The 55,760-nt window shown below is 70.6% G+C and carries 58 protein-coding genes and 2 pseudogenes (1 of these 60 running past the window's edge); 31 read left to right on the plus strand and 29 right to left on the minus strand.

What is annotated here, in order from left to right:
* On the minus strand, positions 1-1,854 hold a 1,854-nt coding region (locus ADL12_RS42560), incomplete at its 3' end, for a PEP/pyruvate-binding domain-containing protein (protein WP_107120172.1).
* 290 nt (positions 1,855-2,144) lie between these two features.
* Positions 2,145-3,680, minus strand: coding sequence for a MocR-like pyridoxine biosynthesis transcription factor PdxR (pdxR, locus tag ADL12_RS42565; protein WP_062713563.1), 1,536 nt, complete (start codon positions 3,678-3,680; stop codon positions 2,145-2,147).
* A 47-nt stretch (positions 3,681-3,727) separates the two neighbouring features.
* On the opposite strand from pdxR, the gene ADL12_RS42570 reads away from it, so the two are divergent.
* Positions 3,728-4,261 carry a carboxymuconolactone decarboxylase family protein gene (locus ADL12_RS42570; protein ID WP_062713565.1) on the plus strand — a complete coding sequence of 178 codons (534 nt, stop codon included), beginning with the start codon at positions 3,728-3,730 and terminating at the stop codon, positions 4,259-4,261.
* A 45-nt stretch (positions 4,262-4,306) separates the two neighbouring features.
* Here ADL12_RS42570 and ADL12_RS42575 read toward each other — a convergent pair whose 3' ends face one another.
* From ADL12_RS42575 to ADL12_RS42585, 3 genes are all read right to left on the minus strand, one after another.
* Positions 4,307-5,794 carry a glutamate synthase subunit beta gene (locus tag ADL12_RS42575; protein ID WP_062713567.1) on the minus strand — a complete coding sequence of 496 codons (1,488 nt, stop codon included), beginning with the start codon at positions 5,792-5,794 and terminating at the stop codon, positions 4,307-4,309.
* A 143-nt stretch (positions 5,795-5,937) separates the two neighbouring features.
* Positions 5,938-6,417: an anthrone oxygenase family protein gene (locus ADL12_RS42580; RefSeq protein ID WP_062713570.1), complete on the minus strand. Its 480-nt coding sequence runs from the start codon at positions 6,415-6,417 to the stop codon at positions 5,938-5,940.
* A gap of 311 nt (positions 6,418-6,728) precedes the next feature.
* The gene (locus ADL12_RS42585) at positions 6,729-7,424 is read right to left on the minus strand and encodes a DUF2293 domain-containing protein (protein WP_062713572.1); all 696 of its coding nucleotides are present in this window, start codon (positions 7,422-7,424) and stop codon (positions 6,729-6,731) included.
* Between the two features lie 297 nt (positions 7,425-7,721).
* On the opposite strand from ADL12_RS42585, the gene ADL12_RS42590 reads away from it, so the two are divergent.
* The 3 genes from ADL12_RS42590 (at position 7,722) to ADL12_RS42600 (ending at position 9,443) form a co-directional block, all read left to right on the plus strand.
* The gene (locus ADL12_RS42590; protein WP_208614734.1) at positions 7,722-8,363 is read left to right on the plus strand and encodes a nucleoside/nucleotide kinase family protein; all 642 of its coding nucleotides are present in this window, start codon (positions 7,722-7,724) and stop codon (positions 8,361-8,363) included.
* Between the two features lie 95 nt (positions 8,364-8,458).
* Positions 8,459-8,872 (plus strand): PPOX class F420-dependent oxidoreductase, encoded by a 414-nt coding sequence (locus tag ADL12_RS42595; protein ID WP_062713573.1) that lies wholly within the window; start codon positions 8,459-8,461, stop codon positions 8,870-8,872.
* A gap of 133 nt (positions 8,873-9,005) precedes the next feature.
* Complete coding sequence (locus tag ADL12_RS42600) at positions 9,006-9,443, plus strand: CBS domain-containing protein (RefSeq protein WP_062713575.1); 438 nt, start codon at positions 9,006-9,008, stop codon at positions 9,441-9,443.
* A 99-nt stretch (positions 9,444-9,542) separates the two neighbouring features.
* Here ADL12_RS42600 and ADL12_RS42605 read toward each other — a convergent pair whose 3' ends face one another.
* Entirely contained in the window at positions 9,543-10,670 is a 1,128-nt protein-coding gene (locus tag ADL12_RS42605; protein WP_062713577.1) for a magnesium and cobalt transport protein CorA, read from the minus strand.
* 314 nt (positions 10,671-10,984) lie between these two features.
* Here ADL12_RS42605 and ADL12_RS42610 point away from each other — a divergent pair, with 314 nt between their 5' ends.
* Entirely contained in the window at positions 10,985-11,779 is a 795-nt protein-coding gene (locus tag ADL12_RS42610; protein ID WP_062713579.1) for a methyltransferase, read from the plus strand.
* An 80-nt stretch (positions 11,780-11,859) separates the two neighbouring features.
* Here the strand turns inward: ADL12_RS42610 and ADL12_RS42615 are convergent, their stop codons facing one another.
* On the minus strand, positions 11,860-12,801 hold the full coding sequence (locus ADL12_RS42615; protein WP_062713581.1) for a carbohydrate kinase family protein: 942 nt from the start codon (positions 12,799-12,801) through the stop codon (positions 11,860-11,862).
* On the minus strand, positions 12,798-13,706 hold the full coding sequence (locus tag ADL12_RS42620) for a pseudouridine-5'-phosphate glycosidase (protein WP_062713583.1): 909 nt from the start codon (positions 13,704-13,706) through the stop codon (positions 12,798-12,800). The genes ADL12_RS42615 and ADL12_RS42620 overlap by 4 nt, the downstream gene beginning before the upstream one ends.
* Before the next feature lie 99 nt (positions 13,707-13,805).
* Here ADL12_RS42620 and ADL12_RS42625 point away from each other — a divergent pair, with 99 nt between their 5' ends.
* Entirely contained in the window at positions 13,806-14,234 is a 429-nt protein-coding gene (locus tag ADL12_RS42625; protein WP_062713585.1) for a VOC family protein, read from the plus strand.
* Between the two features lie 259 nt (positions 14,235-14,493).
* Here ADL12_RS42625 and ADL12_RS42630 read toward each other — a convergent pair whose 3' ends face one another.
* The 3 genes from ADL12_RS42630 to ADL12_RS42640 form a co-directional block, all read right to left on the minus strand.
* Positions 14,494-15,777: an MFS transporter gene (locus ADL12_RS42630; RefSeq protein ID WP_062713774.1), complete on the minus strand. Its 1,284-nt coding sequence runs from the start codon at positions 15,775-15,777 to the stop codon at positions 14,494-14,496.
* A gap of 200 nt (positions 15,778-15,977) precedes the next feature.
* Positions 15,978-16,532, minus strand: a complete 555-nt coding sequence (locus ADL12_RS42635; protein WP_062713588.1) for a methylated-DNA--[protein]-cysteine S-methyltransferase — start codon at positions 16,530-16,532, stop codon at positions 15,978-15,980.
* An 82-nt stretch (positions 16,533-16,614) separates the two neighbouring features.
* Complete coding sequence (locus ADL12_RS42640) at positions 16,615-17,484, minus strand: glycerophosphodiester phosphodiesterase (protein ID WP_062713589.1); 870 nt, start codon at positions 17,482-17,484, stop codon at positions 16,615-16,617.
* 278 nt (positions 17,485-17,762) lie between these two features.
* Between ADL12_RS42640 and ADL12_RS42645 the strand changes: the two genes are divergently transcribed.
* The 8 genes and pseudogenes from ADL12_RS42645 to ADL12_RS58765 form a co-directional block, all read left to right on the plus strand.
* Positions 17,763-18,629, plus strand: a complete 867-nt coding sequence (locus ADL12_RS42645) for an MHYT domain-containing protein (RefSeq protein WP_062713592.1) — start codon at positions 17,763-17,765, stop codon at positions 18,627-18,629.
* A gap of 40 nt (positions 18,630-18,669) precedes the next feature.
* The gene (gene uvrB / locus ADL12_RS42650; protein ID WP_062713594.1) at positions 18,670-20,817 is read left to right on the plus strand and encodes an excinuclease ABC subunit UvrB; all 2,148 of its coding nucleotides are present in this window, start codon (positions 18,670-18,672) and stop codon (positions 20,815-20,817) included.
* 198 nt (positions 20,818-21,015) lie between these two features.
* Positions 21,016-21,594: a TerD family protein gene (locus ADL12_RS42655; RefSeq protein WP_062713596.1), complete on the plus strand. Its 579-nt coding sequence runs from the start codon at positions 21,016-21,018 to the stop codon at positions 21,592-21,594.
* 98 nt (positions 21,595-21,692) lie between these two features.
* A complete protein-coding gene (locus ADL12_RS42660; protein ID WP_062713599.1) occupies positions 21,693-23,771 on the plus strand; it encodes a TerD family protein in 2,079 nt (692 codons plus the stop codon).
* A 225-nt stretch (positions 23,772-23,996) separates the two neighbouring features.
* Positions 23,997-24,998, plus strand: coding sequence for a TerC/Alx family metal homeostasis membrane protein (locus ADL12_RS42665; protein ID WP_062713601.1), 1,002 nt, complete (start codon positions 23,997-23,999; stop codon positions 24,996-24,998).
* A gap of 139 nt (positions 24,999-25,137) precedes the next feature.
* A complete protein-coding gene (locus ADL12_RS42670; protein WP_062713775.1) occupies positions 25,138-25,440 on the plus strand; it encodes a hypothetical protein in 303 nt (100 codons plus the stop codon).
* 135 nt (positions 25,441-25,575) lie between these two features.
* Positions 25,576-25,860 (plus strand): hypothetical protein, encoded by a 285-nt coding sequence (locus tag ADL12_RS58760; protein WP_425265210.1) that lies wholly within the window; start codon positions 25,576-25,578, stop codon positions 25,858-25,860.
* A pseudogene (locus tag ADL12_RS58765) lies at positions 25,860-26,045 on the plus strand (ionic transporter y4hA); the annotation flags it as partial. The gene ADL12_RS58760 and the pseudogene ADL12_RS58765, both read left to right, overlap by 1 nt.
* Positions 26,046-26,140: 95 nt before the next feature.
* On the opposite strand, the gene ADL12_RS58770 reads toward ADL12_RS58765, so the two are convergent.
* The 3 genes from ADL12_RS58770 to ADL12_RS42685 all read right to left on the minus strand — a co-directional run bounded on the left by ADL12_RS58770 (position 26,141) and on the right by ADL12_RS42685 (position 28,963).
* A complete protein-coding gene (locus ADL12_RS58770) occupies positions 26,141-26,353 on the minus strand; it encodes a hypothetical protein (RefSeq protein WP_425265211.1) in 213 nt (70 codons plus the stop codon).
* 196 nt (positions 26,354-26,549) lie between these two features.
* On the minus strand, positions 26,550-27,854 hold the full coding sequence (locus ADL12_RS42680) for an MFS transporter (RefSeq protein ID WP_244188256.1): 1,305 nt from the start codon (positions 27,852-27,854) through the stop codon (positions 26,550-26,552).
* A 62-nt stretch (positions 27,855-27,916) separates the two neighbouring features.
* A complete protein-coding gene (locus tag ADL12_RS42685) occupies positions 27,917-28,963 on the minus strand; it encodes a S66 family peptidase (protein ID WP_062713605.1) in 1,047 nt (348 codons plus the stop codon).
* Between the two features lie 105 nt (positions 28,964-29,068).
* On the opposite strand from ADL12_RS42685, the gene aroQ reads away from it, so the two are divergent.
* Entirely contained in the window at positions 29,069-29,542 is a 474-nt protein-coding gene (aroQ, locus tag ADL12_RS42690; protein ID WP_062713607.1) for a type II 3-dehydroquinate dehydratase, read from the plus strand.
* An 86-nt stretch (positions 29,543-29,628) separates the two neighbouring features.
* Here the strand turns inward: aroQ and ADL12_RS42695 are convergent, their stop codons facing one another.
* The 5 genes and pseudogenes from ADL12_RS42695 to ADL12_RS42715 form a co-directional block, all read right to left on the minus strand.
* A complete protein-coding gene (locus tag ADL12_RS42695; protein WP_062713777.1) occupies positions 29,629-30,357 on the minus strand; it encodes an amino acid ABC transporter ATP-binding protein in 729 nt (242 codons plus the stop codon).
* A gap of 20 nt (positions 30,358-30,377) precedes the next feature.
* Positions 30,378-31,295: an amino acid ABC transporter permease gene (locus ADL12_RS42700; protein WP_062713608.1), complete on the minus strand. Its 918-nt coding sequence runs from the start codon at positions 31,293-31,295 to the stop codon at positions 30,378-30,380.
* Positions 31,292-32,176 carry an ABC transporter substrate-binding protein gene (locus ADL12_RS42705; RefSeq protein WP_062713609.1) on the minus strand — a complete coding sequence of 295 codons (885 nt, stop codon included), beginning with the start codon at positions 32,174-32,176 and terminating at the stop codon, positions 31,292-31,294. Before ADL12_RS42705 ends, ADL12_RS42700 begins: the two co-directional genes overlap by 4 nt.
* Before the next feature lie 331 nt (positions 32,177-32,507).
* Positions 32,508-32,699 (minus strand): annotated as a pseudogene (locus ADL12_RS42710) (MBL fold metallo-hydrolase); the annotation flags it as partial.
* A gap of 202 nt (positions 32,700-32,901) precedes the next feature.
* A complete protein-coding gene (locus ADL12_RS42715) occupies positions 32,902-33,690 on the minus strand; it encodes a WD40 repeat domain-containing protein (protein WP_159053471.1) in 789 nt (262 codons plus the stop codon).
* Here ADL12_RS42715 and ADL12_RS54625 point away from each other — a divergent pair.
* The 6 genes from ADL12_RS54625 to ADL12_RS42745 all read left to right on the plus strand — a co-directional run bounded on the left by ADL12_RS54625 (position 33,666) and on the right by ADL12_RS42745 (position 37,557).
* Complete coding sequence (locus ADL12_RS54625) at positions 33,666-34,361, plus strand: hypothetical protein (RefSeq protein ID WP_159053472.1); 696 nt, start codon at positions 33,666-33,668, stop codon at positions 34,359-34,361. The two genes, ADL12_RS42715 and ADL12_RS54625, sit on opposite strands and share 25 nt — an antisense overlap.
* An 11-nt stretch (positions 34,362-34,372) precedes the next feature.
* Entirely contained in the window at positions 34,373-34,714 is a 342-nt protein-coding gene (locus ADL12_RS42725; RefSeq protein ID WP_159053473.1) for a hypothetical protein, read from the plus strand.
* A gap of 75 nt (positions 34,715-34,789) precedes the next feature.
* Entirely contained in the window at positions 34,790-35,059 is a 270-nt protein-coding gene (locus ADL12_RS42730; protein WP_062713620.1) for a hypothetical protein, read from the plus strand.
* A 236-nt stretch (positions 35,060-35,295) separates the two neighbouring features.
* Complete coding sequence (locus tag ADL12_RS42735; RefSeq protein ID WP_159053474.1) at positions 35,296-36,378, plus strand: hypothetical protein; 1,083 nt, start codon at positions 35,296-35,298, stop codon at positions 36,376-36,378.
* A 126-nt stretch (positions 36,379-36,504) separates the two neighbouring features.
* Positions 36,505-36,840 carry a hypothetical protein gene (locus ADL12_RS42740; protein ID WP_063806807.1) on the plus strand — a complete coding sequence of 112 codons (336 nt, stop codon included), beginning with the start codon at positions 36,505-36,507 and terminating at the stop codon, positions 36,838-36,840.
* A 33-nt stretch (positions 36,841-36,873) separates the two neighbouring features.
* A complete protein-coding gene (locus tag ADL12_RS42745; RefSeq protein ID WP_062713624.1) occupies positions 36,874-37,557 on the plus strand; it encodes a hypothetical protein in 684 nt (227 codons plus the stop codon).
* 81 nt (positions 37,558-37,638) lie between these two features.
* On the opposite strand, the gene ADL12_RS42750 is transcribed toward ADL12_RS42745, so the two are convergent.
* Complete coding sequence (locus tag ADL12_RS42750; RefSeq protein WP_062713626.1) at positions 37,639-38,580, minus strand: hypothetical protein; 942 nt, start codon at positions 38,578-38,580, stop codon at positions 37,639-37,641.
* A gap of 689 nt (positions 38,581-39,269) precedes the next feature.
* Here ADL12_RS42750 and ADL12_RS55290 point away from each other — a divergent pair.
* Together ADL12_RS55290 and ADL12_RS42765 are read left to right on the plus strand one after the other, a co-directional pair.
* Positions 39,270-39,641 (plus strand): hypothetical protein, encoded by a 372-nt coding sequence (locus ADL12_RS55290; RefSeq protein WP_062713628.1) that lies wholly within the window; start codon positions 39,270-39,272, stop codon positions 39,639-39,641.
* A 769-nt stretch (positions 39,642-40,410) separates the two neighbouring features.
* Positions 40,411-41,775 carry a serine/threonine-protein kinase gene (locus ADL12_RS42765; RefSeq protein ID WP_062713630.1) on the plus strand — a complete coding sequence of 455 codons (1,365 nt, stop codon included), beginning with the start codon at positions 40,411-40,413 and terminating at the stop codon, positions 41,773-41,775.
* Between the two features lie 61 nt (positions 41,776-41,836).
* On the opposite strand, the gene chrA is transcribed toward ADL12_RS42765, so the two are convergent.
* Positions 41,837-43,045: a chromate efflux transporter gene (gene chrA / locus ADL12_RS42770; protein ID WP_062713632.1), complete on the minus strand. Its 1,209-nt coding sequence runs from the start codon at positions 43,043-43,045 to the stop codon at positions 41,837-41,839.
* 262 nt (positions 43,046-43,307) lie between these two features.
* On the opposite strand from chrA, the gene ADL12_RS42775 reads away from it, so the two are divergent.
* The gene (locus ADL12_RS42775) at positions 43,308-43,850 is read left to right on the plus strand and encodes a response regulator (RefSeq protein ID WP_079052582.1); all 543 of its coding nucleotides are present in this window, start codon (positions 43,308-43,310) and stop codon (positions 43,848-43,850) included.
* A gap of 80 nt (positions 43,851-43,930) precedes the next feature.
* Here the strand turns inward: ADL12_RS42775 and ADL12_RS42780 are convergent, their stop codons facing one another.
* The gene (locus ADL12_RS42780) at positions 43,931-45,388 is read right to left on the minus strand and encodes a multicopper oxidase family protein (RefSeq protein ID WP_062713636.1); all 1,458 of its coding nucleotides are present in this window, start codon (positions 45,386-45,388) and stop codon (positions 43,931-43,933) included.
* 310 nt (positions 45,389-45,698) lie between these two features.
* Between ADL12_RS42780 and ADL12_RS42785 the strand changes: the two genes are divergently transcribed.
* Positions 45,699-46,004 carry an Rv3488 family transcriptional regulator gene (locus tag ADL12_RS42785; protein ID WP_062713638.1) on the plus strand — a complete coding sequence of 102 codons (306 nt, stop codon included), beginning with the start codon at positions 45,699-45,701 and terminating at the stop codon, positions 46,002-46,004.
* A 12-nt stretch (positions 46,005-46,016) separates the two neighbouring features.
* Here ADL12_RS42785 and ADL12_RS42790 read toward each other — a convergent pair whose 3' ends face one another.
* Entirely contained in the window at positions 46,017-46,520 is a 504-nt protein-coding gene (locus tag ADL12_RS42790; protein WP_062713640.1) for a DoxX family protein, read from the minus strand.
* A 191-nt stretch (positions 46,521-46,711) separates the two neighbouring features.
* Between ADL12_RS42790 and ADL12_RS42795 the strand changes: the two genes are divergently transcribed.
* Both ADL12_RS42795 and ADL12_RS53525 read left to right on the plus strand, forming a co-directional pair.
* Entirely contained in the window at positions 46,712-47,314 is a 603-nt protein-coding gene (locus tag ADL12_RS42795) for a hypothetical protein (RefSeq protein ID WP_341846406.1), read from the plus strand.
* The gene (locus ADL12_RS53525) at positions 47,311-47,595 is read left to right on the plus strand and encodes a hypothetical protein (protein WP_107120173.1); all 285 of its coding nucleotides are present in this window, start codon (positions 47,311-47,313) and stop codon (positions 47,593-47,595) included. Before ADL12_RS42795 ends, ADL12_RS53525 begins: the two co-directional genes overlap by 4 nt.
* Positions 47,596-47,624: 29 nt before the next feature.
* On the opposite strand, the gene ADL12_RS42800 is transcribed toward ADL12_RS53525, so the two are convergent.
* Positions 47,625-48,299 (minus strand): CBS domain-containing protein, encoded by a 675-nt coding sequence (locus ADL12_RS42800; protein ID WP_062713642.1) that lies wholly within the window; start codon positions 48,297-48,299, stop codon positions 47,625-47,627.
* A gap of 220 nt (positions 48,300-48,519) precedes the next feature.
* Between ADL12_RS42800 and ADL12_RS58865 the strand changes: the two genes are divergently transcribed.
* The 4 genes from ADL12_RS58865 to ADL12_RS51940 all read left to right on the plus strand — a co-directional run bounded on the left by ADL12_RS58865 (position 48,520) and on the right by ADL12_RS51940 (position 51,319).
* Positions 48,520-48,630: a DUF1918 domain-containing protein gene (locus ADL12_RS58865; protein WP_079052593.1), complete on the plus strand. Its 111-nt coding sequence runs from the start codon at positions 48,520-48,522 to the stop codon at positions 48,628-48,630.
* A gap of 264 nt (positions 48,631-48,894) precedes the next feature.
* Positions 48,895-49,302 (plus strand): DUF6153 family protein, encoded by a 408-nt coding sequence (locus ADL12_RS42805; RefSeq protein ID WP_208614735.1) that lies wholly within the window; start codon positions 48,895-48,897, stop codon positions 49,300-49,302.
* A 118-nt stretch (positions 49,303-49,420) separates the two neighbouring features.
* On the plus strand, positions 49,421-50,053 hold the full coding sequence (locus tag ADL12_RS42810; protein ID WP_062713644.1) for a DUF305 domain-containing protein: 633 nt from the start codon (positions 49,421-49,423) through the stop codon (positions 50,051-50,053).
* 102 nt (positions 50,054-50,155) lie between these two features.
* The gene (locus ADL12_RS51940) at positions 50,156-51,319 is read left to right on the plus strand and encodes a F510_1955 family glycosylhydrolase (RefSeq protein WP_341846407.1); all 1,164 of its coding nucleotides are present in this window, start codon (positions 50,156-50,158) and stop codon (positions 51,317-51,319) included.
* A gap of 822 nt (positions 51,320-52,141) precedes the next feature.
* Here the strand turns inward: ADL12_RS51940 and ADL12_RS42820 are convergent.
* From ADL12_RS42820 to pspAB, 5 genes are all read right to left on the minus strand, one after another.
* Positions 52,142-52,573, minus strand: coding sequence for a hypothetical protein (locus ADL12_RS42820; RefSeq protein ID WP_062713648.1), 432 nt, complete (start codon positions 52,571-52,573; stop codon positions 52,142-52,144).
* A gap of 168 nt (positions 52,574-52,741) precedes the next feature.
* Positions 52,742-53,143, minus strand: a complete 402-nt coding sequence (locus tag ADL12_RS51950) for a cupredoxin domain-containing protein (RefSeq protein WP_208614736.1) — start codon at positions 53,141-53,143, stop codon at positions 52,742-52,744.
* A 164-nt stretch (positions 53,144-53,307) separates the two neighbouring features.
* Positions 53,308-54,804, minus strand: a complete 1,497-nt coding sequence (locus tag ADL12_RS42830; protein ID WP_062713649.1) for an ABC transporter permease — start codon at positions 54,802-54,804, stop codon at positions 53,308-53,310.
* A complete protein-coding gene (locus ADL12_RS42835) occupies positions 54,801-55,478 on the minus strand; it encodes an ATP-binding cassette domain-containing protein (protein WP_062713651.1) in 678 nt (225 codons plus the stop codon). The genes ADL12_RS42830 and ADL12_RS42835 overlap by 4 nt, the downstream gene beginning before the upstream one ends.
* Positions 55,479-55,515: 37 nt before the next feature.
* Positions 55,516-55,760, minus strand: partial view of a PspA-associated protein PspAB gene (pspAB, locus tag ADL12_RS42840; protein WP_062713653.1) — the end only. Its footprint extends 334 nt past the window's final position; 245 of the gene's 579 nt are visible here — the last part of the coding sequence; the start codon falls outside the window, past its right edge — the gene reads right to left on this strand; it ends in the stop codon at positions 55,516-55,518.

The following is a 55,760-nucleotide window of genomic DNA, read 5'->3' on the forward strand; positions in this document are numbered from 1 at the left end:
GGCGTGAGTGGCGTCTGCGGGTGCAGTGGATTGGGCGGCCTCTGTGTGCCAGGTGGCCCGAGTGGCGCCTGTGTGGGGAGTGGCGTAGATGGCGAAGGCCGCGCTCGTGGGGGTTCGAAGGGTGCCTCGCCGTGCCGGATCGAGGCCGGGTGGGCGCGGCGCGGGCGGGCGGCTGCCGTTGGCCGTGCGTGTGGCGTGTGAGGGCCGGGCCGGTTGCGGTTCGGGGCGGGCGGTGCCGTTCGCTGCGCGGATGCGGGTCGGTTCGTCCTGGCTCGGTGTGGTCCTGTCCGGTCTCGGCACGTGACCGATGACCGTCGCCCACGTGCGGTTCGTCTCCGTGGCCTGGGGCGCAGCTTGGCCGGATTCGGTCGTCGCCGTCGGCGGCGTCGCTGTAGCGCCCTGCAGTGGCCCCCGTCCGCGCAGGCTCGGGGCGGTGAGGGCCAGGATCACCGGGTCCGTGGCGACCGCCTGGTCGTCGTTGATGCCCAGGGCGCGGGCCTCGGCCAGGGCCGTGCCGGACGCCGTGCGGCTCTTGGGCGGTTCGTCGAGGAGGGCTCCCGCGAGGGCCTCCTGGGCGTGCAGGGAGACCAGGACCCGGCGGGCCCAGCGGAGCTCCGCGGCCAGGGCAGAGCCGGAGAGCCCGGTCGGTGACGGGATCTCGGTGAGGCGGCGGTCGACGTCCGCGGCGAGGTCGGTCGCCAGCCCGGGCAGGGCGGACGCGAGGCGACCCACCCGCCAGGCCGCGGTGAGCCGGCGCGCTCCGGGTGCCGGGTTGAGCAGTGCGAGCCACCGGAGCCGCGGCGGCACGGCGCCCAGGAGCCGCAGATCGGCGGCGGCACGCCCGGCGACCGTTGTGACCACCGGCATCGAGTTCAGCAGTCGGCGCGGCGCGGTACCTCCGATGTCGAGTGCGGCGGCGAGCCCACGGGCCATCGGCGCCACCCACAGGTCCTCCTCCAACGGCGCCAGCTGCTCGGGCAGCGTCTCCGCCACCGGACCGGGCCCGAGCAGCCGCGCCCCGCGGGCCGGCCGCGCCGCCATCGCGGTGATCGGACGGCTCTGGAACAGCCACAGCCGCCCGTCCGCGTCGAACCCGAACTCGACGTCCTGCGGCCCGCCGAAGACCCGACGGACCTGCCGCGCCAGCCGCGCCAGCCGGAACAGCTCGACGCGCGTGAGCAACGAACCGGAGGGCGTCGCCGGGCCCTCCGAAGACTCCGTCCGCAGGAGCCGTCCGTGCCCGCTCAGCCAGTAGTCGGTGCCGGCCCGCGCGCCGCTGACCAGGCTGTCCGGCCCGCCGCGCACGGCGCTGACCAGCAGCCGGTCGGCCCGCCCCGCGACCGGGTCGGCACCGAACATCACCCCGCCGACCCGTGCCGTGAGCATGGGCTGCACCAGCACCGCCATCGGTGCCGTGGACCCGTCGGACCGGTGTGCCGAGTCGAGCACGGTCTGTACGGCCGTACGAAAGTCCCGCCAGCCGCGTACGTCGAGCACCGAGGCGAACTGACCCGCCAGGGACGACTCCTCGGTGTCCTCCTGCGGGGAGGAGGACCGTACGACGAGCGGGCGGGTGCCGCCGTCGGAGAGCTCGTCCCAGGCGCGCCGCAGGGCGACCGTGTCGCGCGTTGCCTGGTGCGGTATCACGAAACCGGGGAGCACGGGCAGTCCGGCGCGGGCCGCGCGGGCGAGGTTCGCGGCCTTGGACCCCATCAGTCGGGGGATCGCGGTGCCAGGGTGGTCCAGCGGGACGATGGCCGGACCGTACGCCTCGACCTCGCCCAAGGCGACATCGCCCCGGAACTCATCCGCGTCGCGTGCACCTTCTCCGTGACGTTCATCGAGCGTCGTCATCGAACACCCTCCAGGACCGACCGCCAACAGGGGGGACGCGCTGGGGTGGCCCTGCGCCTGACGACGGAACGAAGGATGGGGGCGAGCCGCTGCCGTCCCGGCCCGGGTACGACGACAGCACGCCTCCTGCTCCGATGATCCCACTCCTGTTGCGGATACATGTAGCCCGGAAGCCACTTTTCGGACACATGGGAGAACAAATTGAAATGCGGTGGTATGCCGGGAATGGGCGACTCATTCATGGGTGAATCATTCAACAGTGGCAGCCCTCGCCGCCCGGCCCTCGCACCTCACTCGTCGCCGCCCGGCCCCCGCTCCTCGCCCGGCGGCAGCACCCCGCACAGCGCCTCCAGCGCCGCACCGTACGCATGTTCCGGGGGCGTCGCGTATCCGACGACGACGCCGTCACGGACCGGCATGGCCGTCTCCATGGCGTCCGGGTGCCGGAACTCGGCGAGGCCGTCCAGGGCGATGCCCTGCCAGGTGGCCGCCTTGACCGTGGAGCGCTCGGTGCCCGGCGGCAGCCGCAGCACCGCATGCAGTCCGGCGGCGACGCCGGTGACCTCGACGTGCGGCGCGTGCGTGGCGAGCGCCGCGACGAGGCGGTCGCGGCGGCTCCGGTACCGCTGCCGCATCCGCCGTACATGCCGGTCGTACGCCCCGGAGACGATGAAGTCGGCCAGGCTCAGCTGGTCGAGGACGCTCGCCCACGCCTCCCGCTCGCCCTTGGCCGCGAGCACGTCGTCGACGTAGCGCTCGGGCAGCACCATCCATCCGAGGCGCACCGCCGGCGACAGGCTCTTGCTGACCGAGCCGATGAAGATCACTCGCTCGGGGTCGAGCCCTTGGACGGCGCCGACGGGTCTGCGGTCGTAGCGGAACTCCCCGTCGTAGTCGTCCTCCAGGACGACGCCCCCACGCGCGCGTGCCCAGTCGATCACGGCGGCGCGGCGCTCGGGGTGCAGCGGGCCGCCGGTCGGGAACTGGTGCGCGGGCGTGAGCAGCACGGCCCGCTCGCGCGCCAGCCGGTCGACGCGTGCGCCGTCCTCGTCGAGGGGAAGCGGTACGGTCCGTACGCCCGCGGCGCCGAGCAGTTCCCGGTGGAAGCCCAGCCCGTACGCCTCCACGGCCAGCGGACCGCGCAGCACACCGCCGCCCCCGCCCCTGTCCTGCCCGAACAGCAGCCGCAGGGCGTGCGCGAAGCCGGAGCAGATCACGATCCGGCCCGGCTCGGTGCGCACCCCACGCGCGCGTGCCAGGTACTCGGTGAGCGCCTCCCGCAGTTCCACGCGTCCGGCGGGATCACCGGGCCCGAAGACCTCGTTCGGCGCCTGCTGGAGGGCCCGCCGATAGGAGGCCAGCCAGGCCGCACGCGGGAACGCCGACGCGTCCGGGGTGCCCTGCCGCAGGTCGTGCCGAGGTCCACGCGTGCGTGGAGGCGTCTTACGGGGCATCCGCTCGGCCCCTCGCAGGGATCGGGCGCTCCCCGGCTGCTTCAGGGGGATGGTCGGTACCCCCATGGCCACCCTCGTCCCCGAGCCCTGGCGGGCGGTGAGCCAGCCCTCGGCCACCAGCTCCGCGTACGCGTCGGCCACGGTGTTGCGGGCGACTCCCAGGTCGGCGGCGAGTGAGCGGTACGGCGGCAGCCGGGTGCCGGGCGCGAGCCGCCCACTGCGCACGGCCTCGCGCAGCGCACGGGCCAATGCGGCCCGCCGTCCGCCGGGCTCGCCGGGCCCACCCGGCCCGGACGACCCGGGCGGCTCGGACAGGTCCAGATGCAGGTCGGCACCGATCCGTTCCGCGGAATTGACCCACGATTTTGCCATGGAAATGCACCCTACAGCCGGTCTTTTCGGCCCGTAGGTTCATCCACATGACGACGAACACGATCGACACCAAGCCCGCCGAGTCCATCGCCGAGTCCATCGCCGAGTCCATCGACGAGGCCGAGGCCGCCCGCACCCGCCTCGACTTCGCGAAGTCCGCCCCGAAGGTGTTCCGCGCCCTCATCGGCTTCGACGCCGCCGCCCGCGAGGGCCTCGACCCGGCGCTCGTCGAACTGATCCAGATCCGCGCCTCGCACCTCAACCACTGCGCCTACTGCCTCCACATGCACACCAACGACGCCCGCAAGGCCGGCGAGAGCGAGGACCGGCTGCACCTGGTCGCCGTCTGGCGCGAGGCCCGCCACTTCTTCACCGAGCAGGAACAGGCCGCCCTGGCCCTGACGGAAGCGGTGACCCTGGTGGCCGACGGAGGGGTCTCCGACGAGGCCTACGCCCAGGCCGCAGCACACTTCGACGAAGGGGAACTGGCGCACGTACTGTCCCTGATCCTCACGATCAACACGTGGAACAGGGTGGCGCTGGCGACGGGGAAGGTGGCCGGGACGGACGAACGGCGCTGAGGGAGGCGGCACTGCGGTGCCCAACCCGCCGCGGCCGCCGACCCGTCAAACGGTCATGGGGCGGTCGTACGGCGAGATCGGCGCCGGCAACCGCGAACTCCCCGTCAGATAACGGTCGACGGCCGCTGCCACCGCCCGCCCCTCGGCGATCGCCCACACGATGAGCGACTGCCCCCGGGCGGCATCCCCCGCGGCGAACACGCCGGGGACGTTCGTGGCGAAGCCGGCATCCCGCGTGATCGTGCCGCGAGGCTCCATCTCCAGCCCCAGCTGGTCGATCAGCCCGTCTCCCCGGTCGGGCCCGGAGAAGCCGAGGGCGAGCAGGACGAGGTCGGCCGGCAGCGACCGCCCGGTGTCCGGCAGCGGGCGACGCTGGGCGTCCACCTCGGTCAGTTGCAGCGACCGTACGTGCCCGTCGGCGTCCCCCGTGAAGCGGAGCGTGGAGGCCGCGAACAGCCGCGCGTCCGCGTCCGCCGCGGGTGCCGTCTCCAGATCGCGCGCCTCCTCGTGCGCGGCCGACAGACGGTAGATCTTCGGGTACGTCGGCCAGGGCTCGGCGTCCTCGTCCCGCTCGGCGCCCGGCTGGGCGTAGATGTCCAACTGCGACACGGACGCAGCACCCTCGCGCACGGCGGTGCCGAGACAGTCGGCCCCCGTGTCCCCGCCGCCGACGATGACGACATGCTTCCCGGCGGCGGACATGGGGGACGTCTCCAGTTCTCCCTCGCACACCCTGTTGGCCAGTGGCAGATACTCCATCGCCTGATGGATGCCGCTCAACTCTCGCCCGGGAAGGGGCAGTTCACGCCAGGCCGTGGCCCCCGTGGCGATCACCACGGCGTCGTAGCGCGACCGCAGCTCCGCGGCCCCGATGTCCCGCCCGACCGCCGTCGACGTACGGAACTTGGTCCCCTCGGCCTGCATCTGCTCGATCCGCCGCTCCAGATGGTGCTTCTCCATCTTGAACTCGGGGATGCCGTACCGCATCAGCCCGCCGATCCGGTCGTCCTTCTCGTACACGGCGACCGTGTGCCCCGCCCGGGTCAGCTGCTGCGCCGCGGCGAGCCCGGTGGGCCCCGACCCGATCACCGCGACCGTGCGCCCGGACAGCCGGTCCGGCGGCCGCGGCGGCGTGAACCCCTCTTCCCAGGCCCGGTCGGCGATCGCACACTCGACGTTCTTGATGGTGACGGCCGGCTGGTTGATCGCCAGCACGCAGCCCGCCTCGCACGGCGCCGGGCACAACCGCCCCGTGAACTCGGGGAAGTTGTTCGTCGCGTGCAGCCGGTCGGCGGCCGCCCGCCAGTCCTCCCGCGACACCAGGTCGTTCCACTCGGGGATCAGATTGCCCAGGGGGCAGGCGTCGTGGCAGAAAGGTATGCCGCAGTCCATGCAGCGGTCGGCCTGCTTGCTGATGATGGGCAGCAGCGCCCCGGGGACGTACACCTCGTCCCAGTCCTCGACCCGCTCCTCGACGGGCCGGCGCGGCCAGTCCTGGCGGGGGGTGGTCAGGAAACCCTTGGGATCGGCCATGGCCGTCTTCCTTGCGTGCGCGTGTGACGTGTTGCAGCCGTGCGTCATCGGGCGGCACTCTTTCGGCAACGATACGTCCCACTGGCCACGTGCGCAGAGTGGGGGACAGCGCTTTCTCGGAGTGGATCGACACCGGGGGTGGGTCAGCTGAGCGCCAGTACGTAGCAGACCGTCGCGGCGGCCGAGGCGGCCATGCGAACGTGGTTCCACGTCGTCCACTCGCGCACGTACGTCGGCCAGTAGGCGGCCGCCTCCGGAGTGCCCGCGTCGAGCTTGAGCAGCGCCTCGTTGCGCGGCACGTTCGCCACCATGGTGACCCCGAACGAGCCGAACAGATACAGCGCACTGCCCAGCAGCAGCTCGACCGTCCCCTCGTCCGGCCAGAGTACGAACGTCACCACGGCGATCACCGCGCACAGCACCGCCGACCCGACGAACACCAGCATGAACGCCGGCGTCAACGCCGTCACATTGATCGCCTTCATCGCGGCCACGCCCTGTGCGGGCGGCAGTGCGGCGAGCCCGCGCATCACGAAGGTCGAGAAGGCGCAGAAGACCCCGGCCACGAGACCGGTCCCGACCACACCGATCACGATCAGTACGAAGTACGGTCCATCAATCATGTCAACGTCAACTCCCGCGTCCCGCCGGGATCCTGCCCGGCTCGCTCCATCACTACCAGTGAAAACCTGCACGAGATCAGTGACCATGGCCGAGCGGCGCGAGCACATGCGCGAGCGTCCAGGGGGCGGAGGGCGGGACGCGGCGGCGAACGTCGCGTGGTGGTCGTGCGGTGGTCGCGCCTTGACGGGCAGTGCGCGGGGGGCCGGTTCGCCTGCCGAGGGTTCACCTCCCGGCGGTTCGCCCCGGGGCCCCGCGCGGCGGCATCGGCTCGGCTGTCACTGACTCCGTCGGCTGTCTCCCCGGGCCACCCTCAGCCGATCCCCGACACCTCCGCCCGCCACCCCCGCAACGTCGTCTCCACCGCCGCCGCGATCCGCCGCCGAGCCTCGTGCCGCGGCACCCCGCTCATCAGCAGCTGGTCGTACGGCGTGTCCATATGCCGTACGGACGCCACGACCGCCGACGTCACCGCCCCCTCGGACAGCGCCCGCCCCGCCGCACTCCGCCCCACCCGTCCACTGCCCCGTGCCGACGCATGCGCGGCGATGGCCTGGGCCCGGTCCGCCGGACACCCCGGGAACAGCCGCCCTATCTCCCCGGCGAACGCCTCCGCGAACCGCACGTCCTTCCGCTCCCGCCGCCGAGCGTCCCGCACCCGGCGCCGCCGCCGCGCCTCCGCGTCCGCCAGGCACCGCTCCTCGGCCCGGGCCAGCCCCGCCTCCTCGACGAGGACGCCCTGCCGCTCATAACGGCTCCTGCGTCGGTTGAACCGTACGACCACCGCCGACAGCGCACTCTCCTCCCGAGACCGACGCGTCAACGCCGTGTCGCCCCGTGGCAAGAACACCAGATGCCCGAGGTCGGCACAGTCGAGACACCGCGGCGCACCCTCCTCCAGCACGAGCATCTGCAACGGCCCCGCATGACACTCCGCGCAGCGCCGCCGCTTGAGGGGCTGGATCACGAGAAGGCCGGTGCGGGGCGGGGAAGTTGCGAGGTGTGCCATACCGGTTTCATTCCCCTCGGGGCAGGCCTGGGGAACTCCCTGACCGGGGCAGAGGAGCCGTCTGATCAGGCCGGGGGGCTGCCCGACCGGGTCTGGGGCGGGGGCGAGCGTGGCCGGGGGGGTACTTGATCGGGTCCGGGGCGGCTTGATCGGATTTGGGGGACGGCCTGTTCGGGGGACGGCCTGTTCGGGGGACGGTCTGATTGAGGGCGAGGGCGAGGGCGAGGGCGCGGGCGAGGGCGAAAGCGAGGGTGGGGTCGCGGAGCGCGCCGCACCTCGGCACCACCCTGTCGCATCATGGGCCGTGTGCGACTCGAAGCGATCACCTGGGACCGGCTCGGCGACCTGCTGGCGGAGCGGCTGCTCGACCTGAAGCCGGCCGATGGCAGCCCGTGGCCGCGCATCGCGTTCGACGGCGCCCCGGCGGGCCGCCCGGGAGACCTCGCCGAGCGCGTCGGAGAGGCGCTGCGCATACGCGGCCGCCCCTCGCTCGCCGTCGGCACGGAGGGCTTCCTGCGCCCTGCCTCGATCCGCCTGGAGTACGGCCACCGGGACGTGGACGCCTACTACGACGGCTGGTACGACACCGGTGCCTTGTGGCGCGAGGTCTTCGGCCCCCTCGAACCCGGCGGTGACGGTCGCGTCCTGCCCGACCTGTGGGACCCGGTCACCGACCGAGCCACCCGCAGTTCCCACGTCCAACTCCCGCCCGGCGGCGTCCTGTTGCTGCACGGCCCCCTCCTCTTGCGTCACTGGTTCCCCTTCGACCTGACCGTCCACGTCCTCCTCTCGCCCGGTGCCCTGCGCCGCCGTACCCCCGAGACCGAGCACTGGACCCTCCCCGCCTTCGAGCGCTACGACCACGAGACCGGCCCTGCCGGTACGGCGGACGTCCTGGTACGCGCCGACGATCCGCGGCATCCGGCGTGGAGTGGTTGAGCGGTTGAGCGTTCGTGTAGTTGGGCTATTGAGAAGTTGAGTCGTGATCGGCAGAACCCCTTCTATATGCACGTGCATTTAATTACTCTGTCTCCATGACGACCTCCACGAGTGATCCGATCTCCTTCGACGACTCCGTCCGCTCCCTGCTCGACGGCAGGAACTTCGCCAGCGTGGCCACCCTCGGCCCCGACGGTGCCCCACAGAACTCGGTGGTCTGGATCAAACGCGAGGGCGACACCGTGCTCTTCTCCTCCGTCGACGCCCGGCAGAAGGTGCGCAACCTCCGCCGCGACCCCCGCATCAGCGTCTCGGTCTACGACCTCGCCAACCCCTACACCTCGGTCGAGATCCGCGGCACCGCCGAGATACTCCCGGACGAGGCCAAGCGACTCCCCTTCGAGCTCTCGCACAAGTACCTGGGCATCGACCCGCCCGCCGAGAAGGACGACGAGACCCGTGTGATCATCCGCGTCGTCCCGCGGAAGATCGTGGGCTTCTCGGCCTGAGCGGCGACCGTTGCCGGGGCCGTTACCGCTCGGTTCCGGGTGCGGGTGCCGGGTGGCACGGCGAGAATGAAGGGCGCCGGGACTAGCGGTGCGTCCTGCGCCGCGCCGGCCGTCCGGCATCGGGAGGTACTCCATGACCACTGCCGGAGACATCATGCACCGTGGCGCCCAGTGGATCCCGGCCCACGAGACCCTGGACCGCGCCGCTCAGCTCATGCGCGAGCTGGGCGTCGGAGCCCTGCCCATCAGCGACCAGAACGAACGGCTCTGCGGCATCCTCACCGACCGTGACATCGTCATCGGCTGCGTGGCCATGGGTCGCGACCCGAGCAAGGTCACCGCCGGCGAGATGGCCCACGGCACCCCGCGCTGGATCGATGCCAACGCCGACATCAGCGAGGTGCTCCGGGAGATGAAGGAGCACCAGATCCGCCGGCTCCCGGTCATCGAGAACAAGCGCCTGGTCGGCATGATCAGCGAGGCCGACCTGGCCCGGAACCTGCCGGAGAACGAGGTCGCCCACTGGGCCGAGAGCGTCTACGCCAGGACCACGGCGCCGACGACGCACTGACCCGGCGAACGTCCCCTCACCTTCTGAGCCGTCCCCGTCCGGCCGACCGTGCCGGACGGGGACGCGTCGCAGTCGGCCACAGGTCGGCGGGAGGGAGCGTCAGAGCCATCCGTTGCGCCGGAAGCCTCGGTGCAGCGCCACACACGCGACGGATATCACGCCTATGACCAGCGGATAGCCGTACGTCCAGCGCAGCTCCGGCATGTAGTCGAAGTTCATCCCGTACAGCCCGCACACCATCGTCGGTATGGCGACGATCGCGGCCCATGCCGTGATCTTCCGCATGTCCTCGTTCTGCGCGACCGTGACCTGTGCCAGGTGCGCCTGCAGGATGGAGTTCAGCAGTTCGTCGAAGGCGGCTATCTGCTCCTTGGCCCGCAGCAGATGGTCGGAGACGTCGCGGAAGTAGGCCTGTATCTCCGGCTCGACCACCCGGATGGGACGCGTGGCCAGTTCCTCGAGCGGGCGGCTCAGCGGCACCACGGCCCGCTTCAGTTCGAGGAGTTCCCGCTTGAGCTGGTAGATACGCCCCGGGTCGGCCCGCGCGCCGTTCTCCGCGAACACGTCCGTCTCGACCTGGTCGATGTCCTCCTGCACCGAGTCGGTGACGTTCAGATAGTCGTCGACCACATGGTCCGCGATCGCGTGCAGCACCGCCGCGGGACCCTGGGCGAGCTGCTCGGGGCTCGACTCCAGCTCTTCGCGCAACGGGCCCAGCGAGCCGTGCCGTCCGTGCCGCACCGTGATCACGAAGTCCCGGCCGACGAACACCATGATCTCGCCGGTGTTCACGACCTCGCTCGTCGCCGTGAGTTCCTCGTGCTCGACGTAGCAGACCGTCTTGAACACCGCGAACAGCGTCTCGTCGTAGCGCTCCAGCTTCGGCCGCTGATGCGCCTCGACCGCGTCCTCGACGGCCAGTGGATGCAGGGCGAACAACTCGGCGATGCCCGCGAACTCCTGGTCCGTCGGCTCATGGAGGCCGAGCCAGACGAATCCGGCGCCGCGCTTGCGCACCCTCTGCACGACGTCGACCAGATCGCCGCTCTCCGGGACCCGCACGCCGTCCCGGTACGTCACGCAGTTCACCACCGAGGAGCCCAGCGGGGACCTGGCGGGATGGCTGAGGTCGACGCGGGGGCGCCGTCGAGTCAGCCGTGCCACCTTGCGGAGGCCGCCGACCTTGCTGAGGCCCGTGACCTTCCGCAGATTCCCTGCCATGGACATCTGGATCTCCTTGCGTGGATCTCCCCATTGATGTGCGACTCGCCTCCGGGGCACTCCAGCCCCTTCCGCTCGCTCGCGGTGCGCCGCATCTCTGCGCCGTGGCTGGCCAGTTTGCCAGGTGGGTGTGAGACGTGAGTAAGCCTGTGGGAGCAGGTGGTTCCGCTTTGTTCCCGGCTGTGGATGAAGAGTCCGCGTCGGTGTCGCCGCTCGACGGGGGCGGCCGTACGGGATTCAGGGCCGTCCTGCCGAATTCGGGGCCGCCCTGCCGAGCGTCGCCCCCTTCGGACAAGGAGGACAACTGGGATGATCGCATCATGACGCGAACCGACGGGTATCTCCTCGACAATCGGCAGGACGAGGCGGGAGAGCGCTTCGATGCCTTCGCCACCCTTTTCGACCCCACGACGTTCCGACACCTCGAACGGCTTGGTGTCGGACCCGGCTGGCTCTGCTGGGAGGTGGGCGCCGGCGGCACCTCCGTGGTGTCCTGGCTGGCCAAGAAGGTCGGCCCGACCGGACGGGTCGTCGCGACCGACATCGACACCTCACGGCTCACCCCGGCCGCCCGTCCGCCGGTCGAGGTCCGCGTCCACGACGTGGGTGCGGACGAGGCGCCGGGGGAGGGCTTCGATCTGGTGCACGCCCGGCTCGTGCTCGTGCATGTGCCGGACCGCGAACGGGCGTTGCGCTCGATGATCAGCGCCCTGCGTCCCGGCGGCCGGCTCCTGATCGAGGACGCCGACCCCGCTCTGCAGCCCCTGCTCTGCCCCGACGAGTACGGACCCGAACAGCAACTGGCGAACCGACTCCGCAGCGGCTTCCGCAAACTGCTGGCCGACCGTGGCGCCGACCTCTCCTACGGCCGCAGGCTCCCTCGTCTGCTCCGTGAGGCAGGTCTGCGCCAGGTGGAGGCCGACGCGTACTTCCCGGTCGCCTCGCCTGCCTGCGCCGACTTGGAGTCCGCCACCATCCGTCATATCCGCGACCAACTCGTCACCGAGGGCCTCGCCACCGACGAGGACATCGACCGCCACCTCGCCAACGTCGCCGCCGGTGGCATGGACCTGGCCACCGCCCCGATGATCTCGGCATGGGGCCGCAAGGCGTAGGCAGGCAGCGAGAGCTGACGTGGATTCAGCAGAGGCCGCTGAGGCAGCAGGGGCAGCGGTGCAGTAGGGGCCGGTTGCCGTCACTTCGACGTGGGCGGCCTTCCACCCACCCGGTTCACTGCCAGCGCGCCCGCCCGGCACCCCTCCCGCGCCGCATCCTCGGGTCCGGCACCCGCGAGCAGGGCCGCGAGGAAGGCGCCCGTGAAGGCGTCGCCCGCTCCCGTGGTGTCCCTCGGCGTCGCCGGCGCGGCGGGGACGTGGGCACGCACGGCGCCGGACCGGGCCACCAGCGCACCGTCCGCGCCCTGCTTGGCGACCACCAGCGGCACATGGCGGCTCAGCTTGGCTGCCGCGTCCGCCGCGTCGGCCAACCCCGTGAGCAGGCATGCCTCGTCACGGCTGGGCAGCAGGACGTCCACTCCTTCCACCAGCGCCAGGCAACGGTCGACGCCCAGCTCCACGAGGAAACCGGCCGAAGCCGGATCCAGGCTCACCGGCACACCACGCGCGCGTGCCGACGCCAGAGCCACCGCCACCAGCGCCCGGCTCGGCTCGGAGAACAGCAGGTAGCCCGAGAGATGCAGCCGGGCGACACCGTCGAGGAGCGCGTCCGACCAGTCCTCGGGGCCGAGCCGCAGAGACGCCCCGCTGTCGGTGAGGAACGTCCGCTCGGCAGCGGCGCCCGTGTCGACCAGGCAGATCACCGTCCCGGTCGGCGCCTGCGGATCCACGACGAGACGAGGCCGTACTCCGCTCGCAGTCAGCTCCCGCTCGTGCCACGCGGCCGCGTCCGCGCCGACCCGCCCCAGCAGCCGCACCTCCGCAGCACCCCAATGCGCGGCCCAGCAGGCCACGTTGGCGCCCGCGCCGCCCGGCACCGTCCGGATGGCCGCGGCCGTGTCCGTACCCGGGGCCAGTGGCCCCCGGTGTCGGGCGATGACGTCCGTCACCACGTCCCCGACGACCAGCAGCGCGCCGTCGCGCGCGTCGGCAGGGACGGGCCCGTTCCCCGGCTCGCTCACGCACCGGCCCAGGCCGCCGCGATCCGCCCCGCCAGCCGTACGTTGCCGCGCACCGCCGCAAGATTCGCGCTCAGTGAGGCCCCGTCCGTGTTCCGTACCAAGTAGTCCAGCAGGAACGGCGTAACCGCCTGACCGGTGATGCCCTGCTCCTCGCACGCGTGCAGTGCGTCGGCGAGCACACGCGCGTGCAGCTCGGGATCCAACTGCTCCGCCTCCGGTACCGGATTGGCGACGATCAGCGCCGACTCCGGCCCGTCCAGCGCGTCCTGAGCGCGCATCACCTCAGCCACTTCCCGAGCCGACTGAAGCGTCCAGTCCACCGGATGCCCCGAGTCGGAGAGATAGAAGCCGGGGAAGTGCTCCGTGCGGTAGCCGGCGACCGCGACACCGAGGGTCTCCAGCCGCTGCAGGGTCGCCGGGACATCCAGGATCGACTTCACGCCGGCGCACACCACCGTGATCCGCGTGCGCGCCAGCAGCCCCAGGTCGGCCGACTCGTCCTGCGTCACCGTCCACTCCCGGTGCACGCCGCCCAGCCCGCCCGTCGCGAACACCCGTACGCCCGCGAGGGCCGCGAGCAGAGCCGTCGCCGACACCGTGGTCGCCCCGCTCGCCCCGGAGGCCACCGCGAGCGGCAGATCCCGGTGCCCCAGCTTGCGGATCCCGTCCTCGTTCGCGATCCGCTCCAACTGCTCCTTGTCCAGTCCGACATGGGGCCGCCCGTCCAGCACCGCGATCGTCGCGGGAACCGCGCCCTCCCGTCGTACGACGTCCTCCAGCTCCAGGGCCACCTGAAGATTGCGCGGGCGGGGCAGCCCGTGCGCGATGATCGTGGACTCCAGGGCCACTACGGGTTGACGCGCGTTGATCGCCTCCCGTACTTCTTCGGACACCACCAGCACCACGCGCCTGCCTCCTGTCGTTCGGTCTTCCCTCATCTCTGGCGGGCGGCACGCCCGGTCAAACCCTTGCGGCCTGTGGGAGACGACACCAGCCTTGGACGCATGACCGACAACACGACACGTCTCGACCACGTGGTCCTGTGGGTGAGCGACCCGGCCGCCTCGGCCGAGTTCTACGAGAAGACGCTCGGCATGGCGCCCATCAGGCTCAGCGAGTTCACCGCAGGCGAGGCGCCGTTCCCCTCGGTGCGCGTCAACGAGGAGACCATCCTCGACCTCATGCCGATGGCCATGGCGGAGCGCATGAAGATGCTCCCCGGAGCCGCCCGGAGCGCGGGACATCCGGTCAATCACGTCTGCCTGTCCTTGCCGGAGGCCGACTTCCACGGGCTGCGCACCCACCTGGAGGAGCACGACGTACCCGTGTCGGACTACTCGTACGACTCCTTCGGCGCTCGCGGCAAGGCCAGGCGCAGCTTCTACTTCCGCGACCCCGACGGCAACATCTTCGAGGCCCGGCACTACGACTAGCGCGCTACGCCGTCCAGCGCTCGATGCGGAGTCGAGCACGTACTTCCGGGGTCGTCCGTGACGTACAGCCCGGGGGTGCCGTGAGCACTGCCCGCGCGCGTGAACCCGGTGCCGACACTGGCGGCCGACGTTCTCGGGCGCGGCACCCGGTCCGTCCGGAAACTCGAGTAGTCGAGTGATCGCCCTCCCTTCGGCCCGGTGACTTCCTGGCCTCCTCCGTCCCCGGCGCGTCAGGCGTGCCGGCGAGCCACGCCTGACGTCAGTCGCCCGCCGGAACGGCGGCCGCCCGTCTGCGTGTGAACAGCGCCAGCGCCGCCAGCGGGAGCAGCAGGCAGGCGGCGGTGAAGTTCAGCCAGCCGTAGCTCGCCTTGGCGACCACGAGCCCGGCGGCCGCCCCACCGACGCCCGCGGAGGCGTTCATGACGAGGTCCGACAGCCCCTGAGCGGCGGCCCGCGCGGGCTGCGGCACCGAGTCCGTGAGCAGCGCGGACCCGGAGACGAGCCCCGCCGACCAGCCGAGGCCCAGCACGAAGAGCCCGACGGCCGTCTGCCCGTGGCCGGCGCCTGCCGTGCCCGCGAGGAACACCGCGCATGCCAGCAGCCCCACGGCGAGCCCGATCCCGGGCAGCCGCCCCAGCCGGTCCGACAACCGCCCCATGAGCGGCGCGAACGCGTACATGCCGGCGATGTGCCCGCTGATGACCAGCCCGATCAGATCGATGCCCGCACCGTGGTGGGCCAGGTCGACCGGGGTCATCGCCATCACCGACACCATCGCCGTGTGCGCCACGGCAACGGTCACCACCGCGAGCCGCGCCCGCGGGGAGGCGGCCACGGCTGCCATCCCTGCGCGCAGCGAGCGGGCCGCGGCCGAGTGCTCATCGTCCGGCGCGAGCGCACGCGCCGTCAGCAGCGGGTCCGGCCGCAGCAGTACGGCCACTACGACCGCGGATATCAGGAAGATCCCGGCTGCCCACAGGAACGGACCCGCCGCCGCGGGTATCCCGAGGCCCGTGACGCTACGACCGGCGGGCGAGGCGATGTTCGGGCCGAGGACCGCGCCGATGGTGGTGGCCCACACGACGAGGGAGATGGCACGGGCCCGCCGCTCCGGCTCGGCCAGATCGGCGGCCGCGAACCGCGCCTGGAGGTTCGCCGACGAGGCCGCGCCGAACGCGGCCATCCCGCAGAGCAGCAGCGGAAAGCTCCCGATGCCGGCCGCGACCACCGTGACACCGGCGCCCACGGCTCCGATGAGATAGGCCAGGACGAGCCCCGGACGCCGCCCCCGCGCGGTCATCAGCGCGGCCAGCGGCATCGACAACACCGCCGTACCGGCCACGGTCGCGGTGGGCGCGAGCCCGGACAGCGACTCGGTGCCGCTGACCTCCGTCGCCAGGACGGCCGCGAGCGCGATGCCGGTGGCGACGCCCAGCCCGCCCAGGATCTGCGTCGCGATCAGCACGGCCGAGATACGGCGCCGCAGGGCCGGCAACCGGTCGGGCGTGACGGACGCGACGGCCTGACGCTCGACGGCGGTCACGAAGCACGCCGGGCTGTACGGTGCGTCCGGGCGGCCGACATGGGGCGCACCGGACCTGTCGGCACGGGACAGCACACCTGACCGGCCGCGTACATGTGGGTGAATAGTGTCGTCACAGGCGCAGTCTCCCCCCTCTTCTCCCGCTTGTCCTCTCTCGCTGCCTTCTCTCGCCTGTCCAACTCTGCGAAAGACCGGAAGCCTCAGAACAGCGGCTCCGGCAGCACCCCCTCCAGCGCGAGCAGCTTCCGCTTGGTCTCCAGGCCGCCCCCGAACCCGCCGATGCCGCCGTCGCTCTCCACGACCCGGTGGCAGGGCACGACGACCGGCAGCGGATTGGCGCCCATGGCCGTCCCCACCGCCTGAGCCGCGCCCGGCTGCCCGACGCGTCCGGCCAGATCGCCGTATCCGACGACCGTGCCGTACGGGACACCGGACGCCAGCTCGCGCAGCACCTGCCGGTTGAAGCCGGAGATGAGCGACCAGTCCAGCGGCAGCTCGAAGTCGCGTCGGGCGCCCGCGAAGTACTCCTCCACCTGACGTATCGCCTCGGCCAGCAGCGGAGAGCCGGGCGCCTCGACCGGCTCGGCGCCCAGCCGGGACGCCAGCTGGTCGAGCGCCTTGTCACGCACCCTCTCCGTGGCGTGGAACACGACGCTGACCAGGCCGCCGCGGGTCGCGGCCAGCATCAGCGGACCGATGTCGGTACCGACGACGGCCCACACGACCTGCTGCTCGTACTGCCCATGGCTGTCCATGCGCCCACCGTACGACCCGCCACTGACAACGCCCCGGGAGCGGGCCCCGGCTGCCGGGCGGGGGTGCCGGCGCTGTCGGGCCTCAGCCCTCGGGGAACGCGTCCCGCACCACGTCGGGGTTGTTGGTGATGATGCCGTCGACTCCGTACCTGCCGACCAGCCGGGCGGTGTCCGCGTCGTTCACGGTCCAGGTGAAGACCTCCAGCGGCCCGCCGTGCGGTCCTTCGAGCTCATGGACGGAGGCGACATAGTCCGTGGAGATGGAGGAGTGCGAGGGGTTGATCTGGTCGGTGAAGTTCGCGTACCAGGACAGGTCCGCCACGGGCGGCGTCCCCAGGAAGCCGGTCTTCACAGCCGGCTTCAGCTCGTGGACGCTTCGCACGCTGTCGACGCTGAAGCTCTGCACGATCAGCCGGCTCGCGAGGTGGTCCGGGTCGAGCCATCCCTCATTGCCCAGGACCTTGAGGGTCTGCTGCTCGATGCCCGGGTACAGGTCGGGGTTCTTGATCTCCAGGAGCAGCTTCTGGTGGTGCAGCTCCACGCGATCCATGAACTGCTCCAGCGTCGGTACGCGCTCGCCCGCGTACGCGGGGCCGAACCAACTGCCCGCGTCCAGGTGGGCGATCTCGGCGGCGGTGAAGTCCTTCACCTTCCACGGCGCACGGCCGGGGAAGACCTCCTCCACATCGGTCGTGCGCTTCAGATTGTCGTCGTGGAGGACGACCAGCTCGCCGTCCTTGGTGCGCTGGACGTCGTTCTCGACCCAGCTGATGCCCAACTCGGCGGCCTCGTCGACGGCGGCCAGCGTGTTCTCGGGGGCGTAGGCGGAGGCACCCCGGTGGGCGATGATCGTGGGCCGCTCGGCGCCGGCCCGGGCGGCGGAGGCGGGGAGCAGAAGAGCGGCGGCTCCCAGGAGCGCGGTCGTCGTGGCGGCTACAGCGCGCGCGTGCATGCGTACTCCTCGCGTCGAGCGATCACGGACAGCTCAACTGTGACAGCAGAGGGTCAACAGCGGGGGAGTGCAGAATGGCCACAGATTGAATGGAGTTGCCCGGGCCCGCTCACTTGTGCCGCACAACTGGGGCAAGGCCGTGTTTCTTTGCCGGAGAATCGTTCGACCATTCCGGTGGGGGTTACTCTCTGCCTCAACCCTGACCGCTCGGTCGGTCGTGGGAGGGGGCGCATTTCAGAGAGTTCCGGGACGTAAGAGGGCGGGAAAGGCAGCTGCGTATGCAGGGCACGATCGACGGATTCAGCTACGGACTCGTCACACCGCTGGTGGCCTACCTGATGGCTTGCCTCGGTGGTGCCCTCGGCCTGCGCTGCACCACCAGATCGATGCTCGTCTCGCAGTCCTGGCGCCCGGGCTGGCTCGCCCTGGGATCGGCGGCCATCGGCTCCGGCATTTGGACCATGCACTTCGTCGCGATGATGGGGTTCACGGTCAAGGAGACGCCGATCCACTACGACAAGCTGATGACGTTCGCGAGCCTGGCCGTCGCCATCGTCATGGTGGGCATCGGGATCTTCATCGTCGGTTACAAGGGCGCCAGCGGAACGGCCCTGTTCACCGGCGGCACCATCACCGGCCTGGGCATCGCCTCCATGCACTACCTGGGCATGGCCGGCATGCGGCTCGACGGCAGGCTGGAGTACAACACGTTCACCGTCTCCGCCTCCGTCGTCATAGCGATGGTTGCGGCCACCGCCGCCCTGTGGGCCGCCGGGCAGGTCAGAGGGTTCCTGTGGAGCGTGGGCGCGAGCCTCGTCATGGGCCTCGCCGTCAGCGGCATGCACTACACCGGCATGGCCGCCCTCAGCGTCCATCTCCACGGCACGGAGGCCCCCTCGACGGGTGACTCGCCGGCCTCCCTGCTCGCGCCGATGCTGGTCGGGCCACTCGCCTTCCTGCTCCTCGCGGGCGTGGTCGTGCTGTTCGACCCACAGATGGTCATGGGGAGACCCACCAGGGGTCCCGTCGAGCACAAACCGGGCGTACCGGCCCACGCCACCGTCCCGCCCCCGACCCGCCGCCCGCCGCTGCGGCCTCGCCGGACCCTCGGGCACCGGGACTCCCGCACCCCGCAGAACCACTGATCGGACCGCGTTGTCAGTGGCGGGTCGTACGGTGGATTCCATGCGGCCCGTTTCCAGCATCGAACGCACGGTGGCGCCCTTCGAGGTCGTCAGCCCCTACCAGCCCAGCGGCGATCAGCCGCAGGCCATCACCGAGCTCGCCCGGCGCATCGAGGCCGGCGAGAAGGACGTCGTCCTGCTCGGCGCAACCGGCACAGGCAAATCCGCCACCACCGCGTGGATGATCGAGAAGCTCCAGCGCCCCACCCTGGTGATGGCGCCGAACAAAACGCTGGCCGCGCAGCTGGCGAACGAGTTCCGCGAGCTACTGCCGAACAACGCCGTCGAGTACTTCGTCTCGTACTACGACTACTACCAGCCCGAGGCCTACGTCCCGCAGTCGGACACGTACATCGAGAAGGACTCCTCGATCAACGAGGAGGTCGAGCGCCTGCGCCACTCCGCGACCAACTCGCTGCTCACCCGCCGCGACGTCGTCGTGGTCGCCTCGGTCTCCTGCATCTACGGCCTCGGTACTCCGCAGGAGTACGTGGACCGCATGGTCCCCCTCAAGGTCGGCGAGGAGATCGACCGGGATCAACTGCTGCGCCGATTCGTGGACATCCAGTACACGCGCAACGACCTGGCCTTCACACGTGGCACCTTCCGGGTGCGCGGCGACACCATCGAGATCTTCCCGGTCTACGAGGAGCTCGCCGTCCGCATCGAGATGTTCGGCGACGAGATCGAGGCCCTGTCCACGCTGCACCCGCTCACCGGCGAGATCATCAGCGACGACGAGCAGCTGTACGTGTTCCCGGCCTCCCACTACGTCGCGGGCCCCGAGCGCATGGAGCGGGCCGTCAACGACATCGAGAAGGAGCTGGGCGAGCGCCTCGCCGAGCTGGAGAAGCAGGGCAAGCTCCTGGAGGCCCAGCGCCTGCGGATGCGCACGACGTACGACCTCGAGATGCTCCGGCAGATCGGCAGCTGCTCCGGTGTCGAGAACTACTCGATGCACTTCGACGGCCGCGAGCCCGGCTCCCCGCCGAACACCCTGCTGGACTACTTCCCCGACGACTTCCTGCTCGTCATCGACGAGTCGCACGTCACCGTGCCGCAGATCGGCGCCATGTACGAGGGCGACGCATCCCGCAAGCGCACCCTCGTCGACCACGGCTTCCGCCTGCCCTCCGCCCTCGACAACCGCCCTCTGAAGTGGGAGGAGTTCCAGCAGCGCATCGGGCAGACCGTCTACTTGTCGGCGACCCCGGGCACCTACGAGCTCTCCCGCTCGGACGGCCAGGTCGAGCAGATCATCCGCCCCACCGGCCTTGTCGACCCCGAGGTCGTCGTCAAGCCCACCGAGGGCCAGATCGACGATTTGGTCCACGAGATCCGGGGGCGCGTAGAGAAGGACGAGCGCGTCCTGGTCACCACCCTCACCAAGAAGATGGCCGAGGACCTCACCGCCTACTTCCTGGAGCTCGGCATCCAGGTGCGCTATCTGCACAGCGACGTCGACACGCTGCGCCGCGTCGAGTTGCTGCGCGAGCTGCGCGCGGGCGAGTTCGACGTCCTGGTCGGCATCAACCTCCTTCGCGAGGGCCTCGACCTTCCCGAGGTGTCTCTGGTGGCGATCCTCGACGCCGACAAGGAGGGTTTCCTGCGCTCCGGCACCTCCCTCATCCAGACCATCGGCCGCGCGGCGCGCAATGTCTCCGGCCAGGTCCACATGTACGCCGACAAGATCACCCCGGCGATGGAGAAGGCCATCGACGAGACCAACCGCCGCCGGGAGAAGCAGGTCGCGTACAACAAGGTGAAGGGCATCGACCCCCAGCCGCTGCGCAAGAAGATCAACGACATCGTCGCGCAGATCGCCCGCGAGGACGTCGACACGGAGCAGCTGCTCGGCTCGGGCTACCGGGCGAAGAAGGACGGCCGGGGCACCAAGGCTCCCGTGCCCTCCCTCGGCGACAAGGCGGCCAAGGGTGCGAAGGCAGCCAAGCCCGCCAAGGGCAAGGCCAAGGAGACGGTGCCGACCGACCGTCCGGCGGCCGATCTCGCCGAGCAGATCGAGGAGTTGACGGAGCGTATGCGCGCCGCCGCCGCGGATCTGCAGTTCGAGATCGCGGCCCGACTGCGCGACGAGGTCTCCGAGATGAAGAAGGAACTGCGCCAGATGAAGGAGGCGGGCCTGTCCTGACGGGCCCGCACAGGCGCCGGTCCACCCGGGACCGGCGCCGGCCGAATGGGGCTCTGAGGGCCTCCAAGTACTCGCTGTGTTGCAAGACCGACACAAAGTGCGGACCGGGGTACGGCACTGTCAGTGCCCCTGCGTAGGGTTCTCGTCATCCGCGGAGTCCGCGGCCAACAGGGGACAGCTCGAGAGGGGAATCAGCACGTGACCGTCAACATGACCAAGGGTCAGGCCATCAGTCTGCAGAAGAAAGACGGCGGCAGCCTGACCGCGGTGCGCATGGGTCTCGGCTGGCAGGCGGCTCCCCGGCGCGGCCTGTTCGGTTCGCGCACGCGTGAGGTCGACCTCGACGCCTCCGCGGTTCTGTTCGCGGACAAGCAGCCGGTCGACGTCGTCTTCTTCCGCCACCTGGTGAGCGACGACGGCTCGATCCGCCACACCGGTGACAACCTCGTCGGCGGTGTCGGCCAGGGCGGCGACGACGAGGCGATCCTCGTCGACCTCGCGCGCATCCCGGTCCACATCGACCAGATCGTCTTCACCGTGAACTCCTTCACGGGCCAGACCTTCCAGGAGGTGCAGAACGCGTTCTGCCGCCTGGTCGATGAGACCAACGGTCAGGAGCTGGCCCGCTACACCCTCGCGGGCGGCGGCGCCTACACGGCCCAGATCATGGCGAAGGTGCACCGCTCGGGCCCGGGCTGGACGATGACGGCCCTCGGCACGCCGGCCAACGGCCGCACCTTCCAGGACCTGATGCCGTCGATCCTGCCGCACCTGTAGGACGTGTAAGACCTGAAGGACCTGAAGGACCTGAAGGACCTGTAGGGCGGCCCGGCGAGCGGCACACAACAAGACAAGTGACACAGGGGGACGAAGGCATGACGGCCGAGCTGGTGCGGGGGCAGAACCACCCGCTCTCCCAGGCCCGTCTGGAGATCCGGATCTCGGCCGGCACGCCGATCGTGGCCGGAGCCACGCTCGGCGACGAGCAGGGCAGGATTCACGGCGTCGAATGGGTGGCCCACCCCGGCGCCCCCACCCTGCCCGGTCTCGAGGTCTCCCGGCAGGCGGCCGCCGACCATCGCCTCGCGGTGGATCTGGACGCCATGCCAGAAGCCGTCCACCGCGTCAGTGTGCTGCTCGCCCTGCCCACCGGGGTCGCCGGTCCGACCCGGTTCGGCGCCGTCGCCGCCCCCTTCGTTGCGGTCACCGGCCTCGACGGCACCGAGGTCGCCTCCTACACCGTCACCGGCCTGGAGGCCGAGTCGGCCGTCGTCGCCCTGGAGCTCTACCGCCGCCAGGGCGCCTGGAAGGTGCGCGCCATCGGCCAGGGCTACGCAGGCGGCCTCGCCGACCTCTTCACCGACCAGGGCCTGCCCCAGGCCCACCAACTCGCCGGCGGCATCCACGAAGCGGTGGCCCAGGGCATCGCCCGCTCGGTGCCGGCACCCCCGCCACGGCCGGACGGCGACCGCTCCCGGCAGGCGGCCGCACCGGCACTCGGCCCGGAGCAGGGCGGTCCCGCACCGCACGGCGCCTCCGGCCCCGTACCACCGCAGCCGACGTCGCCCTACGGCACCCAGACACCCGGTGTGCCCGGGCAGCCCGCACCCCAGCCGAACTCCCCGTACGGCACTCAGCCGCCCGGCGTACCGGGCCGGCCCACGCAGCAGCCGTCGAATCCGAGCGGAACCGGCGCCACCGACCCCACCCAGCCGTCCGCGCCCACCTCCGGCGGCTCGATCGACTACAGCCACCCGCGGCGGCAGAACGCGGCTCCGCCGCCGCCCCCGCCGACCGCGCCCCCGGCCCAGCCCGGGCAGCCCGCGCAGCCGGTCGCGGGCGACGCGACCGGCTGGTCCATGGACGAGCGGCTCTACAACCAGGTGTGGGGCATGTTCGAGGACCTGGCCCGCACGACCGCCGCCTACCGCAGCGCCGTCGACTTCGCCGACTCGCGCATGGAGAAGGAGCTCGACCAGGTCCTGTCGGACCCGCGCAGCCGGATCGGCGGACAGGGCGACGCCGCACGCGAGGCGGCCCAGGCCAAGCACGCCCAGCTGGTCAACCAGGCCAGGGCGGCGCTCGACCGGGACCTGGCCCAGCTCACCGCCGAGTCCGAGGTCGTCGAACCCGCGCTGCCGACCGCGTACGCACGCTGGGACAACCCTGTCTGGCACGGCTACCGCGTTCCGATGGAGATACCCATGGCTCTGCGCCTGGGCGACCTCCACCTGCCCGAGAGCGCCGATCTGCGCATCCCGATGCTGGTCCGGCTGCCGCTGGAGCGCGGCCTGTGGATCGACAGCGGACGCGGCGGATCGCTCGACGGATCGTTCACCGACTCCCACGACCTGCGGCGCCTCGCGATGGAGACGGCGGTGGCGCACGCGGCGCGGCTGCTCGCCGTCTATCCGGCGGGCGAGTTCACCGTGCACGTCATCGATCCGGCCGGTTCGGGCGCGCAGACGCTCGTACCGCTGGTGCAGAGCGGCGTGCTCGCGGCCCCGCCCGCGGTGGGCGCGGCGGGTGTCGCTGAGGTCCTCGCACGGCTCACTCAGCGCGTCGACCTGGTGCAGATGGCCCTGCGCGGCGGTGCGCCCGACTCCCTGCCGCCCGGTTTCGACACTTCCGAGCAGCTGCTGATCGTCAATGACTTCCCGCACGGCTTCGACGACCGGGCCGTGAACCAGCTGCGCTACCTGGCGGACGAGGGGCCCGCCGTCGGCGTCCACCTCATGATGGTCGCGGACCGTGAGGAGGCCGCCGCCTACGGCCCGTTGCTCGACCCGCTGTGGCGTTCGCTGATGCGACTGACCCCGGTGCCGGACGATCACCTCGCCGACCCGTGGGTGGGTCACGCCTGGACGTACGAGCCCCCGCTCGTGCCGCCCGGCAGCCAGGTGATCCAGCAGGTGCTCACGCAGGTCGCCGCAGCCCGCGTCAAGTACAGGTAAAGTGCCTCTGACCAGCAAACTTGCCATTTCTTTTACCAAGCGCTTTACCTTCCCTTGGTGATTGGGGTACTGTTCATTGCACGGAGGGGAGTACTCCCTGTCTGCTGCGACGTACCCGTCAATACGGATCCGGCCAGATCCCGGGGCGTCGGCCCATCGTGGGTGGAAGAGACCTCCGGCGCGCGACGACGCTGACATTTGCCGTTACGTACTGCCGGAGGCGCAGTGGTTGTTTCCCCGACCCTATGGGTCCTCACCATCGTGGGCCTTGCTGCCCTGATCGCGGTCGACTTCTTCATCGGCCGCAAGCCGCACGACGTCTCGATCAAGGAAGCCGGTATCTGGACGGTCGTCTGGATCGTCCTGGCGGGCCTCTTCGGACTCGGCCTGCTCGTCTTCGGTGGCGGACAGCCGGCCGGCGAGTTCTTCGCGGGCTTCATCACCGAGAAGTCGCTGAGCGTCGACAACCTCTTCGTCTTCGTCCTGATCATGGCGAAGTTCGCGGTGCCCTCGCAGTACCAGCAGCGCGTGCTTCTCATCGGCGTCCTCATAGCCCTGGTCCTGCGCGCGATCTTCATCGCCGCGGGTGCCGCGATCCTCGCGAGCTTCTCGTGGGTGTTCTACCTCTTCGGTGCCTTCCTGATCTGGACCGCCTGGAAGCTCATCCAGGAGGCCCGGGCCGACGAGGAGGACGAGGAGTACGAGGAGAACAAGCTGCTCAAGGCCGCCGAGCGCAAGTTCGGTGTCGCCGACCGCTACCACGGCACCAAGCTGTGGATCCAGGAGAACGGCAAGCGGGTCATGACCCCGATGCTGGTCGTGATGCTGGCCATCGGTACCACCGACGTGCTGTTCGCCCTCGACTCCATCCCGGCGATCTTCGGCCTGACGCAGGACCCGTACATCGTGTTCACGGCCAACGCCTTCGCACTGATGGGTCTCAGGCAGCTGTACTTCCTCATCGGCGGCCTGCTGAAGAAGCTGGTCCACCTCAGCTACGGCCTGTCGATCATCCTGGGCTTCATCGGCGTCAAGCTGGTGCTGCACGCGCTGCACAAGTCCGGGGTCCATGTCCCCGAGATCAGCATCCCGGTCTCGCTCGGCGTGATCTGCTCGGTCCTGATCGTCACCACGATCACCAGCCTGAGGGCCTCCAAGAAGCAGGCGGCGGCCGAGGCGGCGCAGAAGCGCAGCGAAGGCGCTCCGAAGGACAGCATCGACGTCTGACCACGTCGGACGTAGGAAGAACCAACACCGGGAGTGGTGCCCAGCGAATTGCCGAGCACCGCTCCCGGTGCTTCGTTGGGTGCTGAGTGTCCCCGGCCGGGGACACCACGGCCGGGTGGAGGCACCTGTGGACGCACCCATGAAGTTCGTGCAGATCATCGACTTCGAGACCGAGCGCATCGACGAGATGCGGGAGCTGGCTCATGAGACGGAACAGCGCCTGGCGGGCCGCAGCGGTGGCCCCACGCGCCGTCTCGTCCTCAAGGACCGGGGCCAGGCCAACCGCTACCTCGTGGTGATCGAGTTCGACTCCCACGAGGACGCCATGCGCAACAGCGACGACCCCGAGACGACCAAGTTCGCGGAGCAGATGGCCGCGCTGTGCACCAGGCCGCCGTCCTTCACGGACTGCGACGTACAGGAGATGACCGATTTCGCGTAGCGACATACGACCCACAGGGGCCCCGCATCCCGAGGGCGCGGGGCCGCCTGACCACCACACAGACCGGAATGCGAACCCCCAACGCCTCTGCGGCGATCGCTCCATGATCGCTCGGCTCAGGCCGCTCACGACCCGGTGGACCTACTTCGTACCGGTGCTCGCGGTCGCCTGCCGGTCTTCACCTGGGGACGAGACCTGCCCGGCGCGGTCGTCGCGCTGGTGACGCTGGTCCTCGCAGGTGCCGTCCTGGCCGCCGTGCACCACGCCGAAGTGGTGGCCCACCGGGTCGGCGAACCCTTCGGCTCCCTCATCCTCGCCGTGGCCGTCACGATCATCGAGGTCGCCCTGATCGTGACCCTGATGGCGACGGCGGCGACAAGAGCTCCACCCTCGCCCGGGACACGGTATTCGCGGCCGTGATGATCACCTGCAACGGCATCGTCGGTCTCTGCCTGCTGGTCGCCTCGCTGCGGCACCGTACGGCGGTCTTCAACCCCGAGGGCACAGGCGCGGCCCTCGCGACCGTCGCCACCTGGCCACGCTCAGCCTGGTGCTGCCGACGTTCACCACGAGCAAGCCCGGGGCCGGAGTTCTCCAGCGTGCAGCTGACGTTCGCCGCGCTCTCCTCGCTGATCCTTTACGGCCTGTTCGTGGCGACGCAGACCGTGCGGCACCGCGACTACTTCCTCCCCATCACCCGTCAGGGCGAGGTGATCACCGCCGACGACCACGCCCACGCGCCCTCCGCCCGCACCGCGATGATCAGCCTCGGGCTGCTGGGTCTGGCCCTGATCGGCGTGGTCGGCGTGGCCAAGGGCGTGTCGCCCACCATCGAGTCCGCAGTGGAGGCCGCCGACCTGCCGTATGCCGTCGTCGGCGTGATCACCATCCCCGCGGTCGCCCTGGCCTCCATCTGGCTCTCTGGCCCACTCGTCCTGGGCCTGGGCCCCACTCATATGGTGCTGCTCGCGCTGACGGTGGTGGTGAGCTCGCTGACGGTGGTGCCGGGGCGGGCGACGCCGCTCCAGGGAGGCGTTCATCTCGTGCTGTTCGCGGCGTATCTGGAGCTCGCGATCAATCCGTGGCCGACCCCAGGTGTCCGGAGCCCGTCACCCGGTGGCCGGCTCCGGCGCCACGGCAGGCACCGGACGCGTCTCGGGCAGCAGCGCGAAACACCCCAGGCTGAGCAGCGCGATACCGGTCAGATACGCCCCCACACCCCAGGGCACCCGACCGCCCTGCTCGGCGAGCGCTGTCGCCACGATCGGCGTGAGCGCGCCCCCGAGGACGCCTCCGAGGTTGTAGCCCACCGCCGCGCCCGTGCAGCGCACCCTGGGCTCGTACAACTCCGGCAGATACGCGGCGATCACGGCGAACATCGTGATGAAAGCGAGCATCGCCCCGAGGAAGCCCAGGAACATCAGAAGTGGCTCGCCCGTCGCGAGGAGCGCGACCAGCGGGAACATCCACAGGGCGGCGGCAGCGCACCCGATCAGGGTCAGGGGCCGCCGCCCGTACCGGTCACCGAGCAGAGCCGCCACCGGTGTGAGCGAGCCCTTCACCAGGACCGCGGCCATGATGCAGGCCAGCATGGTGCCCCGGCCCACACCGAGCCGCTCGGTGGCGTAGGCGAGAGACCAGGTCGTCACGGCGTAGAAGATCGCGTATCCGATCGACAGCGCCCCGGCCGTCAGCAGGACGAGCCGCCAGTGGTCGCGTACGACCTCGGCGAGCGGCACACGCGCGTGGTCGTCGATCTCGAGGAACCGGGGGCTCTCGGCGAGCGACGACCGCAGCCACAGCCCCACCAGGGCGAGCACTCCCGCCGCCCAGAACGGCACTCGCCATCCCCACGCGGCGAACTGCGCGTCGGACAATGTCGCCGACAGCCCCAGCACCACACCGTTGGCGAGCAGGAAGCCCAGCGCCGGCCCGACCTGCGGGAAGCTCGACCACAGACCGCGCCGCTCGGCCGGCGCGTGCTCCACGGTCAGCAGGACGGCCCCGCCCCACTCGCCGCCGATGCCGAGCCCCTGCAGAAAGCGCAGCACGAGCAGCAGCAGGGGAGCGGTGACACCGATCGTGTCGTACGTCGGCACGCAGCCGACCGCGACCGTGGAGGCGCCGGTCAGCAGCAGCGAGGCGACGAGGACCGGTCGGCGTCCGTGCCGGTCCCCGATGTGCCCGAACAGCACCGAGCCCAGCGGCCGCGCCACAAAGCCGACGCCGAACGTTGCGAAGGCGGCCAGGGTTCCCGCCACCGGCGAGAATGTCGGGAAGAACAGCGGCCCCAGGAGCAGCGCCGCCGCGGTCCCGTAGACGAAGAAGTCGTAGAACTCGATGGCCGTTCCGGCGAGCGAGGCAGCCGCGAGCCGCAGCATGGAGGGCGCCCTTACGGTGCGTACGTCGTGCATGCTGCGTCAACTACCCACGGTGACCGCCGGTTACGGGGGCGTGCGGGCGCGCCGGGGCCTCGTCAGTACGTGACGGTGATGCGCCGGGCGGGGCCGTCGACGCGGACGATGCCGCCGTAGGGGATCACGAGCTGCGGATCCGTGTGCCCGTAGTCCACGTCGAAGACGATCATGGTGTCGGGAGCGTAGGCCCGCATGGCGCGCAGGACGGCCTCGCGCTGCTCTGCCGCATAACGAGCGGCCTCCTCGGGGCTGTTGGGGCGCTCGAAGGACCAGGTCTTCGCCCGGCCCATCAGGAGTGCGGAGAAGCGCTGGAGCAGCCCACGCTCGCCCATGTTGCGCATGGTGCGGAAGACCTCCTCGCCGCTCGGCATCTCCTCAGAGGTCTCCAGGAGCAGCACCCCACCGTCGTACTCCGAGAGGTCGCGTGCGATCTCCCGGTCAGCCATCAGCATCCAGCCGAGGATCTCCAGACAGCCGCCCCAACTGCGGCCTTCCACCACCCTGTCGGCGTTCACCCACGTCCATCCGTCGGAGGGGCGCATCTCCGGCTCAGCGTCGAAGGTCGCCGGGTCGGCCCAGTCACGGTTGACGTCGTTCCAGAGCTCTGCGGGCTTCAGCTCGTACTCGCCCGACGTGAACAGCGCCGCCCGCAGCGACTCGGCCGTCAACTCGTCCATGGCAACAGGGCGGCCCAGGGCGGTCATGACGGTCGCGCCGTGGTAGCCGACGATGCCGGTGTTGCGCAGGAACATGAGCAGGTTCGTGTTGTCGCTCATCCCGAAGAACGGCTTCGGGTTGGCCCGGATCAACTCCCGGTCCAGCAGCGGCAGTACGGTGATCTGGTCGTCGCCGCCGATGGACGCGATGACCGCCTTGATGCCGGGGTCGGCGAACGCGGCGTGGATGTCGTCGGCCCGCTCCTGCGGCGTCGAGCCCAACTTGCGGGTCGAGGGGTACTCGACCGGCTCGAGTCCGTAGTCCTTGCGCAGCCGCTCCAGGCCCAGTTCGTAAGGGCGGGGGAAGAGCCCGGGAAGGCCCGCACCGGGCGAAATGACGGCGATGCGGTCGCCGGGGGAGGGCTTGGGCGGGTACGAGATCATGGTCATGACGGGAGGGTATGACTCGTGGCGTGATCCATGCATCGTGATAAACCGGGGTTTGAGCAGCGGTCGTCGTCGGACCGCTCAGATCCCCAACGGACCGGAGGAACCGTGCCCCGCACCCTGGCCAACGCCCCGATCATGATCCTCAACGGCCCCAACCTGAACCTGCTCGGCCAGCGCCAGCCGGAGATCTACGGCTCCGAGACCCTGGCTGATGTCGAGGCCCTGTGCGCCAAGGCGGCGGCCGCGCACGGCGGCACGATCGACTTCCGGCAGTCGAACCACGAGGGCGAGCTGGTCGACTGGATCCACGAGGCACGGCTGAACCACTGCGGGATCGTGATCAATCCCGGTGCCTACTCGCACACGTCGGTTGCGATTCTGGACGCACTCAACACCTGTGACGGGCTGCCCGTGTTGGAGGTCCACATCTCCAACATCCACAAGCGCGAGTCGTTCCGGCACCATTCCTACGTCTCCCTGCGCGCCGACGGCGTCATCGCGGGGTGCGGTGTGCAGGGGTACGTGTTCGGGGTGGAGCGGGTCGTGGCGCTGGCGGGGGCGGGACAGGCGGACACGTGAAGTGGGCGGGCGGGGCGGGCGGGTAAGTCCGGCGAACGTATGAGTCCCGCGGACGTGTAAGTCCCGCCGACCATGGCGAGCGGTCCTTACAGCCGCCCCGCCTCCACGATCCGCCGCAGGAAGCGCCGGGTGCGCTCCTGCTGCGGTTCGCCGAAGATCTGCTCGGCCGTGCCGCGTTCCAGCACCACGCCTCCGTCCAGAAAACAAACCTGGTCGGCGACTTCGCGGGCGAACCCCATCTCGTGCGTGGCCAGCACCATCGTCATTCCGTCCTCCTTCAAGTCGCGGACGACGGAGAGGACTTCGCCGACGAGTTCCGGGTCGAGGGCGGCGGTGATCTCGTCGAGCAGCAGCAGTCGGGGACGTACGGCCAAGGCGCGGACGATCGCGACGCGCTGCTGCTGACCGCCGCTCAGTCGGTCCGGGTACTCGCCTGCCTTGCCGGCCAGGCCGAGCCGCTCCAGCAGCTCACGCGCGCGTGCTTCGGCCTCCGCGCGGGACACGCCGTGCACCCGGCGCGGGGCGAGGGTGATGTTCTCCAGGACCGTCATGTGCGGGAAGAGGTTGTACGCCTGGAACACCACGCCGATACGGCGCCGTACGGCGTCCTGGTCGACGCGCGGATCGGTGATCTCCTCGCCGTCCAGCCAGATCGCACCGTCGTCGATGTCCTCCAGCAGGTTTGCGCACCGCAGCAGCGTGGACTTGCCGGAGCCGGAGGCGCCGATCAGCGCGGTCACCGTGTGCGGGGCGACCTCGAGGTCGACGTCCCGCAGCACGACCGAGCCGCCGAAGGTCTTGCGGACGGACTCCATGCGCAGCACAGGTGCGTCGCTCACAGGGCTCCTCCTTGGGCGCGCCGGCGGTCCATCCGGGCCGTCACCCAGTCCGTGAAGCGGGTCATCGGGATCGTCAGCGCCACGAAGACCAGGCCCGCGACGATGTACGGCGTGTAGTTGAGGCTGCGGCCCACGATGATGTCCGCGGCCCGTACGGCATCCACCGCACCGCCGATCGACACCAGACCGGTGTCCTTCTGCAGCGACACCAGGTCGTTCAGCAGTGGCGGCACCTGACGGCGTACGGCCTGGGGCAGGACGACGTGCCGCAGTGCCTGCCGGTTGGTGAGGCCGAGCGAGCGGGCCGCCGCGCGCTGCGAGGGGTGGACGGACTCGATGCCCGCGCGGAACACCTCGGCTACGTACGCCGAGTACGTCAGCGTCAGCGCGGTACCGCCCAGCAGTACCGGATCGACGGTCACGCCCTGCAGCCGCAGCGCGGGGACGCCGAGCACGACGATCATCAAGTTGATGATGAGCGGAAGGCCCCGGAAGAAGTCCGTGTACGCGGCCGCCAGTGCCCGCAGAGGGAAGAACACCGGGCCGCGCAGCGTGCGCGCGACGGCGATGAGCATGCCGAGGACCAGCACGGCCGCACCGCAGATCAGCAGCAGCCGGACGTTGAGCCAGAGCCCTTCGAGGACCTTGGGGAACGCCTCACGCGCGTACTGCCAGTCGAAGAACGTCTCCTTGGTGCGCGGCCAGCCCGGGGCGTTGACCACGATCAGGTAGAGAACGATGCCGCTGATCAGGGTGGACAGGGCAGCGATCGCGGTGGCGCGGCGGGCGCGGTTGCGCTTGTAGCGCTCGCGGTCGAGACGTCGCTGCGAGGGGACGTAACCGTCGCCGTCCGCACCGGACATGCCGTCGTCGTCCGCGCCCTCCTGCCCGGACTCCTCCTTCGTGACCGTCACTTGAGCACCGGAGCGTCGACGGCGTCCGAGAGCCACTGCTGCTCGAGCTTGGCCAGGGTGCCGTCCTTGCGCAGCGTGTCCACGGCGTCCGTCACACACGCGGTGAGTGTGCTGCCCTTGTCGAGCACGAGCCCGAACTGCTCCGGCGTACCGCCCTGGTTCTCGAACTGGCCGACGATCGTCGCGTCCGTCACCTCGGCCGCGGTGATGTAGAAGGCGGTCGGCAGGTCGACGACGATGGCATCCACCTGACCGTTCTTCAGCGCGGACTTGGCCTGGTCGTTCTTGGCGTACGCGGCGGCCTGCTGCGTCGGCTTCACCACGTCGTCGATGTAATTGAGGCTGGTGGTGCCGACCTGCGCGCCCAGCTTGAGTCCCTTCAGGTCCGCGAGGCTCTTCGCCTTGGCGGCCTTGGTGCCCTTCAACGCAATGACGGCCTGGCGGACGTCGTAGTAGCCGGAGGAGAAGTCCACCGCCTTCTTGCGCTCGTTGCTGATCGACACCTGGTTGATGTCGAAGTCGAAGGTCTTCGCGCCGGGCGCGAAGGCCTTGTTGAAGGGCACGCTCTGCCAGACGACGGCGCTCTTGTCGTAGCCGAGCTGCTTCGCCACGGCGTACGCGACCGCCGACTCGAATCCCTCACCGTTGGCGGGCTTGTCATCCTTGAACCAGGGCTCGTACGCCGGCTCGTCGGTGGCGATCGTCAGCTTGCCGGAGGTCTGGGTGGCCAACTTGCCCTTGGCGCACGTGTTCCCGGCCGAACCCGACGGCGCGTCGGCAGGCTTGTCGTCCGGCTGCGGGGCACAGCCGAGAGCGGTGGCGAGCAGGGCTGTCGTTGCGACGGCGACGGCGCGGCGCAGCGCGCGAGGGGCAAGATCCATGGCGGGAGATTGACAGTACATCGTCGTGTTTGTCGAGGTCGCGACGGTAACTGTCCGCATAGTGGGAACGGGTGTTGCGTTCCTGTGAACAGGTTCCTCGGCGTGCCGCCGGGGCCGCCGACCGAGGGCGGGGTCGGAGAGGTCGGCGGCCCTTACCGCTCAGGAGCCGTCATCCTGTGCGGGGCTGCTTCCAGTTGACTGCGCAACAACGTCCGCCGGGAGCGCGCGCGTGGCACCGGCGCGTGTGAACGATTCACACGGGGCGCGTGCGCGGGGAGCGCGCTCACGCCTGCGCGCTTACGGGCGCCGCGCGCTCACCGACCTCGCGCGCTCACCAACCCCGCGCGTGCCACTCCGGCAGCTGCGGTCGTTCCGCGCCCAGCGTCGTGTCGTTGCCGTGCCCCGGGTAGACCCAGGTCTCGTCCGGCAGTACGTCGAAGATCTTCGTCTCGACGTCGTGGATCAGACTGGCGAACGCCTTCGGATCCTTACGGGTGTTGCCCACACCGCCCGGGAACGCGCGGGCCCCGGCCAATATGGTGGAGCAGGCGCTCAGGAGTACGCTCACGAACGAGTGGACGCCTCCCGCGCCGTGGCGCGGATCGGCCAACGTGACCAGCCGCTGCTCATGAGCCGCACGACTCGAAATTGCCCTGCCCACTCGATGCCCTCGATCTCCGCGAGGATCTGGCCAGTGAGTCAGCCTTCCTGCCATAGGGTGCGCTTCAGCACACGGGGTGGCGAGCGCGTCCGGGCAGATACTGTTCCCACTCCTCGGCGGTCAGGTCACGGCCAACGCTGCGGCAAATCTCGTTCATGATCGACTCTGGGTCAAGGTCGATCATGACGTGTCGATTGAGGGTGGAGGCGACGTGCAGTCTGCCGGAGGTGTCGAAGGCGAGGGAAATGCGATCTCCACCAGCCAGTCGTAGCGGGCCACCGAGGCGGCGGCGGTCGGGCACGTCCCACAGGCGCACGCCGGTATCGTCCACCCCGGCCAGAAGTTGTCCGTCCGGTGAGAACCGCAGACCGGTGACGGGAGAGTCGGTATTGCCCATGGACGGTACGGCTCCGATGCGCCGGGTCGCGGTGGCATCCCACAGGTCGATACTGCCCCGGTCGGTGGAGACGGCCAGGGTTTGCCCGTCCTCGCTGAACGCCACATCGCGGGCGCCGGCCGGTCCCAGCGCCTGCCGCCGTACCTGTTTCGACATGAGATCGATCCGATCACCTGAGGCGGTCACCAGGAGGTTGCCGTCGGGCGAGAAGGCGATTTCGGCCGCGCCAGCGTCGGGGAAGACAGCCGCACGGCGGGAGGTGGTCAGATCCCACACCTCTATGGTTCGGCGCGTGACCATCGAGGCGTCAAGACGGGAGACGGCGATCCGACGGCCGTCAGGAGAGAAGGCGATCGCCTCGGGTTCGTCCTTGCCCCGAAGGCTGATCCGCGGACCGTGAGGGCGACCGGTCCTCGCCGACCAGACCTGGAGTGAGGGGCCACCCTCGTCGTCCACGACGTGCGCGTACAGCTCTCCGTCCGGGGAGAACGCTCCCACGACCGTGTCCACCAACGAGAGGAACGGGCTGCCCGCTGTCTTCAGCCGCCTGCGGTGACGCACCGCCCGCCGACGCCGCCCGATGGCTGACCCGCGCGGCAGCGGCCGCCGACCGGCTGCAGCACCAGTGCCGGCAGAGCCCCAACGCCTCGCTCTGGCCCGCGCTGGCAACGGCGGCGACATCCGTACGGGCCGCAGCCGACCGGCTGACGGCGGCAGCCGAGGCGGTCCGCGTCATCGACACCAGCGGCGCACCCGCTGACCACCGCGTCCTGCACCACGACCAGGAACGCCTGGAGAAAGAGGCCCGAGCCCTCCCCGACGGCCCGCTACGGCGGGCCAAACAGGACGCCGCCCGCGCCACGGGCGAACGCGCCGCGACCCTGGAGCGCCTGGCGGAGCTGCGGCAACTCCTGATCACCACCATGGAGGCCACCACCCTGCGTCTGGAAGCGGCGGCGGAGCGCGGCGCCATGCTGCTGTCGCTCCAGGCCGCGACGGACGCCTCCGCCGTCCCGACGGACCTCACCGCCCTCGACCACGAACTCGAGGCCGTACAGGCCGGACTCGACACACTCGACGAGATCACCCGCTCACTGCACGGCACAGGCGACGAACGGCCGGAGTGAGGAGACAGCACATGCGCGGAAGAGGCCGCCTCGCGGCCGCGAGGCTTTTGTACCCGGTATGCGCGGCCGTCACTGCGGTCGCCGGGTGGTGGTCGAGCAGGGACGGAAGAGGCGGCTTCGCGCCCATGATGCTGTGGTCCCTGGTCGTCATACCGATCGCGGTCCCCTTCGCCTCCCGCAACCAAGGAGTTCGATGGGTGCTGGTCTTCGTCCTCCTCGCGATCGCCTCAGTGCGTCTGGCCGTGGAGATCGCCGCTTACTGGTCCCCCGTCGAACTGCGAGAAGCCCTGACCGCCGTGCCCGGGCTGACGGCCGCCGTTCTGCTCATCACAGCACCGTGGCTGGCCTCTTAGGCCCTCCATGATCTGGCCGGGCAGCCGGCCCTGGCCCGCGTCGTCGAGGCCGAGCCCGTCATCTACGGTGAGGGCGTGGACACCGGGCGTACCCGCTACCGCCTCGCAGACGCGGAGACTGAGCGTGACCTCGGCTGGATGCGGTTCGGCCCACGCACACGCGCACCCGTTGGTGCCGTCATCACCGTCTCGGTGGTCCCGGACGGCTGGGCCCCGCCCATCGCCACCGAACGCCTCAACGACACCGACGTGGAACCCGGCATCGCCGCCTTCACGGCACTCGCCACCATCCATGTCCTTGCCTGCGCCGCCACGGCAGCGGCATGGCCCCGCGACGAGTGGTGAGCGTCGCGGCCGGCCTGGCTGCGACCGCCGACTACGGCGGGTTCTGCTCGCCGCACGTGGAGCACCACGTCCCCAACCCGGGGTGATAGTCGCAGTCAACGGCCATCACATAGCCACAGTTCCTGCAACCCACTGCCTGCGGGGATCGGACGGAGGGCGACAGCGGCCGCAGCTGCGATCTGTGAGTTGCTCAAGCGCTCGGCAGGCGTCGCGGGGGCGACAGTTATCCTGTCGGCGTGTTGACGAAGGATCAGGACCCTGCCCGCACGGGTGATTCAGGTGACACACCGCAGTGGAAGGTGGCGGCAGCGGACGGGCTCTGGTTCGTGCCGCCGGAGCGTCCGGCCGGACCGCCGCAGTTGGACTTTCCTCCGATCCGCAACGGCATCGACTACCTCGCCAGTGTTGTCGAGCACCTGGACGAGAACGCATCGGACGTCGGACCCCGGAACCTCAAGTACGCCGTCCTGCACCTGCAGGCCGCGGTCGAGGTGCTCCTCAAAGCCCGTCTGCTGCGCGAGCACTGGACCCTCATCTTCAAGGACCCCGGCAGGGCGACCAGGAAGGACTTCGAGAGCGGGGACTTCGAGAGCTGCGGGACCGAGGCCGCGGTCGAGCGCCTGCGCGACATAGCGGGGGTCGCCATCGACCGCAAGGAGGCCGAGGCGCTGAAGGACCTGGCGAAAGACCGCAACGCCCTGCAGCACTACGGCCTGACGCACAATGCCCACGCGGTCGAGGCCCGTGCCGGCCGAGTGCTCGACTTCCTCATGCGCTTCTTGGACACCCAGCTCCTGCCGCTGCTCGAAGGGCAGGAACGTGACAGGGCAGCACGGGACATGATCCCGGTGGCCAAGGGCGTGAAGAACATCAGCTCCTACGTCAAACGGCGCCTCAACCGGCTGCGCGGCGAGCTGGCCGGGCTGGAGAGCCGGACCATCATGTGCCCCTACTGCGAGCAGATGACCCTCGTCGTCGCCCCCCACAGCGGAGACTGCCGCTTCTGCGGCGCGTCATGGGACTCGGCCGAGCTGCTGGCCTTCGACTATCTCGGCTGCTCCGACGGCCAGTTGGCCCTGGCGTTCCCCTGCCCCCAATGCGACACCGCCGCCTTCGTCGAGGGCGTCAACTTCGCCGACGGCACCCGGCTGTCCGACACCCTGTACTGCTTCGGCTGCAGCAACCGCCACGAAGCGCGGGACCTCGCAACCTGCGCCGGCTGCAGCCGCCCGTGGCCCACCCCGGCCGACGCCGACCGTTTGGGCTTCACTCTGTGCCCGGACTGCCGAGCGCAGGATGCGCCGGAGGACGTCGCATGACCACGGCACTGGAGCAGCTCGCCCCGAACCACGCTGGCCACGCTACGGCGTGACCCGCGCGACCTGTGACCGGAGCACGCGCGGAAGCTGTACGACCACCTCGTCAGCCTGTACGGCAGGGACGACGTGCTGCCGACCCTCGCGGCTTCCTGGATCGCCCACCAGCGCAGCGTGAACACGCAGCGCGCGTACGCCCGGGGAATCAAGATCTTCGAGGAGTTCGCCCGGGAGCACGGCGCGCATCCGATGGCGTTGAAGTTCGTCCTCGCTGACACCTTCCGCCTGTACCTGGAGTCCACCCCAACCTGGGTGCGGGTCAAGGGCGGCCGGCGCGGCGAGATGGTCCGGGCCGGAAAAGGCTCTGTCAGCGTTCGGTGGGGTCTGGCACAAGTTCCGGGAGGGAGCCAACTACACAACGTTATGTACGAAGGAAGCAGGCATGGCAGAGCAACCGCCGCTTGACCGTCCGCGTCGTGGGAAACATGATCGATCAACGTGATCAAGGTCAATCAGGTTTGTAGCACGTGCGAAGCCGAGTGGGTGCGCGGCGTCGATATCGTCGGTGTCTGCCTCGGCGATGCCGAGCAGCACGGCAGACGCACCGTGACAAGGGAGCAGTTCGAGGAGATCAAATGCGCAACGTCTGCGAGCATCGCTCTTGCCATCGACGAGTCAGCGGAAGTGTCCGACAAGGACCTGCCAGACGTCATCGGCTCGCTAAGGCCGAACTACTACGAGTTCACACCATGCGATCCGGAGAAGAGTGGGGCATTCGAGAGGCAGCTTGCGGTGGTGCGCGGGGTCGGTGTGCCGGGCATCGCCAACGGATTCTTCCTGTTGAAAGACGAGGTGTCCCTGGTGCGCAGAACGGCTCACCTGGACCGCCTCGTCGAGGCCGGAGTGCGGTTCTTCCAAGTGGAGGTGGACTCACTCCTCGACCCCCGGTTCAGGATCTCCTCGTCCCACGAGACGATGATCGCGGACCTATTCGCCCGGTATCCGTTCATCGTCAATGACAAGTTCAGCCACCTGAACGGTCCTCTCGATGTCAACCAGGCCGGGCTGTATCTGAAATATCGGCAGCAAGGAGCTCAGGAACTACGACTATTCCAACCGGTCCTACACCCTCTCAGCGGTCGTGAGGCTGATCAGGTCCGCGTTGGAACGTTGAGACTCTGATGCGCGCCGCACCTGTCACAGGCGCCACATCTGGCTGACTCGCCCTTCCCCTGGACGCGTGGAGCTGGAGGTCTTGACGTCTCAGCCGCGTTGGTAGCGGGCTGCCATCGTGTGGAACACCTTCTTCGGCTCCCAGTGCGTCTCATCGAGTATCCGGACGACGCCGTAGGAGCCGAGGTCTTGTTCCCCGGGTCTGCTGTAGCCGGCGAAGGTGAACCAGAGGGCGGTGTCCACGCCTTCCTTTTCGAAGATGTCCAGGAGCTCGGTGAGGTAGCGCGCCTGCTCGTCCTCGTCCGGTATCGCGCCGGGTGGTACTTGCCAGGCCATGCCGCCGCGTTCTCCGGCGCCCTGGTAGGCGCAGGTTCCGTATTCGGTGACCGCGACGGGTTTGCCGTGGGCGAGGTGCGCGCGTAGTTCGTCGCGGAAGGTGTCGGTGTTGTAGGCGGCCCGGTAGGCGTCGATGCCGACGAAGTCGAACGGATTCCAGTCGACGAACTCCCAAGGTCCTGAGGCGTAGGTGAGCTGTCCGCCGAAGTGCGTGCGGACGGTCGTGGCGGCCTGGGAGAGGAAGTCGTTGAGGCGTTCTTGTACTGGGCCGAGGGAGGACCACCACTCCATGTCGGCGCCGGCCATGGTCTGCAGGCGGCCGCCGTAGGTGTCGCCCGGGATGAAGCCGCCGCAGAATGCGCTGATCTCGCAGCCGGCGACGAATACCACGTCGGCGCCGGTTTCTCGTATGGCTTCGGCGCGCTCTGCGCAGTCGGCGAAGAACGGGAGCAGCGTGTCGTGGGGAAGGTCCACGGGGAAGGGGGCGAACCAGACTTCGAGACCGGCGTCGGCCGCGTGTCGGGCGGCGGTGCTCAGCCGTTCAGGCTCTCGCCCGGAGACACGTATGGCGTCGCAGTGGAGATCCCTGGAGATCACCTCCATGTCGTGCCGGACTGCCTGGGGGGTGAAGCCCTTGCGGGAGAGGTCGTCCCCGGGGAGGAACCCGGTGTCGTAGTTGATGCCCCGTGCGCGCACGTCCTTGCTCCTTCACTGGACTGTTGCCGTGTTCCAGCAAGTCAAGGACGTGCTCGGGCCCTTGGCCAGAGGGCGGGACGGCTTCTGAAGGTGGTGCCGCGTCCGGGAGACCTTCACACGGTGTTGTCTCAGCGGTTGACCTCGAGGTTCGCCAGGACGAGGAGGGCGCACAGGAGTTGGGTGGCGCGGGCGGGGTCGGTGCGGAGTTTGGCGAGCACGCGCCAGATTTCGGATGGGCGAATCCGTGCTCGACGGGGGCGCGTCCGACGGCGACGACGCGGTTGGCGACCTGCTGGGCGGGGGTGAGTTTGCCCGCGCGGCACCGACCGGAGCCAGCCGACGCCGACGCCAGTGTCCACGGCGCCCGTTCGTGGGGGCTGTTGTGGCCGTCGGCAATCGTGCGATCCTTCCTGAGCGGTGTTGTGCCATGGGACGACAAGCAAGCGAGGCTTTCGAGGGCGGTGATCGCATGGCACGTCAGAGAGCACCGTTGCCGCGGTCGCGGCGCTGGACTGCGCGAGGCCACGGACCACTGGCGGCTGCCGTCGTCGGCACGGTTGCCATGGCCGGCTGCACGGGCGACGGCGCCAAGCACGGGGCGTCGGACGGCAGACCAGCAAGAACGCCGTCGCCGACAATCGACGGCCCCCGGGACCGGGACGGCCTCGACCGAGGAGTGTCAGCCCGAGATGCGCGCGGGACGGCTTCCACAGTGGGCGAGGGCCGGGTTCACGGACGGCACAGCCGAACACTTTGTTCTCGGTGACCGCGGCCAGCTCATCGGTGTGGTCTTCGGATATCCGCTGACCGAGCGGTCCACGCCCGAGCCAGGACGGCAGAACAAGATCAGATGGATTCCGCGTGACGCGGAAGCGGCTGACGAGGCGGGCTCACTACGGATCACGGCGGTACGAGCGGGGAGCGGCCACACGGTGCGGCGCGAGGTGTCCCCGTGGCCGGGACCGTCCGTCATCGACCTGCCGGCGGCGGGCTGCTGGTCGTTGACCCTCCGATGGGGTACCCACACCGACACCACCGACCTGCACTACCGCACACGGTGAGGAATCCGCCCGCTCGCAGACAAGTCGTCAACCGGCCGTCGGGCAATGTCCGCAGCCGGCCACGGTCGACCAGCCGGACCAACTTCCCGCGCACCGGCTCTCACTCGGCCCGTACGCTGACGTCCACCCCCACCACCTCGCCGACCTGCCGGGCCATGACCGGCCCGGCCGTGCCCGCCGCACGGCGGCAAGGATGCGCGGCGGTTCGACCCATGCCAGGGAGCGTAGGGCGATCTGACGCCAAGTCATCGCCAGAGGTTCCACGCCGACTTCACGGTGGCATGTGCTGTGAAGCGCGGGTCACTCGCGACGCTCACACCGATCGCGTCGGGAGCGCCGATGAGATGAAACCGGGCTGGGGGGCCGAACGCGAACAGTTTCCGCAGAACCGAGGCGGGGCTCGGTGGTGGGGCCGAGTGTTCTCTGTGCCTCCGGTTCCCGTCGGCGTCGTGACCACCGTACAAGCCAGGGGATGAGGTCCGGCCTCGCCGGCCGGGTCTCCGCTTCCGCCTCGGACCACATGGGGGCGTGCGGTCGGCCGTCGCCCGCGTGCAAGACCACACCGCTCTGCAAACAGTGCGGCACCTGCGGATGGCGGCCTGGTCCTCGCGCGAGCGAGGGCCGTTCCTTCGCCGGTGATCGTGGTCGGTCACATCGATCACGGCCGGTACGCTGGGACCGCTGCGGCACCCCCCACCATCCGCCGTGCTTGAGCGGTGAGTCGTGGCCTGCGGTGATCCAGTCGTCGGAACTTGAGGAAGACACGCGGGTGTTGATAGCGGACCGATACCGACTGGACGCTCCGATCGGGCGGGGCGCGATGGGGGAGGTCTGGCGGGCGTACGACGAGACACTCGGCCGGGCGGTGGCGGTGAAACTGCTGCTGGCCCAGGAGTCCGACCCCACCGCCGCCTCCCGCTTCCGTCTGGAGGCACAGACCGCAGGGCGGCTCAACCACCCGAACGTGGTCGGCGTGCTGGACTTCGGGGAGTACGGGGACCGGCTGTTTTTGGTGATGGAGCTGGTCGAGGGAGACAGCCTCGCCCGTCTCGCGGCCGCCGGGCGGCTGCCCGCCGAGCAGGTCGCCCGCATCGCGGCTCAGGCGGCGGCCGGGCTCGCCGCCGCGCACCGGCAGGGCATCGTGCACCGGGACATCAAGCCGGCGAACCTCCTGCTGGGCGCCGAAGGCACCGTCAAGGTCGGCGACTTCGGCATCGCCCGGTTCCTCGACGACCCCGGTGCCGCTCTTACCGCCACCGGGCAGATCGTGGGCACGAGCCTCTACCTCGCCCCCGAACGGGCCTTGGGCAAGCCTGCCGGCCCGGCCTCCGACGTGTACGCGCTGGGCTGCGTGCTCTACCAACTCCTCACCGGCCGCGCGCCGTTCCAGGCCGACACCGCCGTCGCCATCCTCCACCAGCACCTCGACGCCCCGCCCACACCGCCCCGCGAGCTCGGCGTCAGCCTGCCGCCCGCGTTCGAGAACTACCTGCTCGGCCTGCTCGCCAAGCGGCCCGAGGACAGGCCCACCGCCCAGCAGGCCGCCGACTGGTTCGCCACCGGCGCCTGGCAGGGCCGCCCCGAGCCTCTGCCCGCCGCCGCGCCGACTGCCCTGCGGCAGACAGCGCCCCCGGCACGTCCGGCTCCAAGCCCCGAGCCTGATCTGGACCGTCCGATCGGTGAGAGCGCACCCGCGACCACACATCTGCTGCCGTCCGCCACCGGGCGCGCCGGCGGCCGCTCGCGCCGTGGCGTTCGGCAGCGGCCGGCCGTACGGGAACTCGCCTCCCGCCGCCCCATGCTGGCAAGCGCCGTTGCCGGAACAGTGCTCTTCCTGGCCGCCCTGTTCGTCGGCATGGCGTGGTTCGCGCCCGACCGCAGCGCGTCGGAAACCTCCCGGACCAGCCCGGACCGCACGACAAGCCCTGATCCGGCATCAACCCCGTCCGCTCCGGCGACGGAGCCGAGCACCTCTCCATCCCCCTCCGCCCCGGTCCCGACCCCCTCCGACTCCGTCCTCTTGGACGACGAGGACCAAGCGGGAGACCAGGAGAGCGTCAAGGACGCCCCCGAGGAGGAGAAGAGCAGGCAGGAGCACAAGCGGGAACGCCGCGACGAGGACGAGGACGACTGACCGCAGTCGGGTCTCCCGGTGCTGAGGGCCGCGCACCACGGGCCGCCGGACGGCCATGAGATCAGCCCACCGACCAGCCCACCAGGCCCGCCACCACCCCCAGGGCCCCCGCCCCGAGGAGTGCGCTGACGACGCCTCGGCGCGCGGCGAGCAGCCAGCCTGCCGCGAGGCCCAGCACCGCGTACTGCCACCCGTGTTGCAGGGCCAGCGTCAGCGGGATCGCGGAACCGGCGATCGCGCCGATCACGGCGGGTCCTGCGCCGTTGAAGAATGCCTGCACGCGCGGGTCGGACCGGAGGCGGTCGAACCGCGGTCCGCCCAGGATCACCATCACAAACGAGGGGGCGAAGGCGGCGAAGGCGGCCAGCAGTCCGCCTCCGATGCCGGCCGCCGCGTAGCCGACCACGGCGACGGTCTGCACGACCGGCCCGGGTGTGATCTGACCGAGTGCGACGGCGTTGAGGAACTGGCCGTCGGTCATCCAGTGGTAGGTGTCGACCGCGTCGGCCCGCATCAGCGGGATGATCACGAAGCCGCCGCCGTACGACAGCGCCCCCACCTTGAACGCCACCCAGGCCAGCGCGCCCAGCCCGCCGGCAGCCGGGGCGGCCACCGTCAGTGGCACCGGCCAGCCCGCTGTCCGGCCGGTGCGCGGCCAGGCCGAGCCGACCGTGACCGCCACCTCCACCAGGCCGGCGGCGATCAGCACCAGCACCAGCCACGGCCCTGTCAGCACCGCGGCGAGAGCGCCTGCCGCGGCGTAGCCGATCCACCGCGCCCGTGCCGCACGCCGGGTGCCAGCCCGCTTCCAACTCGCCGGCACCAGCCCGAGGGCGGCCTGCACCGCCACCGCAGCCACCGCCGCGCCCGCGCCAGCCGCGGCCCCGCGCACCCACAGCGGCGGGTCCCCAGCCAGGAACAGTGCGGCCAGCGCCAGGATCAGCACCAGTCCGGGCACGATGAAGCACACCCCGCCGATCACCGCGCCCGTCCAGCCGCGCAGCCGCCACGCGGTGAGGATCGCCAGCTGGGTGGAGGCCGGGCCGGGCAGCAGGTTGGTCGCCGCGATGCCGTGCTCGAACTCGCTCGCGGAGATCCAACTCCGGCGCTCCACACACAACTGCCGCAGCAGCGCGATGTGAGTGGGCGGCCCGCCGAAACCGATGCAGCCGATCCGGCCCCACTCCCGTGCGATGGTCCCCAGCCCCACCTGCGAGGGAGCGGTCTCCTGCCCGCCGTCTATCGCATCGGTTCTTGCCTCGTCCGCCATCCCCGGCTCCCTGCCCGTCCACGCCGCCCCTTACGGTCTGCGATATCGGACGACGATATACGAGCCCGGGGTGCTGCTGGGTCGGCCGTCCGGGCCGGTGCACGGCGGGCGCTCGACCCCGTCGGCCAGGGGACGCCTGCGTGTCGCGCGGGCTTCTGCGTGAGTCGGCACGCCGAGTTTTCAGACGGTTCTCAGAGCGTTCTCAGCACCCCGGACGACACTCTTCGGCACCGCATTCCGGCTGACCCGACGGGACCGAACCATGGACAGACAGGCCGTGGAGACGCTGAGCATGCTGCTGCGCCCCGACGGGACTCCCGTACGCGTCCTGGTCGTGGACGACGAGCCGGATGCGGCGTACGTGGTCAGCACGGTGCTGCGTTATCAGGGCTGGCGGGTCCGCAGCGCCGCTGACGGCGTCGACGCCGTGACCAAGGCCACGGAGTTCCGGCCGGACGCGGTGGCACTGGACGTGCTGCTGCCCGGCATCGACGGCCCGGAGGTGGCACGTCGCATCCGCGCTGTGCTGCCCGAGGTACGGGTGCTCTTCCTCACCGCCTGCGACGCCGTGGACGCCGGGATCCCCGCCGGTGACGCCTGCCTCACCAAACCGGTCGGCCTGGAGGAGATCGTCGCCCGGGTGCGGGGCATGCTGCGCCGCGTCGGCGCGGTCACGCCCCGTATCGGCTCCGCTTCGGCAGCTGATGCCGGTCGTCCGGTGGTAGGCGACCTGGTGCCGGCCGAGGAGGCTGGCGAGGGCGGCCGGAGGGCGAGCCGCCGATTCCCAGGTATCCGGGTGCCCTGAGCCACGGCGTCTCCGGTCCCGTCCCGCCATCGCTGGGAGGGAGCGCGCCGCCCCGGCCGGTGGGCGGTCCTCCGTCGCCCTCACCGGGTGCGCCCACCGGTGACCGTGTACTGGCCCATCATCCCGTGGTCCTCGTGGGCCATGAGGTGGCAGTGGAACATGTATGGCCGCTCCGGGTCCGCGTGCGTGCCGAAGCGTACGACGATGACGGCGGCCGTCCCGGCGGGCAGCAGGAGCGAGTCCTTGCGGCCCGTCAGGTGGGGCGGCGGCCGGGAGCCGGCGAGGCTGAGCACGGTGAAGCTGACGCCGTGGACGTGGAAGACGTGCGGGTTGTCGGAGCCGTTGCGCAGCTCCCAGATCTCCGTCGCGCCGGGCGCGACGGAGAAGTCGATCCGGTGAGGGGCGTATGCGTGCCCGTTGATGCGGGAAGCGTGGTTGAAGGTGAAGACGCGGCGGTCGGCACCCGCGGGCGGGATGACCGGCGCAGGAGCGGGCAGTTGTTCGGGCAACGCGGTGGGGCCCGTCAGGCGGGACGCGGCCTGGAGGCGCAGGATGTCGAAGGAGTCGTCGGCGCCGGCGAAGCGGTCCGGAAGCGCTCCGCCGCCGAGCCCGGTCGGATGGCTGCGCAGCACCACGTGGTCGTCCGGCGAGACGGCGACCACGATCTCCGCCCGCTCGCTCGGGGCGAGGCGCAGGCGCCGCAGTTCGTACGGGGCCGGGAGCAGCCCGGCGTCGGAGGCGACGGCCGCGAAGGGGCGGTTGTCGGTGAAGCCGAAGTCGTAGGTGCGGGCGGCGGAGGCGTTCAGCAGCCGCAGCCGGACCAGGCGGGTGGTGACCGGCAGGTACGGGTCGTGAGTGCCGTTGACGAGGATCTCGTCGCCGAGCGGGCCGATGGGACTGAACCGCGTACGGCCGGTGTCGAGTTGGCCGTCGCCAGTGAAGTTCTTGTCCTGGACGATCAGAGGGATGTCGTCGACGCCGTAGCGGTGGGGCAGGCCGGAAGTGGCCGACACCCGGTCGTCGATGAGGAACAGGCCGGCCAGGCCGCGGTAGACCTGCTCGAGGGTGCGGCCTGCGGGGTGGGCGTGGTACCAGAGAGTGGCGGCGGGCTGGGTGACGGTCCACTCCGGCGACCAGGTGGCGCCGGGGGCGATGGGCTGGTGCGGGCCACCGTCCATGGCGGCGGGCAGGTGCATGCCGTGCCAGTGCAGGGTGGTGGGCTCGTCGAGGTGGTTGGTGACGTGGACGCGCACCCGGTCGCCGGTGCGGGCGCGCAGGGTGGGGCCGAGGTAGGAGCCGTTGACGCCCCAGGTGTCGGTGGGATTGCCGCTGAGGAACTCCGTCGCGCCGGTGGCGGCGGTCAGGTCGAACACGCGCCGCCCGGAGCGGTCAGTCTCCGGTTCGAGGAGGGGCGGGACGCGCAGCCGGTTCCGGAAACCGAGGTCACCGACGTTGGAGCGCAACGCGCCCTCATAGAGCCAGGCGGCCAGACCGCCCGCGGCGAGGGCGAGGACGACGAGCAGAGCAGCCAGCGTCATCCCGATGCGTCGCCCACGGTGACGGCGGGCCGGGTACCGCGCTGCGGCCGGGCCAGAGACGAAACCGCCCATACCCCCACCATTGCACCGGCCCTGTTCCGGGCCAGAGGCCCAAAGGTCCCTGAGCGGGGTCGGACTTCCCTACCGTCAGGTGGTCGAGTCAGCGGGGCGGGGCAGCGGCAGCAGTCGGTGGTCGGCGGTGGACCAGGCCGAGGGCCGCCTGTAGGGGGTGAGCGCAGGACCCTGGCGTAAGATCGGTGGCCGATATCGGATTCGTCACTGCCGGGCGCGGCGACATGGAGGTGACCGGGTGCGGGAGTTCCAGCGGGGCGCGGTGCGGCTGCACATCCTGCACCACGCGGCCGAGGGCGAGATCCACGGCGCCTGGATGACCGAGGAACTGGCCCGCCACGGCTACCACATCAGCCCCGGCACCCTGTATCCCACGCTGCACCGGCTGGAGGCGGACAGGCTGCTCACCTCCGAGCAGCGGGTGGTCGACGGACGTGCCCGCAGGGTCTACCGGGCCACCGAAGCCGGGAAGGAAGCTCTGGCGGAGGACCGTGAGGCGCTGCGGGAGCTGGCCCGCGAGGTGCTCGGCGACGACGCGCCGTAGTGCCGCGTCCCGTCAGCGGCGGACGGCCTCGGGCTGGGCGGGCAGAGCGCCGGCGCGGACGACGTGCGCGTCGAGCGAGTAGCCGCCCGCGCCGACGGTCAACAGGAAGAGGCTGCCGCACAGCTGGGCGAGGTCGGTTCGGGACTCGTGGGCGAAGGCCCACCAGCCGGAGTCGCCGTCGAACAGCGGAGCGTCGCCCCACAGGATCGGCAGCTTGGTGATCAGCAGCGCGCCCACCATGTCGACGATCATCGGGACTGCAGCGAGGCGGGTGAGCAGCCCGACGAGCAGCAGCACCCCGCAGACGATCTCGAAGACGCCGTCCAGCGGGGCGAAGAAGCCGGGTGCGGGGATGCCGGCCTCGTCGAACCGGCCGGTTCCCAGGTCGTCCGGGTGGAGGAACTTCTGGATGCCCTCGGAGAGGAAGACCGCCCCGACGTACAGGCGGATGAGGACGACCGCACCGGGCGCCCGGGTCCGGATCAGTCGGGCCTGCCAGGTGCTCAACGAGGGCATGGGGCGGAGACCTCCACGACGGCGATATCGGGTTTGGATATCGTGACCCGTCTTCCTCGCCCGCGGGAGCGCGACATCGCGCCGTTCCTGCACACGGGTGACCCACTCGGGTACGCCTGTGTGTGCGGGGGTGGGCGGGGCCGTCCAGTGTGAGGACGACCGGCGGAACGCGAGCGCCGTACGGCGGGGAGGTGAGTGGGGAGATGATCGCGGCGGTGGAGCACGCCGACCTGACTCCCGAGCGGCTGAATCTGGTCGAGGCCGAGCTGCGGACGGTGCTGGGACGCCTGACCGGCCGGGCGCAGGGATGGGTGCGCGCGGCGGCAGGCGTGCCGGTGGCGTTCGGGAGGGCGGTGCGGGCGGCGGGGCGGGAGCTGGCCGTGGTCACTCCTACGCAGGGGATGGTGCCCGCGTTGCTGCCGGAGCGGGATCGGGCGGCGGTCGGCGAGTTGGTGTCCCTCGGCCAGCAGGTGCGCCTGCTGGCGTACGACCCGGCAGACCGGGAGGGGTGCGTCGGCGCGGACGAGCGGATGATCGCGGAATGCCGGCAGCTGTTCGCCCTGTGGGTCGGCTCGCCGTCCAACGGCCGTGACGCCACCGCGCACCTGGTGGCCTACGCCCGCGCCCGCGGGGTCCCGGTCGAGGTGGTGTGGCCGGAGGGAGCGGCCCGCGAGGCGATACCCGGCGGACCGGTGCGGGACGCCGGTCGCCGCCACCGCGACAGCAGTCGCCCATCGACCACCGTGGCCCCACAGCCCACCCCGATCACCAGAGAGGCGAACCAACCGCGATGACCAGCACCACCTCCGTGCACCACCTCACAGAGGACGACGGACGACGACGGCAGATCACACCGGAGGGCGCGACCGGTGCCGGTCGTGCCTTCGCCTGGATGCTGATCGTGTCCGGCGCGCTCGGCATCCTCGCCTCCTTCGTGATCACCACCGACAGCGGGTGGCGGCTTGGTCGTACAAGGCGGCGACCCACGGGCGGGCGTGATGCCTCTCGCGGGCGGCATGGGAGTAGGGACCGGCGTCGGCCGCCGAAGCGGCTACTCGCCGGATGGCCCATGTGACTGACGAAGGCGCCCCGGTTCCATGAGGTTCACCTGCCGGTAGGAGAGCTCCGGGAGTCGTCGGTCCGGTACGCGATGTGTTCGGAGACCGAGACCACGCCGTCCACACTGCGGCACAGTCGTTCAATGATGGGGATCAGGTTCTTCACCTCGACGGATCCCCCGAGGGTGACCTTCCCGTCGCGTACCTCGACGGTCACCTCTGAGGGAAGAAGGCCCAGCGTCTGCTGCAGCACGTCCCGGGTGATCTCATCGCGGACGGCGTCGTCCCGGCGCAGGAAGATCCGCAGCAGGTCACCCCGGCTGACGATGCCCTGGAGCCGGTCCGCCTCGTCCACCACCGGCAGCCGCTTGATGTTCTGCGCCGCCATGAGGCGGGCCGCCTCGACCACGGTCCACTCCGGACGCGCGCACACGGCGGGAGCGGACATCAGCTCCTCGGCCCTGACGCCGGCGGCCTTGGCCCGCTCCCATGCCTCCAGGTGAGGAACCGGTGTCAGGCCGGACGGGTCGGCCTGAGCGGAGCACTTGCGCAGCAGGTCGGCCTCAGACACCACGCCCAGGGGGTGGTCCAGTTCGTCCACTACGGGCACGGCGGTTACGTCATTCTCCGCCAGCAGCTCGACGATCTCCTTGAACGGCGTGTCGCGCCGGGCCCGGACGACATCGCGAGTCATCAGGTCGGCGACGGGGCGGTGCTGCATGTCGCTCCTCCCTTCCGAGGGTGGCAACCGGCGGTGGCCACGTGTCAAGCGTGTCGGGAGCCAGTCGTCCGCAGGAGAGCCACTTGGGCCCCCGTTCGGGGCTGCTGGGCCCGGAGACCGGACTGTTCAGCCCTGCGGATCAGGGTTCTCGAGCCGATGAGGTTGCACGCCGACCATGGCTCGTCGGGTACAGCAACAGTCTGAGGAAGAGGTGGCGATCATGCGAGCCCGACTGGGCCGTCACCTCGTTGTCGAAAGCCCGGCCGGCGGCGTCACCAGGCGCGACGGCGAGAGGGTCGGACTGCACCACGAGGACGGATCGCATCCCTAGGGCGTGCGCTGGTGGGACACGCAAGAGGGTGACGCTCGTGCAACGGGTGCGCCTTCTGCGACTACCACGCCTCCACGCCCGCAAGACGCCCGGCACGGAGAAGCCCGATTCCCGCAGTTGCCCGGCCGCAGGCTGGTCCTTTCGTGGAAGCACGCAGGCATGCCGACCTCGGCCTCCGCCCCACCCGAGCCGTCCTCGACGAGAGCGGCCTCACCAGCGACATCGCTCCCGACGGAGCCGAGCGGTTCCCATAGCATGAGGGTTGTGACCACCCGTGCACAGCTCCACTCCGCGCGATCGCCCCGTGGGCGATGGCGGGTGCTGCTGGTGCTCGGTCTGCTGGCCGGCCTTCTCGGCATGCACGCCCTCAGCCCGGGCGGGGCCATGGCAGTCGGCGCCCACCACTCCTCCCACGCCCCTGCGCATGCCGGGATGGCGATGGGGAGCGACGAGTACGTCTGCCACGGTGACAGCGGTGACGGCCATGCCGAGCACGCCGATGCGACGTGCGCGTCCGGTGCCGTCGGCACGGGACCGGTCCTTCCTGCGCCGTTGCCCGACCCTGTCGGCACGCTTGCGCCCGCCGACAGCGGCCACGGGTTCCTTGCCACCACGCCCGACGGGGGCCGAGCGCCGCCCACGTTGGCCGAACTGCAACTCCTGCGGATCTAGGACAAGGCCAAGCCGTATCCGTCCTCGCCACCTGTGCCGTGGCGGGCGGCCGTACGGCATTCAGCCATGTCCCGCGCCTCTCGGCGCAGCATCCTTCGCAGACCGCAGGAGTACCACCATGACCAGCACCCGTTCCCTCATCCGTCGTGCCGCTCTCGGGGCCACGGCCGCGGCCGCCGCCCTCGTCCTCGCCGCTTGCGGCGGCGACGGCTCCGACACCGGCTCCGGTGCGCAGACGTCGGCCTCAGCGAGCACCGAGGACACCGCCGGCGCCCACAACGACCAGGACGTCTCCTTCGCGCAGGACATGATCCCCCACCACCAGCAGGCCATCCAGATGTCGAAGATGGCCGCCAGTCAGGCGTCCTCCGCCGAGGTCAAGGACCTGGCCGCGCGCATCGAGAAGGCCCAGGGCCCGGAGATCGAGACGATGTCCGGGTGGCTGAAGGCGTGGGGCGAGGACGTGCCCTCGTCCATGCCGGGCATGGACCACGGCGGTCACTCCGGCAGCTCCGACATGCCCGGGATGATGGACACCGAGGACATGGACGAGCTGATGGCGGCGTCCGGCACGGACTTCGACACGATGTTCCTGACCATGATGGTCGAGCACCACGAAGGCGCCGTGGAGATGGCCACCACCGAGAAGGACAAGGGCCAGTACGGGCCGGCCAAGAAGATGGCCGACGACATCATCACCGCGCAGAACGCCGAGATCGAGGAGATGAACAAGCTCCTCGGCAAGAGCTGACGACCCCCGCATCGGGGCCGGGTCTGCTTCCGCCCAGCCCGGCCCCCGTGCGGGCACGTCCTGGGCCAGTCCCTGAGCCCCACTCACCGAGAGATCCTCAGCATGAAGATTCGTTCCCGCGGTTCCCGCGTTGCTACCGCCGTCACCGCAGCCGTTCTCGTGGTCGTCCTGGCCGCGTGCTCCTCCGACACCGACACCTCGTCCGACACGGCGTCGGGCGAAGGCTCCGACGGCCTCACCGTCAGCCATGTCCACGGTCTGGGCATCGACCCGGCCGACGGGCGCCTGTACGTCGCCACCCACGAAGGCGTGATCGCCGTGGCCGACGACGGCACGGCCCAGCGGGTCGGTGACAAGGCCGACTACATGGGCTTCACCGTTGTCGGCCCGAAGTCCTTCCTCGGCAGCGGCCACCCGGCCGAGGGCAGCGGTGGCCACGGCAACCGCGGCCTGATCCAGTCCATCGACTCCGGCAGGACCTGGAAGACCCTGTCCCTGGGCGGCACCACCGACTTTCACTCCCTGGAGTACGCGCACCACACCGTCTACGGCTACGACAGCACCCGTGGCCTGCTGCGTGTCAGCGCCGACCGGACATCCTGGGACGACCGCGCCGAGCTCGCCGCCCTGGACATCGCCGTCAGCCCGAAGGACCGGGACGTTGTGCTGGCCACCACGGAGGACGGCGTCGCCGCGAGCTCCGACGGCGGCCGGAAGTTCCGCGCGGGGGCCGGGCAGGTTCTCGCCTTCCTGTCCTGGCCCGCGGCCGACGCCCTGTACGGCGTCGACCTCGCCGGTGGCCTGCACCGCAGCACTGATGGCGGCACCAGCTGGAAGGAGACCGGGACCGTTCCGGGCGGGCAGCCCCAGGCCCTGACCGCCGTCGACGCCAAGCGCGTCCTCGTGGCCACACAGGACGGCGTGTACGAATCCCGCGACGGCGGCGGGACCTTCACCCGGCGGCTGCCCGCGTCCTCCGCCGGGGGGGCACTGAGCGCACGGTCGGTCAGTGGCTGTGGCCCGAGTCGCCGTGGGCGTCGGCCGCCGGGGATGAGGCGGTCGTCGGCTTCGCACTCGGGGCGGTCCCGTGGGCCGGGCTCTCCGAGGAGCCGGGTTCGTGCTGGTGGCCGTCTGTTCCGGTCGTCTCTGGCTCGGCTTCGGTGGCGGGCTCTTCCCCGTGGCTGTGGCCGTGGCCGTCGCCGCCCGGTTGAGCGGCCATCTCCTGGGCGATGCCCTTCAACCCGACGAAGGCGACGGCCGCCGTGACCGCCACCAGGATCCCGGCCGGGCCGAGGATGCTGCGCCACCGGTCGGGGCGGTGGCGCAGCACGTACGAGACGAAGGAGAGCGCGAGGCCGAAGGGGATGAGCATGGCCGCGCGTTCGGGGAAGTCCTCGAAGTGCTGCAGACCGCCGCTGAGCATGCCGATGCCGAAGGACAGCGCGAGGGAGGCCGCGACCACGCCGCAGACCTTCGCTGCGCTGGGGCGGCTGCGGGTGAGGACGAACTCGTTGAGGATCGTGGCGCAGAGGAAGACGGCGGCGCCTATGACGGCGATGAGGCTGTAGCGGGCGGGATCGAGGGGGTGGTGCACGATGGCGCCGCTGATCAGCCCGGCTCCGACGAAGGTCGCGGCATAGCCCAGGTAGTCACCGAGCAGCGGGGTGCGTTTGGGGGCCCGGCGACGCCCGCGCCGCCCGCCAGTCCGGCTCTCGTACAGCGCCGGTTCCGCGCGGCGCGGCGCGGGCACGGTGCCGCCCCGATCGAACAGGTGCGGGCTGTCCTGATCTGCCGGGCGGGAAGGGTGCGGCGGGTGGACAGGGTGAGTCGGGCGGGAAGCGTACGGCGGTGCCGGCATGGAGCGGGCTTCGGCGACGTGGTGCTGGGACACGGGAACAGTGACACCTTTCGGCACGGGTCGGCCGTGTGACCTGATGCGCTGCACGGAAGTACGGTGCATCAGGGCGCTGGACGGCGGCCCGGAGAACACGGACGGAGAGAGCGGTCGAGCAGCCCCTCACCGGAGCGGCGGACCGGAACTGTGAGCCGCGCAGAGGCATGGTGGTGCCGTCGACGCGGGTCTCCTCTCTAGATCCGCAGGACTCCCAGCGCGTGGGGTGAGATGTGTGCGCGGCAGCTGAGAAGCCCGTCGGCGAGCTGCGCCCCGTGCGGCTCGGTCGTGGTCCCGGATGCGAGCTGCGCCGGGGGGACTGACCACGGCCCGGTGGGTGCGGAGGCCCAGCAGTCGGCCTCGGGCAGGGAGTCCAAGTCCGCGGTCGCAAGGGCGGTGGTGGGGTGCAGGGCTTCGCCGAATGTGTCCGTCTCGCGTCCGTGATGCCCGTTGGACGGTTCCTGGTCCGCCGCCGCCAGGTCGAAGTAGTGGGCGGTCGTTGGTCCGGTGACGCCGTCATGGGCGTCGGCATGGGCGAGCGTATGGACGACGCCGAGGCCGATGAGGAGCAGGCCGAGCAGCAGCAGGCGTGCCAGGAGACCCCTGGTCGCTCCGGCTGTCCTCGTCACGTCGCCGCTCCTCGTCCGCGCCCCTGGGCGGAGTGCTCGTCCTCGTGCTGGCGGCATCAGCGTACCCATGGCCCGTCGGGGTCGGCCCGCAGATCCAAACAAGTGCACCCCAGCCCTCGTGCCGAGTGGCCCCGCGCACACAGTCACCGGGAGGGACCCCGCTTGGTGTCAGGTCACGGTGAGGGTGCCTTTCATGTTCGGGTGGAGGGTGCAGAGATAGGAGTAGCTGCCCGGCGTAGACGGCGCGGTGAACGTGGTGGTCGCTCCGCCCGTGATGTTGCCGGTGTCGAAGACCTTGTCCTCGGTGGCGGTCACTGTGTGCGCGTCCGAGTCCTGGTTCACGACGGTGACCTTCGTTCCGGGGCGTACCTGCAGGTTCGCCGGGCTGAAGGTGAAGTTCTCGATCACAATCCTTGTCCCGCCCGGGCCGGCAGTGGTCGCGGTGGGTGAGGCGTTGGTGGTGGCGGGGCTGGTGCTGTCGCCGTTCGAGCAGCCGACCAGGGTGAGCAGGGCGCAGGCGCTTCCCATGGCGAGTGCGGTGCGGCCCCGGTGCGGAAAGGTGAGTGACATACGGGGGCGGCCTTTCGGACGAGGCTGCTGTGGGCAGGGCGCGGCCGGAAGCCGACCGGCGTGCTCAGGTTCGCCGGACCCGGGAGCGCCCGCCAGGGCGATTCCGCCAAACGCCTCGCTGGTTCGTCTGAAGGACGACACGAGCCGCCCGTTGGTGCGAGGTCTCAGTGGTGGGGTGCGGTGGCGGTGCGGCGGAACATGACGGCCGCTGCGGTGATGAGGGCGGCCAGCCAGGCGAGGGCGATCAGCAAGGGGCCGGTTTCGTCGAAGGCGGGGGTGAGAGCGGCGTCGATCAGGACGCGGCCGGCGCCGTAGCCGGGCAGGGCGTGGGCCCAGCCGGGCGGGGCGGAGCGGAGCATCGGGCTTTGTTCGATGCCGAGGTCGATGAAGGGCAGCAGGAAGGCGATGAGCACGCCGCCGACCCGGCCGAACAGCGGGCCGAGCAGGACGCCGATCAGGGCGTAGGTGAGCGCGATCAGGACGCTGGCGGCGATGTACAGGTCCCATTGGCGGGCGTCGAAGACGGTGGCGGTGACGGCGAGGGACGCGGCGGTCGCCAACAGCGCGCCGAGGGCGATGACGGCCAGGCGGGAGGCGAGCAGTGTCAGGGGGCGAAAGCCCGCGAGGGTCAGGCGCCGGTCGCCGGAGCGGGCGTCCAGGACGGTGAACAGCCCGGCCAGTGTCGTCAGGGACGCGGTGGCGATCGGGGCCATCGTGCCGCCGTGGATGTCGGGCAGCCACGCCTCCTGGGAGAGGGTGCGGCCACCTTCGCGCACGGTCAGGGTGGTGGACTCGCTGGGGGTGGTGGCCACCGCGAGGAGGACGAAGACGACGGGTACGGCGATGAGCAGCGCCCCAAGCACCCGGTTGCGGGTCGCTTCCCGCAGTCCCATGCGCACGCCGGCGGACAGTTGGCCGGCCGCTGATCCGGGCCGGGTGCGGTGGCGGGGCCGGGCGGTGCGGCCGGCGGCGGTGATCACCGTCCAGCTGATCGCCATGGCTGTTGCCGCCCAGGTAAGGGCCCAGCCGAGATCGCCGATGCGTCCGCTGTGCTGTGAGGGCAGGTCCACCATCCACAGGGTGACGAAATGCGTCGGCAGCACCCGGGTCACCGGCCTGTCGGCCGCGCCGAGCACGGGTCCGAAGAACACGTCCAGGATCCACACGAACAGCACCAGCACGGTGCCGTTGACCGGGCTGGTGACCAGGGTGCCGATCAGTGCCCCGATCGCGAGGTAGATCACCGCGTACATCAGCGTTCCGGCCAGCACCCGCCCCGGATCGTCACCGATACCGGTTCGCGCCGTCAGGGCCAGCAGGGACGCAGCTGTGGCGATCAGCGCCAGGGCCAGGCCGGTGGCCATGCGGGCCGCTACCAGCCGTGAGGGGGCGAGCCCGGCCAGGACCAGGCGGCGGTCGGCGGCGCGGGCGGCGCGCATCTGGAAGTACATGGCGATCGCGGCGATGAACCCCGCGGCCCATCCGGCCGTGGCGGTCTGCGCGGCCGGCCCGCCGGGGCCGCCGAGCAGTTCGGCCGCGTCCGCCAGGGGGCGGGCGGCCACTACGACGAACACCACCGGCACCAGGATGAGCACCAGCAGGTTCACCGGGGTGCGGGCGGCCTCGGCCAGGAAGCGCCGTTCGAACAGCGCCGTCGTCATCGGGGCACCGCCCGTCCGTCCCGCAGCTCGATGATGCGGTCGAAGCGTTCTTCGTCGGTCACGAAGTGACTGATGATCAGCACCGAGCGTCCTGCCTGGCGGCGTTCGCCGACCAGCTCCCAGAACCTCAGGTAGGTGTCGAAGTCGAAGCCGGCGTAGGGCTCGTCCAGCAGCAGCACCTCGGGGTCGGCCAGCAGCGCCAGTCCCAGGTTCAGCTTGGAGAGGGTGCCGCCGGAGAGACGGTCGGTGCGCGTGGCCGCATACCGCTCGAACCCCAGCGCCTCATAAAGCTCCCGGCGAGCGCGGCGCTCGGCCTGGTCGGTCAAGCCGTAGGCGTGGCCGAAGAGTTCGAAGTGTTCGTCGCAGGTGAGGCGTTCGTAGACAACTGGCTCCTGCGGGCAGTAGCCCAGCCGCCCGCGGCGGGTCACCGTGCCGGCGTCAGCGGACAGGGCCCCGACCAGGACCTTCATCAGCGTACTTTTACCCGACCCGTTCTCCCCGACCAGGCCGACCACCTCGCCAGGGGCGAGTGCCAGGTCGACACCTTGCAGCACCCGCACCCACCGCCGGGCGGGCCACACACCGCGCCGGTAGGTCTTCTCTATCCCGGCCGCCGCCAGCACCGCCCGGTCGCCAGGTGGCGTGTCGTCATGACGGGCGCCGACTGCTGCCATGTGCCACCTCCCCGGACCGGATGACATCCCAGACCCGTCACAGGCCGGGGGCGCCCCACAGCGGGAACCAGCGGCTCAGGTCCTGCTCGATACGCAGGTCGTCCTTGACCACTGCCTTGACCTGGAGTTCCAGCGGGTTGTCGCGTTTCTGGCGGGGCAGCGGAGAGAAGGGGTAGAAGGTGCCGCGCTTGTAGAGATAGACCAGTGCCAGGGGGCGCAGCTCGGCGTCGCGGAAGGAGACCAGGGAGCACAGGAGTTGTGGTCCGAAGCCGCTGTCCTGCA

It is taken from the genome of Streptomyces regalis (assembly GCF_001509475.1).
GTDB classification, from domain to species: Bacteria; Actinomycetota; Actinomycetes; order Streptomycetales; family Streptomycetaceae; genus Streptomyces; species Streptomyces regalis.

Coding starts and splice junctions, on each gene's coding strand:
- chrA (WP_062713632.1), bottom strand. CDS start 43,045: ATGGCGGACGAGGCAAGAACCGATGCGATAGACGGCGGGCAGGAGACC.
- ADL12_RS42695 (WP_062713777.1), bottom strand. CDS start 30,357: ATGGAGTCCGTCCGCAAGACCTTCGGCGGCTCGGTCGTGCTGCGGGAC.
- ADL12_RS42575 (WP_062713567.1), bottom strand. CDS start 5,794: ATGGCCGATCCCAAGGGTTTCCTGACCACCCCCCGCCAGGACTGGCCG.
- ADL12_RS42660 (WP_062713599.1), top strand. CDS start 21,693: ATGACGGCCGAGCTGGTGCGGGGGCAGAACCACCCGCTCTCCCAGGCC.
- ADL12_RS42680 (WP_244188256.1), bottom strand. CDS start 27,854: ATGCACGACGTACGCACCGTAAGGGCGCCCTCCATGCTGCGGCTCGCG.
- ADL12_RS42810 (WP_062713644.1), top strand. CDS start 49,421: ATGACCAGCACCCGTTCCCTCATCCGTCGTGCCGCTCTCGGGGCCACG.
- ADL12_RS42635 (WP_062713588.1), bottom strand. CDS start 16,532: ATGGACAGCCATGGGCAGTACGAGCAGCAGGTCGTGTGGGCCGTCGTC.
- ADL12_RS58865 (WP_079052593.1), top strand. CDS start 48,520: ATGCGAGCCCGACTGGGCCGTCACCTCGTTGTCGAAAGCCCGGCCGGC.
- ADL12_RS42685 (WP_062713605.1), bottom strand. CDS start 28,963: ATGACCATGATCTCGTACCCGCCCAAGCCCTCCCCCGGCGACCGCATC.
- ADL12_RS42640 (WP_062713589.1), bottom strand. CDS start 17,484: ATGCACGCGCGCGCTGTAGCCGCCACGACGACCGCGCTCCTGGGAGCC.
- ADL12_RS42835 (WP_062713651.1), bottom strand. CDS start 55,478: ATGGCAGCAGTCGGCGCCCGTCATGACGACACGCCACCTGGCGACCGG.
- ADL12_RS53525 (WP_107120173.1), top strand. CDS start 47,311: ATGACCAGCACCACCTCCGTGCACCACCTCACAGAGGACGACGGACGA.
- ADL12_RS42725 (WP_159053473.1), top strand. CDS start 34,373: ATGCGCGGAAGAGGCCGCCTCGCGGCCGCGAGGCTTTTGTACCCGGTA.
- ADL12_RS42790 (WP_062713640.1), bottom strand. CDS start 46,520: ATGCCCTCGTTGAGCACCTGGCAGGCCCGACTGATCCGGACCCGGGCG.
- ADL12_RS42610 (WP_062713579.1), top strand. CDS start 10,985: ATGACGCGAACCGACGGGTATCTCCTCGACAATCGGCAGGACGAGGCG.
- ADL12_RS42585 (WP_062713572.1), bottom strand. CDS start 7,424: ATGGCACACCTCGCAACTTCCCCGCCCCGCACCGGCCTTCTCGTGATC.
- ADL12_RS42705 (WP_062713609.1), bottom strand. CDS start 32,176: ATGGATCTTGCCCCTCGCGCGCTGCGCCGCGCCGTCGCCGTCGCAACG.
- ADL12_RS42780 (WP_062713636.1), bottom strand. CDS start 45,388: ATGACGCTGGCTGCTCTGCTCGTCGTCCTCGCCCTCGCCGCGGGCGGT.
- ADL12_RS42600 (WP_062713575.1), top strand. CDS start 9,006: ATGACCACTGCCGGAGACATCATGCACCGTGGCGCCCAGTGGATCCCG.
- ADL12_RS42595 (WP_062713573.1), top strand. CDS start 8,459: ATGACGACCTCCACGAGTGATCCGATCTCCTTCGACGACTCCGTCCGC.
- uvrB (WP_062713594.1), top strand. CDS start 18,670: ATGCGGCCCGTTTCCAGCATCGAACGCACGGTGGCGCCCTTCGAGGTC.
- ADL12_RS42775 (WP_079052582.1), top strand. CDS start 43,308: ATGGACAGACAGGCCGTGGAGACGCTGAGCATGCTGCTGCGCCCCGAC.
- ADL12_RS42830 (WP_062713649.1), bottom strand. CDS start 54,804: ATGACGACGGCGCTGTTCGAACGGCGCTTCCTGGCCGAGGCCGCCCGC.
- ADL12_RS42670 (WP_062713775.1), top strand. CDS start 25,138: ATGAAGTTCGTGCAGATCATCGACTTCGAGACCGAGCGCATCGACGAG.
- ADL12_RS58770 (WP_425265211.1), bottom strand. CDS start 26,353: ATGGAGGCCAGGGCGACCGCGGGGATGGTGATCACGCCGACGACGGCA.
- ADL12_RS51950 (WP_208614736.1), bottom strand. CDS start 53,143: ATGTCACTCACCTTTCCGCACCGGGGCCGCACCGCACTCGCCATGGGA.
- ADL12_RS42570 (WP_062713565.1), top strand. CDS start 3,728: ATGACGACGAACACGATCGACACCAAGCCCGCCGAGTCCATCGCCGAG.
- ADL12_RS55290 (WP_062713628.1), top strand. CDS start 39,270: ATGCGCGCGGGACGGCTTCCACAGTGGGCGAGGGCCGGGTTCACGGAC.
- ADL12_RS42580 (WP_062713570.1), bottom strand. CDS start 6,417: ATGATTGATGGACCGTACTTCGTACTGATCGTGATCGGTGTGGTCGGG.
- ADL12_RS42800 (WP_062713642.1), bottom strand. CDS start 48,299: ATGCAGCACCGCCCCGTCGCCGACCTGATGACTCGCGATGTCGTCCGG.
- ADL12_RS51940 (WP_341846407.1), top strand. CDS start 50,156: ATGAAGATTCGTTCCCGCGGTTCCCGCGTTGCTACCGCCGTCACCGCA.
- ADL12_RS42625 (WP_062713585.1), top strand. CDS start 13,806: ATGACCGACAACACGACACGTCTCGACCACGTGGTCCTGTGGGTGAGC.
- ADL12_RS42590 (WP_208614734.1), top strand. CDS start 7,722: ATGGGCCGTGTGCGACTCGAAGCGATCACCTGGGACCGGCTCGGCGAC.
- pdxR (WP_062713563.1), bottom strand. CDS start 3,680: ATGGCAAAATCGTGGGTCAATTCCGCGGAACGGATCGGTGCCGACCTG.
- ADL12_RS42605 (WP_062713577.1), bottom strand. CDS start 10,670: ATGTCCATGGCAGGGAATCTGCGGAAGGTCACGGGCCTCAGCAAGGTC.
- ADL12_RS42645 (WP_062713592.1), top strand. CDS start 17,763: ATGCAGGGCACGATCGACGGATTCAGCTACGGACTCGTCACACCGCTG.